This is a genomic window from Paenibacillus sp. JT22N12, from assembly GCF_056269365.1.
Genome location: NZ_JBWDNU010000008.1, coordinates 1 through 57,671, shown reverse-complemented (window position 1 = coordinate 57,671; position 57,671 = coordinate 1). Strand labels below are relative to the sequence as shown.

General features: G+C 52.3%; 49 protein-coding genes and 1 other annotated feature (1 of these 50 running past the window's edge). Of the genes, 39 read left to right on the top strand and 10 right to left on the bottom strand.

The window, feature by feature from the left end; translation table 11 throughout:
* The 8 genes from AC0YOA_RS25470 to gndA all read left to right on the top strand — a co-directional run.
* On the top strand, positions 1-1,906 hold the 3' portion of the coding sequence (locus tag AC0YOA_RS25470; RefSeq protein ID WP_475789017.1) for a bifunctional aldolase/short-chain dehydrogenase. Its footprint begins 164 nt before the window's first position; the window shows 1,906 of its 2,070 coding nt (coding positions 165-2,070); its start codon lies off the left edge, out of view; its stop codon occupies positions 1,904-1,906.
* A 37-nt stretch (positions 1,907-1,943) separates the two neighbouring features.
* Positions 1,944-2,324, top strand: coding sequence for a sensory rhodopsin transducer (locus AC0YOA_RS25465; protein ID WP_475771458.1), 381 nt, complete (start codon positions 1,944-1,946; stop codon positions 2,322-2,324).
* 27 nt (positions 2,325-2,351) lie between these two features.
* Entirely contained in the window at positions 2,352-3,572 is a 1,221-nt protein-coding gene (gene rhaI / locus AC0YOA_RS25460) for an L-rhamnose isomerase (protein WP_475789016.1), read from the top strand.
* Complete coding sequence (locus tag AC0YOA_RS25455) at positions 3,569-5,044, top strand: rhamnulokinase (protein WP_475789015.1); 1,476 nt, start codon at positions 3,569-3,571, stop codon at positions 5,042-5,044. The genes rhaI and AC0YOA_RS25455 overlap by 4 nt, the downstream gene beginning before the upstream one ends.
* 47 nt (positions 5,045-5,091) lie before the next feature.
* Entirely contained in the window at positions 5,092-5,853 is a 762-nt protein-coding gene (locus AC0YOA_RS25450; protein ID WP_210040020.1) for a DeoR/GlpR family DNA-binding transcription regulator, read from the top strand.
* A gap of 237 nt (positions 5,854-6,090) precedes the next feature.
* Positions 6,091-6,687: a hypothetical protein gene (locus AC0YOA_RS25445; protein ID WP_210039954.1), complete on the top strand. Its 597-nt coding sequence runs from the start codon at positions 6,091-6,093 to the stop codon at positions 6,685-6,687.
* Positions 6,688-6,853: 166 nt separating this feature from the next.
* Complete coding sequence (locus tag AC0YOA_RS25440) at positions 6,854-8,446, top strand: gluconokinase (RefSeq protein ID WP_475789014.1); 1,593 nt, start codon at positions 6,854-6,856, stop codon at positions 8,444-8,446.
* 296 nt (positions 8,447-8,742) lie between these two features.
* Entirely contained in the window at positions 8,743-10,161 is a 1,419-nt protein-coding gene (gndA, locus tag AC0YOA_RS25435; protein WP_475789013.1) for an NADP-dependent phosphogluconate dehydrogenase, read from the top strand.
* On the opposite strand, the gene AC0YOA_RS25430 is transcribed toward gndA, so the two are convergent.
* Positions 10,158-10,460, bottom strand: coding sequence for a hypothetical protein (locus AC0YOA_RS25430; protein WP_475789012.1), 303 nt, complete (start codon positions 10,458-10,460; stop codon positions 10,158-10,160). The genes gndA and AC0YOA_RS25430 overlap by 4 nt on opposite strands.
* Before the next feature lie 152 nt (positions 10,461-10,612).
* Here AC0YOA_RS25430 and AC0YOA_RS25425 point away from each other — a divergent pair, with 152 nt between their 5' ends.
* The 6 genes from AC0YOA_RS25425 to ptsP all read left to right on the top strand — a co-directional run bounded on the left by AC0YOA_RS25425 (position 10,613) and on the right by ptsP (position 17,691).
* Positions 10,613-11,131 carry a shikimate kinase gene (locus AC0YOA_RS25425; protein WP_475789011.1) on the top strand — a complete coding sequence of 173 codons (519 nt, stop codon included), beginning with the start codon at positions 10,613-10,615 and terminating at the stop codon, positions 11,129-11,131.
* 42 nt (positions 11,132-11,173) lie between these two features.
* Positions 11,174-12,466, top strand: coding sequence for a 3-phosphoshikimate 1-carboxyvinyltransferase (aroA, locus tag AC0YOA_RS25420; RefSeq protein WP_475789010.1), 1,293 nt, complete (start codon positions 11,174-11,176; stop codon positions 12,464-12,466).
* 50 nt (positions 12,467-12,516) lie between these two features.
* Positions 12,517-12,951, top strand: a complete 435-nt coding sequence (locus tag AC0YOA_RS25415; RefSeq protein ID WP_475789009.1) for a CoA-binding protein — start codon at positions 12,517-12,519, stop codon at positions 12,949-12,951.
* A gap of 163 nt (positions 12,952-13,114) precedes the next feature.
* Complete coding sequence (locus AC0YOA_RS25410) at positions 13,115-13,918, top strand: hypothetical protein (RefSeq protein WP_475789008.1); 804 nt, start codon at positions 13,115-13,117, stop codon at positions 13,916-13,918.
* Between the two features lie 135 nt (positions 13,919-14,053).
* On the top strand, positions 14,054-15,937 hold the full coding sequence (locus AC0YOA_RS25405; protein WP_210039962.1) for a glucose PTS transporter subunit IIA: 1,884 nt from the start codon (positions 14,054-14,056) through the stop codon (positions 15,935-15,937).
* The gene (gene ptsP / locus AC0YOA_RS25400) at positions 15,934-17,691 is read left to right on the top strand and encodes a phosphoenolpyruvate--protein phosphotransferase (RefSeq protein ID WP_210039963.1); all 1,758 of its coding nucleotides are present in this window, start codon (positions 15,934-15,936) and stop codon (positions 17,689-17,691) included. Before AC0YOA_RS25405 ends, ptsP begins: the two co-directional genes overlap by 4 nt.
* Positions 17,692-17,729: 38 nt before the next feature.
* Here ptsP and AC0YOA_RS25395 read toward each other — a convergent pair whose 3' ends face one another.
* Positions 17,730-18,251, bottom strand: coding sequence for a type 1 glutamine amidotransferase domain-containing protein (locus tag AC0YOA_RS25395; RefSeq protein WP_475789007.1), 522 nt, complete (start codon positions 18,249-18,251; stop codon positions 17,730-17,732).
* Between the two features lie 85 nt (positions 18,252-18,336).
* On the opposite strand from AC0YOA_RS25395, the gene AC0YOA_RS25390 reads away from it, so the two are divergent.
* From AC0YOA_RS25390 to AC0YOA_RS25370, 5 genes are all read left to right on the top strand, one after another.
* On the top strand, positions 18,337-18,765 hold the full coding sequence (locus AC0YOA_RS25390) for a VanZ family protein (RefSeq protein WP_475789006.1): 429 nt from the start codon (positions 18,337-18,339) through the stop codon (positions 18,763-18,765).
* A 208-nt stretch (positions 18,766-18,973) separates the two neighbouring features.
* Positions 18,974-19,387: a hypothetical protein gene (locus AC0YOA_RS25385; RefSeq protein WP_210039966.1), complete on the top strand. Its 414-nt coding sequence runs from the start codon at positions 18,974-18,976 to the stop codon at positions 19,385-19,387.
* Positions 19,388-19,411: 24 nt separating this feature from the next.
* Positions 19,412-19,804: a bacillithiol system redox-active protein YtxJ gene (ytxJ, locus tag AC0YOA_RS25380; RefSeq protein ID WP_475789005.1), complete on the top strand. Its 393-nt coding sequence runs from the start codon at positions 19,412-19,414 to the stop codon at positions 19,802-19,804.
* 209 nt (positions 19,805-20,013) lie between these two features.
* Entirely contained in the window at positions 20,014-21,021 is a 1,008-nt protein-coding gene (ccpA, locus tag AC0YOA_RS25375) for a catabolite control protein A (RefSeq protein WP_210039967.1), read from the top strand.
* Positions 21,018-21,722, top strand: coding sequence for a 5'-methylthioadenosine/adenosylhomocysteine nucleosidase (locus AC0YOA_RS25370; RefSeq protein WP_475789004.1), 705 nt, complete (start codon positions 21,018-21,020; stop codon positions 21,720-21,722). The genes ccpA and AC0YOA_RS25370 overlap by 4 nt, the downstream gene beginning before the upstream one ends.
* Positions 21,723-21,903: 181 nt before the next feature.
* Here the strand turns inward: AC0YOA_RS25370 and AC0YOA_RS25365 are convergent, their stop codons facing one another.
* Together AC0YOA_RS25365 and AC0YOA_RS25360 are read right to left on the bottom strand one after the other, a co-directional pair.
* A complete protein-coding gene (locus tag AC0YOA_RS25365; protein WP_475789003.1) occupies positions 21,904-23,082 on the bottom strand; it encodes an acetoin utilization protein AcuC in 1,179 nt (392 codons plus the stop codon).
* Positions 23,083-23,107: 25 nt separating this feature from the next.
* Positions 23,108-23,740, bottom strand: coding sequence for a GNAT family N-acetyltransferase (locus tag AC0YOA_RS25360; RefSeq protein ID WP_475789002.1), 633 nt, complete (start codon positions 23,738-23,740; stop codon positions 23,108-23,110).
* Positions 23,741-23,957: 217 nt separating this feature from the next.
* On the opposite strand from AC0YOA_RS25360, the gene acsA reads away from it, so the two are divergent.
* Complete coding sequence (gene acsA / locus AC0YOA_RS25355; RefSeq protein WP_475789001.1) at positions 23,958-25,682, top strand: acetate--CoA ligase; 1,725 nt, start codon at positions 23,958-23,960, stop codon at positions 25,680-25,682.
* A gap of 176 nt (positions 25,683-25,858) precedes the next feature.
* Here the strand turns inward: acsA and AC0YOA_RS25350 are convergent, their stop codons facing one another.
* Entirely contained in the window at positions 25,859-29,002 is a 3,144-nt protein-coding gene (locus AC0YOA_RS25350) for a transglycosylase domain-containing protein (RefSeq protein WP_475789000.1), read from the bottom strand.
* Positions 29,003-29,259: 257 nt separating this feature from the next.
* Positions 29,260-29,538: a binding site (T-box leader), on the top strand.
* Between the two features lie 52 nt (positions 29,539-29,590).
* Between AC0YOA_RS25350 and tyrS the strand changes: the two genes are divergently transcribed.
* Positions 29,591-30,844 (top strand): tyrosine--tRNA ligase, encoded by a 1,254-nt coding sequence (tyrS, locus tag AC0YOA_RS25345; protein ID WP_475789182.1) that lies wholly within the window; start codon positions 29,591-29,593, stop codon positions 30,842-30,844.
* 143 nt (positions 30,845-30,987) lie between these two features.
* Here the strand turns inward: tyrS and rpsD are convergent, their stop codons facing one another.
* Positions 30,988-31,587, bottom strand: a complete 600-nt coding sequence (rpsD, locus tag AC0YOA_RS25340; RefSeq protein ID WP_210039972.1) for a 30S ribosomal protein S4 — start codon at positions 31,585-31,587, stop codon at positions 30,988-30,990.
* A 369-nt stretch (positions 31,588-31,956) separates the two neighbouring features.
* Between rpsD and AC0YOA_RS25335 the strand changes: the two genes are divergently transcribed.
* The 5 genes from AC0YOA_RS25335 (at position 31,957) to AC0YOA_RS25315 (ending at position 36,702) form a co-directional block, all read left to right on the top strand.
* Positions 31,957-33,879: a sensor domain-containing diguanylate cyclase gene (locus tag AC0YOA_RS25335; RefSeq protein ID WP_475788999.1), complete on the top strand. Its 1,923-nt coding sequence runs from the start codon at positions 31,957-31,959 to the stop codon at positions 33,877-33,879.
* Between the two features lie 149 nt (positions 33,880-34,028).
* Entirely contained in the window at positions 34,029-34,763 is a 735-nt protein-coding gene (locus AC0YOA_RS25330) for a hypothetical protein (RefSeq protein WP_475788998.1), read from the top strand.
* 68 nt (positions 34,764-34,831) lie between these two features.
* A complete protein-coding gene (locus AC0YOA_RS25325; protein WP_475788997.1) occupies positions 34,832-35,947 on the top strand; it encodes an aminopeptidase in 1,116 nt (371 codons plus the stop codon).
* A gap of 34 nt (positions 35,948-35,981) precedes the next feature.
* On the top strand, positions 35,982-36,278 hold the full coding sequence (locus tag AC0YOA_RS25320) for an HPr family phosphocarrier protein (protein ID WP_210040025.1): 297 nt from the start codon (positions 35,982-35,984) through the stop codon (positions 36,276-36,278).
* A gap of 136 nt (positions 36,279-36,414) precedes the next feature.
* Positions 36,415-36,702, top strand: coding sequence for an Fpa/YlaN family protein (locus AC0YOA_RS25315; RefSeq protein WP_188992183.1), 288 nt, complete (start codon positions 36,415-36,417; stop codon positions 36,700-36,702).
* 146 nt (positions 36,703-36,848) lie between these two features.
* Here the strand turns inward: AC0YOA_RS25315 and cax are convergent, their stop codons facing one another.
* The gene (cax, locus tag AC0YOA_RS25310) at positions 36,849-37,910 is read right to left on the bottom strand and encodes a calcium/proton exchanger (protein WP_379113349.1); all 1,062 of its coding nucleotides are present in this window, start codon (positions 37,908-37,910) and stop codon (positions 36,849-36,851) included.
* 176 nt (positions 37,911-38,086) lie between these two features.
* Between cax and AC0YOA_RS25305 the strand changes: the two genes are divergently transcribed.
* Positions 38,087-38,470: an Asp23/Gls24 family envelope stress response protein gene (locus tag AC0YOA_RS25305; protein WP_475771440.1), complete on the top strand. Its 384-nt coding sequence runs from the start codon at positions 38,087-38,089 to the stop codon at positions 38,468-38,470.
* Between the two features lie 154 nt (positions 38,471-38,624).
* Here AC0YOA_RS25305 and ftsW read toward each other — a convergent pair whose 3' ends face one another.
* Both ftsW and AC0YOA_RS25295 read right to left on the bottom strand, forming a co-directional pair.
* Positions 38,625-39,794: a putative lipid II flippase FtsW gene (gene ftsW / locus AC0YOA_RS25300; RefSeq protein WP_475788996.1), complete on the bottom strand. Its 1,170-nt coding sequence runs from the start codon at positions 39,792-39,794 to the stop codon at positions 38,625-38,627.
* A gap of 16 nt (positions 39,795-39,810) precedes the next feature.
* The gene (locus AC0YOA_RS25295) at positions 39,811-40,155 is read right to left on the bottom strand and encodes a YugN family protein (protein ID WP_475771438.1); all 345 of its coding nucleotides are present in this window, start codon (positions 40,153-40,155) and stop codon (positions 39,811-39,813) included.
* 232 nt (positions 40,156-40,387) lie between these two features.
* Between AC0YOA_RS25295 and AC0YOA_RS25290 the strand changes: the two genes are divergently transcribed.
* From AC0YOA_RS25290 to AC0YOA_RS25245, 10 genes are all read left to right on the top strand, one after another.
* The gene (locus AC0YOA_RS25290) at positions 40,388-41,587 is read left to right on the top strand and encodes a M20 metallopeptidase family protein (protein ID WP_475788995.1); all 1,200 of its coding nucleotides are present in this window, start codon (positions 40,388-40,390) and stop codon (positions 41,585-41,587) included.
* A 162-nt stretch (positions 41,588-41,749) separates the two neighbouring features.
* A complete protein-coding gene (locus tag AC0YOA_RS25285) occupies positions 41,750-42,514 on the top strand; it encodes an ABC transporter ATP-binding protein (protein ID WP_210040026.1) in 765 nt (254 codons plus the stop codon).
* 15 nt (positions 42,515-42,529) lie between these two features.
* Positions 42,530-44,350: an FtsX-like permease family protein gene (locus tag AC0YOA_RS25280; RefSeq protein ID WP_475788994.1), complete on the top strand. Its 1,821-nt coding sequence runs from the start codon at positions 42,530-42,532 to the stop codon at positions 44,348-44,350.
* Positions 44,351-44,455: 105 nt separating this feature from the next.
* Positions 44,456-46,186 (top strand): DNA repair helicase XPB, encoded by a 1,731-nt coding sequence (locus AC0YOA_RS25275; RefSeq protein ID WP_475789181.1) that lies wholly within the window; start codon positions 44,456-44,458, stop codon positions 46,184-46,186.
* Complete coding sequence (locus AC0YOA_RS25270; RefSeq protein WP_475788993.1) at positions 46,179-47,939, top strand: hypothetical protein; 1,761 nt, start codon at positions 46,179-46,181, stop codon at positions 47,937-47,939. Before AC0YOA_RS25275 ends, AC0YOA_RS25270 begins: the two co-directional genes overlap by 8 nt.
* 200 nt (positions 47,940-48,139) lie before the next feature.
* The gene (locus AC0YOA_RS25265; protein WP_475789180.1) at positions 48,140-48,562 is read left to right on the top strand and encodes a YlbF/YmcA family competence regulator; all 423 of its coding nucleotides are present in this window, start codon (positions 48,140-48,142) and stop codon (positions 48,560-48,562) included.
* Positions 48,563-48,586: 24 nt separating this feature from the next.
* On the top strand, positions 48,587-48,850 hold the full coding sequence (locus tag AC0YOA_RS25260) for a YlbG family protein (RefSeq protein ID WP_210039983.1): 264 nt from the start codon (positions 48,587-48,589) through the stop codon (positions 48,848-48,850).
* A 184-nt stretch (positions 48,851-49,034) separates the two neighbouring features.
* The gene (locus tag AC0YOA_RS25255) at positions 49,035-49,472 is read left to right on the top strand and encodes a hypothetical protein (protein WP_188992175.1); all 438 of its coding nucleotides are present in this window, start codon (positions 49,035-49,037) and stop codon (positions 49,470-49,472) included.
* A 151-nt stretch (positions 49,473-49,623) separates the two neighbouring features.
* Positions 49,624-50,535 carry a selenium metabolism-associated LysR family transcriptional regulator gene (locus AC0YOA_RS25250; protein ID WP_475788992.1) on the top strand — a complete coding sequence of 304 codons (912 nt, stop codon included), beginning with the start codon at positions 49,624-49,626 and terminating at the stop codon, positions 50,533-50,535.
* Positions 50,526-51,380: a PHP domain-containing protein gene (locus tag AC0YOA_RS25245; RefSeq protein WP_475788991.1), complete on the top strand. Its 855-nt coding sequence runs from the start codon at positions 50,526-50,528 to the stop codon at positions 51,378-51,380. Before AC0YOA_RS25250 ends, AC0YOA_RS25245 begins: the two co-directional genes overlap by 10 nt.
* A gap of 64 nt (positions 51,381-51,444) precedes the next feature.
* Here the strand turns inward: AC0YOA_RS25245 and AC0YOA_RS25240 are convergent, their stop codons facing one another.
* The gene (locus AC0YOA_RS25240) at positions 51,445-53,253 is read right to left on the bottom strand and encodes an Rqc2 family fibronectin-binding protein (RefSeq protein WP_475788990.1); all 1,809 of its coding nucleotides are present in this window, start codon (positions 53,251-53,253) and stop codon (positions 51,445-51,447) included.
* Positions 53,254-53,410: 157 nt separating this feature from the next.
* Between AC0YOA_RS25240 and AC0YOA_RS25235 the strand changes: the two genes are divergently transcribed.
* Entirely contained in the window at positions 53,411-56,203 is a 2,793-nt protein-coding gene (locus AC0YOA_RS25235; RefSeq protein ID WP_475788989.1) for a calcium-translocating P-type ATPase, SERCA-type, read from the top strand.
* A 185-nt stretch (positions 56,204-56,388) separates the two neighbouring features.
* Positions 56,389-57,528, top strand: coding sequence for a serine hydrolase domain-containing protein (locus AC0YOA_RS25230; protein ID WP_475788988.1), 1,140 nt, complete (start codon positions 56,389-56,391; stop codon positions 57,526-57,528).
* The last annotated feature ends 143 nt before the right edge of the window (positions 57,529-57,671 follow it).

Below are 57,671 nucleotides of genomic sequence, written 5' to 3'. Positions count from 1 at the left end.
TGTCGAAGTCATGTATGTCAAAGGAAGCGGCTCCGATCTGGCCTCTATGAAAGCGAAAAATTTCACGGCTCTGCGCATGGAGGATATCCGTCCATTATTCGAGCTTGAGAGCATGTCCGATGAAGACATGGTCGCTTATCTGGCGAATTGCATGATCGACAGCAAGCACCCGCGCGCATCCATAGAGACTCTGCTGCACGCCTTCCTTCCTTTCAAGCATGTGGATCATACTCATCCGGACTCTATCATCAGCCTGTGCTGTACCGACAATGGCCGCGAGCTGGCAGTAGAAATCTTCGGCGACCGTTTCGTCTGGGTCCCCTATGTCCGTCCCGGCTTTACCCTGTCGAAAATGATCGCGGAAGGGGTGCTTGCCAACCCCAAAGCCGAGCTTGTGCTGATGGAGAAGCATGGTCTGGTAACATGGGGGGAAACCTCTGAGGAAGCCTACAACAAAACGCTGCAAATCATTACCGAGGCGGAGGAATATATCGCAGGCCGCATCGATGAGAACGCCGTATTCGGAGGCGCGCGCTACAGCTCTCTGGAAGCTGGCAAAAGACGCGAGCTTGCTGCTGCCGTCATGCCGACGATCCGCGGCGCAGTCAGCGCGGAGAAGCCTATGCTGGCCGTCTTCGATGATGAGGCTGATGTGCTGGAGTTCGTCAATGGCCGCGATTCGGCAAAGCTCTCCCAGGTTGGCGCAGCCTGCCCCGATCATCTGGTTCATACCAAAATGACGCCGCTGTACATTGAATGGGATCCGGCATCAGGAACCCGGGAAACACTGATTCAAAGCGTAAAAGAAGGTATTGCCGCATTCAAAGCAGAATATACAGCTTACTTTGAACGCAACAAGAACGAAGGCGACGTCATGTTCGAAGCGGCTCCACGCGTGATTCTGATCCCGGGCATCGGCATGTTCAACACTGGCAAATCCCGCGCCAATGCTCAGGTCAGCGGTGCGCTTTATCACCGTGCCATTGCGGTTATGCGCGGCGCGACAGCACTTGGCTCCTTTGTTTCGCTCAGCGAAAATGAGTCGTATAATGTAGAGTACTGGCCCCTTGAGCTGTACAAGCTGACGCTTGCGCCTGCCGAAACCGAATTCTCCCGCAAAATCGCCTTCATTACCGGCGGAGCGGGCGGAATTGGCAGCGAAACGGCCCGCCGTCTGGTATCGGAAGGCGCGCATGTCGTGCTTGCCGACCTCAATCTTGAAGGCGCGCAGAAGGTTGCGGACGATATTAACGCCAAGCATGGCGAAGGCCGCGCTCTCGCCGTGAAGATGGATGTGACGAGCGAAGAGCAGGTAATAGCCGCTTTCGCTGAATCCGCCTTGTATTACGGCGGGGTGGACATTCTGGTGAACAACGCAGGGCTTGCCACCTCCAGCCCGTTCGAGGAAACATCGCTGAAAGAATGGAATCTGAACATGAACGTGCTGGGAACCGGCTATTTCCTTGTTGCGCGCGAAGCTTTCAAAACCATGAAAACTCAAAGCATTGGCGGCAGCATGGTATTTATCGGCTCCAAGAACTCGATCTTTGCAGGCAAAAGCGTTACGGCGTACAGCTCGGCCAAAGCGCTTGAAGCGCATCTTGCACGCTGCATCGCAGCGGAAGGCGGAGCGGACGGCATCCGAGTGAACACTATTCTTCCAGACGCCATTCTTCAGGGATCTGCAATCTGGAATTCCAACTGGCGCAATGAGCGCGCTGCGGCATACGGCATCGAGCCGGATCAGCTGGAAGCCCACTACCGCAACCGGACAACACTGCTTGTGAACATCTATCCTTCCGACATCGCCGAGGGCGTAGCTTTCTTCGCCTCATCGAAATCAGCCAAAACAACGGGCTGCATGCTGACGATCGATGGCGGAGTGCCGGCGGCATTCACACGCTAATTCAACTATCCGCTTTTCTTACAAGGAGGAAATCGCATTGGCTGCAAAAAAAGGCGAAACATTATGGGTGATCCCGGACGGTTACATTCCACCGCATAGCAGCGGGGAGCTTGAGAGCCACGAATCCATCTGTGTTCTGAATACCAATCATATGGACGCGCAATTGATCGTCAACGTTTATTTTGAAGACCGTGAACCGCTGGAAGGCATTACGGTGCTGGTTCCGGCCAAGCGGACGCTTCATCAGCGCACTGCGCTGCTCAGAAGCGGCTCTGAGAGCATCCCCAAGGGTGTTCCCTATGCAATGGAAGTCATGAGCGATATTCCCGTTTATGTCCAATACAGCAGACTTGATGCGACACAGCCGGCCAACGCCTTAATGTCGGTGATGGCTTATCCGGTAAGAGATAACCAATAGTCCGGGAATGAGAGGATGATACTTACCATGAATGATCGCGCCTATGCTTTATTCGAAGAGCAGCAGAAGAGTCGCGGCATCGACATAAACAAGGCCAAGGAAAAACTGAAATCCCTTCGTATTGAAACACCTTCTTGGGGCTACGGCGATTCAGGAACCCGCTTCAAAGTGTTCCAGAAGGTCGGCGTTCCCCGCAATCCGTTCGAGAAATTCGATGATGCTGCCGTAGTGCAGAAGCTGACAGGCCTTTGCCCGTCGGTAGCTATCCATATTCCTTGGGATAAAGTGGACGATTACGACAAGCTCCGCAGCCATGCGGAGGGTCTCGGTCTTCAAATCGGAGCCGTTAATCCCAATTTGTTTCAGGATGAGGATTATATGCTGGGCAGCGTAACCAACTCGGATGCCGCTATCCGCCGCAAAGCGACCGATCATCTTCTGGAGTGTGTAGAAATCGCCAAAGCCACAGGCTCCAGCGATCTCAGCCTCTGGTTTGCGGACGGCACGAACTATCCGGGTCAGGCCGATATTCGCAGGCGCAAAGCGTGGATGCATGAAGCGTTGGCCGAGATGTACAAGGCGTTGACGCCGGATATGCGGATGCTGATCGAATATAAATTTTTTGAACCGTCTTTCTATCATACGGATCTTGCCGATTGGGGCATGGCGTACAATCTGGCGGGCAAGCTCGGCGCACAGGCTTCTGTTCTCGTCGATACCGGCCACCATGCGCCTGGTACCAATGTGGAGCATATTGTCGCTTACCTGCTGGATGAGCAAAGACTGGGCGGCTTCCACTTCAACAGCCGCAAATATGCGGACGATGATCTGATTGTCGGTGCGATTAATCCTTATGAATTATTTCTTATTTTCTATCAGATTCTTGAAGCGGCGAATGACGCGAACAGCGGCATTCGCGGCTGTGCCGACGATATTGCCTATATGATCGATCAATGTCACAACATCGAACCGAAAATCCAGGCGATGATCCGTTCCGTATTAAATGTCCAGACCCAGTATGCCAAAGCTCTGCTGATCAATCTGGATGAGGTGCATGCGGCTCAGGAAGCGCAGGATGTCATGGCTGCCGAGGATGCAGTGCGCAGTGCGTTCGAGTTCGATGTAACGCCGCTCCTGCATGCGGTGCGCGAGGAGCAGAATCTGCCCCTTGATCCGATGAAGGCTTTTCGGGAAAGCGGTTATTATGAGTCCGTTGCCCATCGCGGCAAAGGCGGAGCGAGCTGGTGAAGGCGCTCGCGTTCGATCTTGGCGCAGGCAGCGGACGCGCAGTGCTGGGATGGATCGAGGAGGGCAGGATCGTCATCCGGGAAGTGCACCGGTTCACGAATGAGCCGGTACAGGTTGGCGGGCGTCTCTATTGGGACATCTTAAGGCTGTATCACGAAATCAAACAGGGTATCCGCAGTGCATGGCGTGCTGCGGACGGGCAAATCGGCAGCATAGGCATTGATTCCTGGGCCGTCGATTTTGGCTTGATCGGCAGCAATGGCGAGCTGCTGGCCAATCCCTATCATTACCGGGACGGCCATACTTCGACAGCCATCGAAGAGGTGCTGAAAATCGTGCCGGAAGCGGAGATATTCGCGCGCAGCGGGATTCAATTTCTCCCTTTTAATACGCTGTACCAGCTCCATGCCATGAAGCGGGACGGGAATCTGTCGCTTGCGCAGGCAAAGCATCTGCTTATGATCCCTGATCTGCTGCGCTACTTCCTATCCGGTGAAATGCACAGCGAATTCACGAATGCCTCGACTACGCAGGCGCTCAATCCCGCAACAGGGCTTTGGGATGAACGGCTGTTGACGGCGATCGGCATCGATCCGGCGATTATGCTGCCTCCGGTTCAGCCGGGCACGGCTGTCGGAGCTTTAAGCGAATCCGTTGCGCAGGAGCTTGGCACCGTCGCAATCCCTTTGATTGCGGTTGGCGAGCACGACACAGCATCAGCTGTCGCAGCGGTACCGGCACTCGAGCCGTCCTTTGCTTATCTGAGCTGTGGAACCTGGTCGCTGATGGGTACCGAAGTTCTTGAGCCGGTGCTGAGCGAGCATGCGCGTGCGCTGAATTTCACCAATGAAGGCGGTGTTTACGGGACGTACCGGCTGCTTAAGAACATCATGGGTCTATGGCTGCTGGAAGAGAGCAAGCGGGCATGGGAAAGAGAAGGCGGCAGCAAGCTGGCATACTCTGACCTGCTTGGACGCGCAGCTGCATCCGAGCCTTTCCGCTCTCTGATTGATCCGGATGACATGCGGTTTCTGAATCCGGCGCATATGCCTTCGGAAATTGCCGCGTATTGCCGGGGGACCGGTCAACCGGTTCCGGCATCGGATGGAGAGATTGTCCGCTGCGTATTGGAGAGCCTTGCCTTGAAATACCGTTATGTGCTGGAGAAAACGCAAGAACTGAGCGGGACGGTCTATGAAGGACTGCATATGGTTGGCGGCGGCATTCAGAATGAAATGCTCTGCCGCTTTACGGCGGGAGCGCTGGGTAAGCCCGTATGGGCAGGACCTGCGGAAGGCAGCGCGCTGGGCAATCTTGCCGTCCAGTTTATCGCTTCCGGTGAAGCTGCTGATATTGCCGAAGCGCGCAAGCTGATCGGAGAATCCTTTGCTGTCAACGTGTATGAACCGGATGACTCCGGTATCTGGGAAGAACAATACGGAACTTGGCGGGAGCTCACAGGTCTGCAATAATGGAAATAAAGCCCGTGGCTTTTACTATTCGGATTGGACTGAAGCTTATGTTGGTAGCCGAAAGATATGCAAAAATCATCCGCCTCGTCAATGAGCGGGGCAGTATCCGGGTGAGCGAGCTCAGCGAGCTGTGCGGCGTTACCGAAGAGACGATCCGGCGCGATCTGGACCGGCTCGAGCAAACCGGCAAGCTTGAGCGCAGTCACGGCGGCGCCATGAGCGTGAAGGATGCGCAGGCCGAGATTCCTTACTTTGAACGTGAGGTTATGAACGCAGCGGAGAAGAAACGGATTGCTGCCGAAGCGGTCGGTCAAATCGAGCCCTACAGCAAAATTGCGCTTGATGCAAGCACCACGGCATACTATATGGCGGCTGAGCTTCCGAATATCCCGTTGACTGTTCTGACCAATTCGATCAAGGTAGCGCTGGAGCTCGCCGGGAAGGAGAAGATTCAGGTCTTCTCCACCGGGGGAATCCTTTCACCCCGCTCCTTGTCCTATCAAGGGCCTCTCGCAGAGAGCAACCTGGAGCAGTACCACGTGAACAAGGCTTTTATTTCCGGCAAGGGCATTCATCCCGAGCGGGGAATAAGCGAATCCAGCGAGCTGCAAGCGGCGGTGAAACGGAAGATGATCGGTTTGGCTGATGAAGTATACCTGCTAGTCGATTACAGCAAATTTGGCGTTCGGGCGTTCTCCCACATCGCTGACTGTGAACAAATCGATCATCTGATTACAGATGACCGGGCCGACCCGGAGGTACTGCGTATTTTAACCGGGCAGGGCATTAAAGTGACGATCAGCCATTAGCAAGACGCAAGTTTGAACAGGCGGCCGCAACCTCATGCGAATGGGGCCGGGCGCCTGTCTTTAAAATTGGGGAAATCATGCAGGGTATCGAAATTTATTATTCAAATTTGCGGTACAAGTTTAAAAATAGTCAATAAACCAAGTTGCCATAACATAAGATGGAGTATAAGATAGTTATTAAGAAAGAATATTCAGAACATTTCGTCAACGGATCAACACTGGGGGGAGGAGTTGCCGATGAACAAGAGTCATGAAGTGGAGTACTGCAACCTGGAGCTGCGTTTTGACCGGCGGCAAATCCAGAATTTGATTCGGGATTTGATACAGGAGGGTTATTCGCTGTATTGGAGCGAGTCGGACGTTTACTTTCTCATATCGGTACGCAGCGGGCGCAAGCTTGTGAAGCTCCGGTTTCAGAGAGTGCGCAACCGTTACAAAATCATCGGCGATTATATCATTAAGGATGAGAAACTGTCGGAGCTGCTTGAGAAGCTGATTAACGATTCCCGTGGTCATGCGGTTGTTAAGCGCTTTAAGGACCGCCAAATCGTGATTGAAAGCATCATGTTCGGCGAAATCATTCGACTTGTGGAGGTGTCCGGGATGGAGCATCGGATTATTTACCAGAAGAAACCATTGGTCACTGTAGAAGAAATGATTCAGGCTTTTCAGTCTAAACGTGCGGAAGAACGGGCGGTTGTGCTGAGGTATGAGCTGGATTATGAGCTTTCGGTCCTGCATGAGGCGATCAAAGAGGAACGCGATGAAGATGCGGCGCTTTCCAAAGAGCGGCTGCAGTCGCTGAGGATTGAGATGATACAGCTTGAATTATAGAAAGAGGATTGGAGCTTTCCCATTCAAATAAGCCTTTTGGAGCTTACGCGCCAAAAGGCTTATTTTTGCATGCCGCCCGTTCCATTGTTTACACGGCTTGCCCGCATGTTTTACAATGTAACGATAGCAAAAAGTGCTTTTTGGCTTGCTGCGGGAGGAGAGACGGATGGTGAGGAATGCAACCGGTAAGATTATTATAGCCGTCGATATCGGGACGACGAGCACCAAGGTACTGGCGTTGAACGCGGACCGCTATAAAGGCGCGCAGGCATCGAAGGAAGGCGTCTCGATCCGCGCCAGGGCGGAAGAAGGATACCCTCTGCTCGAGCCCCATCCGGGACATTTCGAACAGGACCCCGGCCTGATCGCCGAGGCGGTGGAACGGTCAATCCGGGAGGTTATGCGCAAGGGCGGTATTCAGGCAGACGAGGTGGCTTGCCTTACATTCAGCTCGGCCATGCATGGATTAATCGCAGTTGATGGGGCTGGAGAGGCTTTGACGCCCTGTGTGACATGGGCTGACTTAAGAGCGGCCGGTTATGCGAAGAAGCTCAGAGACAGCGGGGAAGCCGGAAAACTGACGATGCGGACGGGCGTCCCCGTTCATGCGATGACCCCGCTTTGCAAGCTGCTGTGGCTCCGCGACAACGAACCGGAAATATTCGCTTCCGCCCGCTGCTTCATCGGAATCAAGGAATTTGTGCTGCACCGCTGGTTCGAAGGTCCTTATCTGATGGACGAGTCCGTAGCCGGGGGAACGGGCTTTTATCACCTGGAGGACCGCAAATGGGATGAGCAGGCTCTGCAGCTTGCCGGCGTAGGGCTCGACAGGCTGCCGCAGCTTGTTCCGTCGGAGCATGTGCTGCAGGGACTGCGTCAGACCGCCGCGGATGCCATGCTGCTGCCGGCAGACGTGCCGGTCATCGTGGGCGCCGCGGATGGCGTGCTCGCGAATCTGGGCGCGGGAGCGGTCGAGAGCGGGATTGCCGCTGTCACAATCGGCACGAGCGGCGCCGTGCGCATCGCGCTGGATACGCCGGCTGCAGATCGCGAAGGACGGCTGTTTTGCTATCCGCTGGCGGATTCCCTGTGGATCGCCGGCGGGCCTGTAAACAGCGGCGGCGTGGTGCTGCGCTGGCTGCGCGACAAGCTGTTCCCGGCCGAAAGGGCTGCGGCGGCCGGGCAGGGAATTGATCCATACGAGCAGCTGATTGCGCTCGCGATGGAAACGCCGCCAGGAGCGGAAGGGCTGCTCAGCCTTCCGCATCTGGCGGGAGAACGGGCGCCGCATTGGGACGAGAATGCGCGCGGGGTCTACATCGGCCTGTCGCTTCACCATGACAGGCGGCATATGATCCGCGCCACGCTGGAGGGTATCCTCTTCGGCCTGCGCGCCGTGGCCGAGCTGGTCGCCGCAAGCTCCGGCGGCGGACCGCTCCGGGAAATCCGCGCCTCGGGCGGCTTCGCCCGCTCGGGCGCGCTGCGGCAGATGATGGCCGATATATTCGGCTGTCCGGTTACCCTCACGGACACCGAGGACGCTTCGGCCATCGGCGCCGCAATGCTGGCGCAGTTCGCGCTCGGGCAGGCTCCGCACGGCCTGCGCGGGCTTGCAGCGGCGGTCGAGGTCGTTGACCGCCGCGATCCGGACCCTCAGGCGGCGGCCGTCTATGACCGCCTGTTCCCGGTCTATCGCTCGCTGTACAACGCACTCGCTCCCGCTTTTGCGGAAATCGCCGCCTACCAGCGCGGCGAATAATCCGGCGCGGGGCGGACCGGCGTTCTCTTGACGTATGCCGCTTCCGGCGTGCGTCTTCGTGCGGCCATGCCGGCTATCGGACCATATCACGCAGCGAAGCCAGTAAAGTCGGGCCCTGATAGAGCCCGTCTGGTCCATAAATCCGATTTTTTTTGGCGCCGGTTTTCATTCCCTTGCAAAAAGAGTAAAATAAAAGTACTGTGTGCGTAAGCGTTACAATCCAACCCTTTCGGGGACAGGCTGTAGCAGACGCATAGAAGCTCAACTATAAATGAGATAAGGGATGGGAAACCACAATGTCTAAACAACAAATTGGTGTAGTTGGTTTGGCCGTAATGGGCAAAAACCTTGCGCTCAACATTGAAAGCAAAGGATTTACTGTCTCGGTCTTCAACCGCTCACGCGAAAAAACGGACGATCTTCTCAAGGAAGCTGCCGGAAAAAATCTTGTGGGTACATTTACAATCGAGGAGTTTGTCGAATCACTGCAAAGCCCCCGCAAAATTCTGATCATGGTTCAAGCCGGCAAAGGTACGGACGCTACCATTGACGCGCTTGTCCCTCATCTGGACGAAGGCGATATTATCATCGACGGAGGCAATGCCTTTTTCCCTGATACCCAGCGCCGCAGCAAGGATCTGGAAGGACAAGGCATTCGGTTTATCGGCACAGGCGTTTCCGGCGGCGAAGAAGGCGCGCTGAAAGGACCGTCCATCATGCCGGGCGGCCAGGAATCTGCCTATAAACTGGTTGAACCCATCCTTACAGCAATTTCCGCGCATGTCAATGGCGACCCTTGCTGTACATACATCGGACCTGATGGCGCAGGACACTATGTCAAAATGGTTCACAACGGAATTGAATATGGCGATATGCAGCTGATTTGCGAAGCCTATGATCTGCTCAAAAATGTTTTGGGCGTTTCGACGGAGGAGCTGCAAAGCATCTTTACCGAATGGAATAAAGGCGAGCTTGACAGCTACCTGATTGAAATCACAGCTGATATTTTCTCCAAATACGATCCGGAAACGAAGCAGCCGATGGTGGATGTCATTCTGGATGAAGCCGGCCAGAAGGGTACTGGCAAATGGACTAGCCAAAGCTCGCTTGATCTTGGCGTCCCGCTGTCGATCATCACCCAATCCGTATTCTCGCGTTTCCTGTCTGCCCTCAAGGAAGAGCGCGTGGCTGCCAGCAAACGGCTGAAGGGCCCGCAAAGCGCTCCGTTCCAAGGCGACAAAACCGCGTTCATCGAAGCAATCCGCAAGGCGCTGTTTGCCAGCAAAATCTGCTCCTACGCACAAGGCTTCGCTCAAATGCGCGCCGCCTCCGAAGAGTTCGGCTGGGATCTGCGCTACGGCGACATCGCCATGATTTTCCGTGGCGGCTGCATTATCCGTGCCCGTTTCCTGCAGAACATCAAGGATGCATACGATCGTGAGCCGGGGCTCCGCAACCTGCTGCTGGATTCCTACTTTCAGGAAATTGTGGAATCGTATCAGGGCGCGTGGCGCGATGTCGTTGCCGCCGCGGTTCAGTATGGCGTTCCGGTTCCGGCGTTCTCCAGCGCGCTGGCCTATTACGACAGCTACCGTACCGCCCGTCTTCCGGCTAACCTGCTGCAGGCGCAGCGCGACTACTTTGGCGCTCACACCTTCAAGCGTGTGGACAAGGAAGGCTCCTTCCACTTTGACTGGCTTCACCTGCACGATTAATTGGTGCCTGCAGGATAGAGGCCAAGAACGCCTTCAATCAGGCAGCTCCGCAGTCTGTCCCCTTCCGGGCCGCAGCCGCTGCGCTGCTTGATCAGAATCATGGAGGCTTCGGAGAAGGATTGAAATATTTTTAATAGCTGTGGCTGGGGAAGGCTGAGTAATTCAGGCGCTTCGTCAGCCACTTTCTTTTTCATAAATTCCAAAATCCATACCACATCCTCACGGCAAAGCGGATAATCGGGATTGAACAAGTGCCCCATAGGTCCAAGCGAAAGATGCGGTTCCCGGTTGTATGCCATAGGCGTCCTCCTTTGCATAATTGGTAACAATAGCGGTATTATCATCTCTACGGCAGGATGAACTTTTTTATACCCGATCTGCGCTAATAATGATATGATAAGCAAACATGTGTAAAATCAATCTGCAGCAAATAAAGAAGGTGTGCTAACGAATGGCGGACAAGCAGCAAGGCCATATTGTACTGGTCGGATTTATGGGGACAGGCAAGTCAACGGTCAGCCAGCTGCTGGCCAGGCGTCTGGACTGTGAGACCATCGATGTGGACGCAGAGATTGAGCGCCGCGAAGGAAGAAGCATTCCGGAAATCTTCACGCATCGCGGCGAGGCGTCATTCCGGGAGGCGGAAACGGCTGCGCTGGCCGATGTGCTCAGCCATGAGGAGAGGAAGGTCATCGCAACAGGCGGAGGTGCGGTGCTGGCCCCCCGCAACTGTGACCTGATGCTTGATTCCGCTTTGGTGGTGGCGCTTACGGCGGACGCGGAACAGATCATTTCCCGTGTCAGCCAGGACGCTTCGCGTCCTCTCCTGCAGGGAGATCTGAGGCAGCGGGTCAACCAGCTTATGGAGGATCGCAAGCATGCTTACGATTTTGCCCATCTGACCATTGATACATCCAGGCTCAATGCGCATGAAGTGGTGGACAAGATCGTAGCCTTCCTGCAGCAATAGCAATAGACCACCCAACTTAAATAAAGGAGCATGATTTCAAAGATGGACGTTCTCGTAACCCCAACCCCTAAACTGCATGGAGAAATCCAGGCGCTCTCATCCAAAAACTACACCACCCGCTACCTGCTCGTTGCGGCGCTGGCGGAAGGAACGAGCACGGTTTACTATCCGGCCCACAGCGAGGACAGCGATGCCATGCGCCGCTGCATCCGGGATCTGGGCGCGGTCATCGAAGAAGACGACGAGAAGATGATTATTACGGGCTTCGGCCGCAGTCCGAAGGATGTCAAAGAGCTGGATGTGGGAAATGCGGGCGCTGTTCTACGCTTCCTGATGGCGGTTGCCGCCCTGTGCCCGGATGTTACCTTCATTAACCGTTATCCGGATTCGCTCGGCAAGCGTCCGCATGACGATCTGATTGATGCTCTGGGGCAGTTGGGCGTAGAGGTCCGGCATGATCAGGGACGTCTTCCCATCACAATTCGCGGAGGAGCGGCCAAGGGCGGGAAAATCCGTGTTTCCGGCAGTGTAAGCTCGCAATATTTAAGCGCGCTGCTGTTTCTGACGCCGCTGCTTGCGGAAGACAGCGAAATCGAGGTGCTGCATGATCTGAAATCCAAGGTCGTCGTGGGACAGACGCTGGAAGTGCTTGAGCAGGCGGGCATCGTCATTGAAGCGAGCGATGATCTGATGTATTACCGCATTCCCGGAGGACAAAGCTATGAAGCCAAGAAGTACGTCGTCCAGGGTGATTACCCCGGCTCTGCGGCTATTCTTGCAGCGGCTGCTGTAACCCAGTCCGATGTTACGCTGCACCGGCTGGAGGAGCACAGCAAGCAGGGAGAACGCGCCATCGTCGATGTGCTCCGCGCTATGGAGGTTCCTTTGACCCATGAGGGCGGGGTTGTCCGCGTTCAGGGCAACGGCAAGCTCAAGGCAGTTGAGTTTGACGGGGATAAAGCCACCGACGCGGTGCTCGCCATGGTGGCGGCCGCTGTGTTCGCGGAAGGAACCTCGCGTTTCTACGATGTGGAGAATCTGCGCTATAAGGAATGCGACAGAATTACGGATTATTTGAACGAGCTGCGCAAGGCCGGGGCGAATGTCGAGGAGCGTCAAAGCGAAATTATCGTGCATGGCCGTCCCGAGGGTGTCGAGGGCGGAGTTGAAATCAACGCTCATTATGACCATCGGGTTATTATGGCGCTCACTGTTGTCGGACTCCGCGCCAAGCAGCCCTTGCGCATCCGCGATGCTCATCATGTGGCCAAATCGTATCCGCAATATTTTGACCATTTGAAGATTCTGGGAGCCAATGTCGAATGGATCGAATAGACCATACGAAAAATTTATAAACCAATATAACCAAAGGATGTGTATCTCTTATGGCATTTGAAAACCCTTCACGCGAGGAAATCAAGGAAATTCTGGAACAAACGAATACAATCGCAGTGGTTGGCTTATCCGATAATCCCGAGCGCACATCCTATTTGGTGTCGCAGGCGATGCAGGCCAAAGGCTACCGGATCATTCCGGTCAACCCCAATGCCGATACCATTCTGGGCGAGAAATCCTATTCTTCCTTGCGGGATATCCCGGAGAAAGTGGATCTGGTCAATGTATTCCGGCGCAGCGAGCATACTCCGCCCATTGCGGCTGAGGCTGCAGCAATCGGGGCAGCAGTCATCTGGCTCCAGCTGGGCGTTTACCATGACGAGACAGCCGAAATCGCGGAACGCGCTGGACTGAAGGTCATTATGGACCGCTGTATCAAAGTGGAGGATTCCTTACTGTTGCCGCATGGAAAAACAAAGGCATAAGCAGATTTTGCTTCTGGTAATTTCCTGAAACCCGCCCATTATTTATACGGGCTGCATATTCATAATTCACGCCAGTCTCTCCCACAATAAGAAAGGCTTTTGGAAGGTGCAGCCTATAAGGCATCCGGAGGTCGACATTTTTTTATTCCAAGGAGGACAACACGTGAACTCGATGTCGCAGCAAGGCGGGTTTCAAAACAGTCAGTTCAGACAGCAGTTTAGCAACCAAGGCAGCCGGAACAGCTTCCAGCCACTTGGGTATGTTCAATCCCAATATCAAGGACAGCCAAAGCAGCAAAACCAAGGGATGTCTTCAGGCGCAGGCTTTTCCAAAATCAACAGCTTTGGAATGAATCAAAGCCGTAACCAAAATCAAAACCAGCCTGTGATCTCTCATGTAGGCTACACGGCTAACCAAGATTACCAACCGCAAAACCAATTTAGCACTGAGTTTTCCTCAATGGGATCTTCACACCAAGCCAACCAATCCCAACCGGTGATTTCCCATACTGGGGGCTACAGTGCCAATCAAAATTTCCGCTCCAATTCAAGCAACCAGTTCAATCAATCGAACCAAATGCAGCAGCAACCGGTGATCTCGCATGCCGGTTACACGGCAGGATCGAATCAATCGAACCAAAACCAGTTCAATCAATCGAACCAAATGCAGCAGCAACCAGTGATCTCGCATGTAGGCTACACGGCCGCAACGAATCAAATGAACCAAAACCAATTCAACCAGAATCAATTCAATCAACCGCAAAACCAATTTGGTTTCCGCTCCAACCTGCAAAGCCAAAACAACTTCTCGCAGGCGAATGCGCACACTTCTCAAAACCCAGTATACCAAGCCACCAACGCGGTCTCGAATTCGGGTCCGGTTCTCTCCAGGCTTGGTTATTCGTCTGGCTCGCAAGCAAGCTCCTTCCAGGGCGCACAAAATACCTTTGGCGGCTTTCAGCGTTAAACGGCAGGCCAATACCAAAGAAGCGGCGGACCAGCGGGTCCGCCGTTTTTTTTTGACAAAGCAGAGCCAAACGCTTACGATCAATAGAGAAAAATTCTATACGGCATAGGCGACAAAAAGGGGAGGGTTTCACGGATGAACATAATGGGGCACCTGCAGCAGCTTGGACGATCTTTAATGCTGCCGACCATCGTGCTCCCGGGAGCGGCTGTATTCCTCAGCCTCAGTGCATTGCCTTGGGACGCGTTGGGACTTCCAGGCATGCAGTCCCATTTACATATGGCGGGTGAAGCGTTATTCACTTTTCTGCCCTATTTATTTGCGTTCGGTGTGGCGATGGGCATGACCAGCAATGCAGGTGCTGCAGGCCTTGCAGCATTGGCAGGCATGTTTATTTATACGGGCATCATAAATGCCAGTCATTACGAGCTGGAGCCGACTGTATTTACCGGAGTCATTATTGGCGTGGTTACGAGCATCTTCAACGAACGGTTCAAATCGATCAAATTTCCGGAATACATCCAGTTTTTTGGCGGACCTCGATTTGTGCCGCTGGCTGTAAGCTTCTTCTCAGCGATACTGGCCATCGTCATGGTGCGTCTTGCGCCAAGTGTGCACGAAGGGTTAATGGTACTCGGTGATATCGTATCTTCTGGCGGGGGATTCGGCGTTTTTCTTTTCGGTTTTGTACTGCGGATTACGGTTGTTTTTGGCCTCCATCACCTGGTCAGTCATGTATTCTGGTTCCAAGTAGGGGGCTACCAGCAGAGCGACGGCTCCGTCCTGTTCGGCGATCTGCCGCGCTTTTTTGCCGGTGACCCGACCGCAGGAGCCTTTATGGCGGGGCTGTATCCCACGATGATGTTTGCGCTGCCTGCCATTGCCTTCGCGATCATTCACGAGGCGCGGGAGGATTTAAAGCCGAAGATCCGCAAAACCTTTATGATCGCGGCGCTTTCGTCTTTTCTGACCGGGGTAACCGAGCCGATCGAGTTTGCCTTTCTGTTCGTCGCGCCGTATTTATTTGTGGTGCATGCGCTGCTTTCCGGCCTGATGATGTGGTTCACCTACGAGCTGGGCATTTTACATGGATTCTCCTTCTCGGCAGGGGCCATTGATTTTCTGATTAATGAGCATCTTGCGACGAGAGGCTGGCTGCTTATCCCAATCGGCATCGTCTTTGGACTTCTATATTATTTTCTGTTCCGGTGGGCGATACGGCGCTTCCGTATTCCGACTCCCGGCCGCGAGGAAGGCTCCCAGCTCGATGAGTGGGCAGGCGATATCCCTTACCGGGCGCCGCTTATTCTGCAAGCGATCGGGGGCAAAGAAAATATACTGCAAATGGAAGCCTGCATTACCCGTCTTCGACTAAAGGTCGCCAGCGACCGGCTGGTGGACAATAACGCGCTGAAGCATTTAGGCGCTGCCGGCGTGATCCGGCTGGGCGGAGGCAATGTGCAAATCGTCTTCGGCACCTATTCCGAGCTTATCCGGGAAGAGATGGACAAGGTAATCCGCCGGGACATTACACGAGTGCTGTTCAGCTCGCCTCTGCAGGGGAGGATGATTCCCCTGACCGAGGTGCCCGATCCGATATTTGCGGGCAAGCTTGTCGGTGACGGGGTGGCTTTTATACCGGACAAAGGCGAGCTTGTTTCTCCGGTGAAGGGCAAGGTCATCCATGTTTACCCATCCATGCACGCAATCGGTATTCGAACGCCAGAGGGGCTGGATGTGCTGCTGCATATCGGCATTGACACCTCACAGCTCAAAGGCAAAGGATTCCATGCGATCGTCAAGGAAGGCGACCAGGTGAAGCCGGGCCAGCTGCTTATCACGTTTGATCTGCAGCAAATCCGCAAGGAAGGCAAATCCCTGGCGACACCGATGGTGATCACGAATTCCGATCGTGTTCGTTCATGGAGTTTTGCTCCGTTCAAGAGCGTTAAACGGGGGCAAGCATCTGTAATGTCAGTCGTTCTGAAAGAGAGAAGCAGTGGGGGGGATACGACATGATTCAAGGAATTGGCGCATCATCAGGCATTGCAATCGGCAAATCATTTGTTCTGCCGAACTGGGAGTGGGATTTGCCGGAGCAAAAAATCGACGTGGCGGATCTGGCTCGTGAGTTCGAGCGGCTATACGAGGGCATCCGTACCTCGAAAGTGGAAATCGAGCAAATGAAGGATGAGCTTCGCGAAGTTGTGGGTACGGAGGAAAGCTATATTTTCGACGCCCATCTGGCCATTCTGGAGGATCCCGTTTTTATGAACGAGATTCAGGGCATCATCCAGCGGCAGTACAAGGCGGCCGAAGTTGCGGTAAAAGAGGCGATTGACCACTTTGTCACAATGTTCGATCTGCTTGATGATGAATATATGAAGGAGCGGGCTTTGGATATCAAGGATGTCGGCAACCGGCTGCTCAAGCATCTGCTTGGCGCTCCGGAGATTACACTGCCGTCCGATACGCAACCCTTCATACTCGTGGCCAAAGAACTTTCGCCTTCACAGCTGGCTCATTTGAATCCCAACCATGTGCTCGGTATCGCTACGCTTGTTGGCAGCACGACCTCCCATTCCTCCATTATGGCCAGAGCGCTTGGCATCCCGCTGGTTGTCGGACTGGATACGAAGATTGAAGATGCCATTCAAACCGGAGATATGCTTATCATTGATGGAGACACCGGAGTTGTTCATCTGGACCCCGAGGCTCATCTGATCGACCGTTACGCCCAGCAGCAGAAGCAGCAGCAGGAAGCCAGCCAGCGGCTTAAAGGCATCGTCAGCTTTCAGCCGGTTACCCAGGATGGCAAGGAGATAGAGCTTGGTGCCAACATCAGCTCGCTCAAGGAGCTGGATATTGCGCTTGCCAGCGGTACGAGCGGCGTTGGGCTGTTCCGAACGGAATTTCTCTACATGGACAGGAGCCGGCTGCCTATGGAGGAAGAACAGTTTGAAGTTTACCGGAGCGTCGCGGAAAAGCTGGCCGGGCGGCCTTTGATTATTCGCACATTGGATATCGGCGGGGATAAGCAGCTTGATTATTTTGAGCTTCCGGAGGAGGAGAATCCGTTTCTGGGTTATCGGGCGATCCGGATATGCCTGGACAAACCGGAGCTATTCAAAACTCAGCTGAGGGCCATTTTGCGCGCAAGCGCCTTTGGTAAAGTGAAAATCATGTATCCGCTGATTTCATCGGTCGAAGAGGTTCAGACGGCGAATTCGCTGCTCTCGGATGCGAAGCGCGAGCTTGTGGAAGAAGGACATGCTTATGACGGGGATATTGAAGTGGGGATCATGATTGAGCTTCCGGCTGCCGTGATGATAGCCGATTTGCTTGCGAAAGAGGTGGATTTCTTCAGTATAGGAACCAACGATCTTGTTCAGTTTACGCTGGCCGTCGACCGGATGAACGATCAAATCTCGCATCTGTATGAGCCGTATCATCCAGCTGTGCTGAGGATGTTGAAATTCACTGTGGAGGCAGCCAAGCAAGCCGGTATTCATATCGGTGTGTGCGGAGAAATGGCGGGGGATTTGAAGGCACTTCCGATTTGGCTCGCCCTGGATGTGGATGAGCTCAGCATGTCGCCGCATGCCATACTGCCCATTAAAGAACGGCTGCTTTCCCTGACGCAGCAGGACAGCCGTTCATTGTTCAGTGAAATATTAACCTGCCGGACGAGTCGGAGCATCCATGAAATGCTGGCATCTTTCCAGAGCATGCAGCAAAGCGGCGGGAATCAGGGTTCGATGACCACCCGGTAGCAGTTATCACGGCTGCTGTTTAGCTGGAGGGGATGACCTTATCCCTTGAATGCATCCACGAAAGCCTTGGCATACGGAGGCAAATCTGGCGGTCTCCGCGAGGAAATCAGATTGCCGTCGACGACCACTGGCTCATCAATCCAGACAGCGCCGGCATTTTCCATATCATCGCGTATTCCAGGCGTAGATGTGACCTTGCGCCCGCTGAGTATCTTTGCGGAAATAAGCACCCAGCCGGCATGGCAGATCTGACCGATCGGTTTGGCCGCGGCATCCATATCCTTGACCAGCTGAAGCACCTGCGGATAGCGTCTCAGCTTGTCCGGCGCCCATCCGCCGGGAACGAGCAGGCCATCAATCTGCGAGCTGTCTACTTCGTCAAATGACAGATCGGCTTTAGCCGGCACGCCGTATTTGCCAATATGAGTGCGGTTCTTCTCCGGCCCGGCGAACAGAACGGCTGCCCCTTCTTCGCGTACGCGATAAACGGGATACCAGAGCTCCAAATCTTCGAATTCATCGTCCAATAAACAAATAATGGTTTTACCTTGCAGCGTCATTGTAATCCTCCTTAACGTCAACATTATGAAACTGTCAGGCTTGCTTCTTGCAGTCTATCAGCAATATTGTATCGAAGGTGATCCCATGAAGCAAACTCTTCATGCCAAAAAGCGGCGCAGTCTCCTGTATGCGATTCCGGCGCTTGCGGTCATGGCGGCTATATTTCTTCTTTCCTCCCGGACCGGTGACGAGATCAATCGTTTTCTGCCGTGGTTTCAAAAGCTGTTTCCGGCGATGTCCAGCTTTGATTGGGGGCATTTCATGGCATATTTCGTACTCGCGCTTGCATTTGATTACGGATTCGGAGCACGTGCGGACAGCTGGGGCATGAAGATCCTGATCGTGGCTCTTTGCGGCTTGTATGGATTGACCGATGAATATCATCAGTCTTTTGTCGGCGGACGCACACCCGATCTGCAGGACATCCGCAATGATTGTATCGGCGGCGCCCTTGCAATGGCGGTTACTGCCATACCCGCTGTTCGCAGGAGATGGCGGAAGATCACATCCTGAAGCAGGGCGGTTATGCAAAAATTACATCTGCCGTTTAAGCAGGACTTTCAGCAAAAGTAGTCGAATACTCTTATCGAAATGGCGGAAAATCATATGCCTGCTGTTTTGGCATATTCCGGTACTTTCGACGGGAAGAAATGTGCGCCGCCCAAAGGCAGGCTGTTTCTTCTTAAACGACGGCAAATGCCGTGAGAAGGAGTGGACGATTTTGCAGAAACGGTGTCCTTGCGGCGACGTCATGCTTATCAAGCTGCGCACTGTTATTTACTCTGGTAAAGTGGAAATTGACAATGTACCGATATACTCATGCCCTGCATGCAGCCGCAGCGAAGTATTTCCAGAGGTCAAACCGGACCTGACCGGGCTGATCGGGAAATTGGGAACTGAACCGGATAAACAAACCTACTTGTTTAACGAGTGGAATGAATGGGCAGATTTATTAGTAGAAGCCTATCATGACCGCAAGCTGTCCGATTCCGAGGCGATCAGGCAGCGTACGGAGAACCGGATCAATACGCTTCTTGATTTGTATGCCGTCGCCAAAGCGGCTGAAGATGAAGTCTGGATCGCGGATATACATAAACGGCTCACCCAGTTAAGCCGGAAAACCCCCACATTCTAAACATAGGTATTATTTATATTCATAATGATCTTAAGGTCAGATATAAGGGGGGGCTGCCTGCTGGAGCGAATCACATCTCTCAAAACCGTTCAGCAATGGAATGAAGTGCTGTCTGCCTCCAGGGTTAAGCCGCTGCTTGTTTTCAAGCACAGCAGCCGCTGCTCCGTAAGTACGGGTGCCTATGACGAATTAACCGCATGGCTGGAGGATGCAGGAGAGTTTTCTCCGCCCTGTTTTCTGGTTGAGGTTGTGGATCATCAGGAGCTTTCCGGGGCGATTGCCGAGCAGGCAGGGATCAAGCATGAATCCCCCCAAGCGCTTCTTATTGAGAACGGAATGGTTTCCTGGCATGCTTCCCATTGGGGCATAACCTATTCGACATTAGATGATCATCTTGGGAATCATTGCGAAAAGTAATATTTTGTCGTATCATTACGATAAAGTAAGACGGCGCGATATTTGAAGAAGAAACCGCATTTGCCAAGCTCAAGAACCTTGAGCCGGATAAGGGTTCAGTTGCGGCAGACGCCTCTTTGCGGGCAAAAGCAGGTTTCTTCCCTAGAACGATAGAGAAGATGTAAGGAAAACTATCGTTACAAAAATTTGAACTAATGGAGAGAAGGACCTTGACGGTAACCATTTATGATGTAGCACGAGAAGCAGGCGTATCCATGGCCACGGTTTCACGGGTCGTGAACAACAATCCCAATGTGAAGCCTCAAACACGCAAAAAGGTATTCGAAGCGATCGAGCGTCTGGGCTATCGTCCAAACGCAGTAGCCCGTGGTTTGGCCAGCAAAAAAACGACGACAGTCGGCGTTGTCATTCCTGACATTTCCAACGCAATTTTTGCAGAGGTCGCACGGGGTATAGAGGATATTGCGAATATGTACCACTATAATATTATTTTGTGCAACGCCGATAAGAAGAAGGACAAGGAGATCCGCGTTATCAACACGCTGCTGGAGAAGCAGGTTGACGGTCTTCTGTTTATGGGCGGCGCTGTGACGGACGAGCATCTGCAGGCTTTCAAAACCTCCAATGTGCCTGTCGTGCTCTGCGCCACAACGGATGAGAATGGCTCCATTCCTTCTGTTGATATCGATCATGAGTCTGCGGCTTATGACGCCGTGGATACTTTAATCAAACAGGGGCACACACGAATCGCGATGATCAGCGGGACTTTGCAGGATCCATCCAATGGCTATGCAAGGTTTCAAGGATACAAGCGTGCGCTGGAAGCGGCGGGAATTTCCTATGACGAGAATCTGGTGCGTACCGGAAATTACCGTTACGAATCCGGCGTTGAAGCAATGAAATATTTCCTGGAGCTCTCCGAGCTGCCAACAGCCGTATTCTCTGCAACTGACGAGATGGCTATCGGCGCTATCCACTGCATCCAGGATTCAGGGCTTAAAGTTCCGGATGATATATCCGTCATCAGTGTGGACAACAGCCGCATGGCTTCCATGGTTCGTCCGCAGCTGACGGCTGTCGCACAGCCTATGTATGATATCGGCGCTGTGTCGATGCGTCTGTTGACCAAGCTGATGAAGAAGGAATCGGTGGAGCAAGCCCGCGTCGTTCTTCCGCATGAAGTGATTACGCGTCAATCGGTGGGTAGCCGGAAATGACCAAGAAGGTTTTGAAGATCGGTATTATCGGGGCTATGGTGGAGGAAATCGAACTGCTGCACAAGCATGTCGAGAGAACCGGCTCCTTCGACAAAGCGGGCATCACCTATGTTGAAGGGAAGCTGCACGGACATGATGTTGTTTTTTGCAAATCGGGAGTCGGCAAGGTAAACGCCGCTGTTTGTACCCAGCTGCTCATTGACGCAGGTGTGGATTGTGTTTTATTTACCGGCGTAGCCGGCGCACTGGATCCCGGTCTGAATATCGGGGATATCGTCGTCTCGACCTCTTGCGTCCAGCATGATATGGACTGCAGACCACTTGGCTTCGCCCGCGGACAAATCCCGTTTCAGGAAACTTCGGAGTGGGTGGCGGATGCTTCACTTATCGAGCTGGCTGCCAGCGCCTGTGAAAGTCTCTTTCCGGGACGCAGCATGAAAGGCAAAGTGCTTTCAGGCGACCAGTTTATTGCATCCCGTGAAGCGGTTCGCGAGCTGCATGAGGAGCTTGGCGGTGCATGCACGGAGATGGAAGGGGCATCGCTTGCGCAGGTCTGCGGGATGAATGGCGTGCCATTCGTTGTGATTCGTTCCATGTCGGACAAGGCTGACGGATCGGCCCATGTTAATTTTGCGGACTTCACTGTGGAAGCTTCTGTTAACTCCCACCGGATCATAGATGAGATGCTCCGGAATATGTAAGAAGCAGTTCCGCTGTCCTGTGGGGGCTGAAGCATGGTTTCTCCACAGAACAAATTATAATTTTCAGGTATGAACAGATATACTCAATAAGTTTCAAAAAGGCAATTCGGCAGCCCGCCGCAGAAGCGGAGCTTGCCGGATTGCCTTTTATTGGTTTATGGTGGTGGATTGTTTTACGCAGCTATAAGTCCTGCACGACAATTTCACTGGTCCGGCGGTTGGAGGATTCGATTTCGGAACGGCGCGGCATCGGCGGCCAGCTCCTTGTATCATCCATCCAATGCGTCGGCAGCGGCTCCGGACTCTCCTTGGAATAACGGTTCAGCCAAGAGGCCGGGAGAGGTACGTCGCTGTGCTTCTCAGCGAGAGCAGCAGAGATGGGGTGATTAATCATCTCCAGCCATACAAGCGCCCAGGCACGCGGTACAACGCGCCAAATATCATATCCGCCCCCTCCGACAGCTACCCAGCGTCCTTCCGCATATTGATGGGCAAGCGCATGAATAATGGCAGGCATCTCCTGATAAATGCGCATGCTGCAGTGGGTATGCGACAGCGGATCAAAGGCATGTGCGTCGCAGCCGTGCTGGCTGACAATAATATCAGGCTTGAAGGCGGCCGCCACCTTGCGGATCGAGGCCGTGAAGCTCTCCAGCCAGGAATCGTCTTCCGTATACGGATCTACCGGGACATTGAAGTTGGCGCCATAGCCATGCTCCGCACCCCGTTCATGGACAAAACCCGTTCCGGGAAAAAGAAATTTGCCGGTCTCGTGAATAGAATACGTGCACACTTCGGATTCATTATAAAAGGTCCACTGAACACCGTCGCCATGATGGACATCAGTATCAATGTAGAGCACCCGTACGCCATAATGCTTTCTGATATGGGCTATCGCGATAGAAGCATCATTATAAACACAAAATCCGGACCCATGGTCGGGAAACGCATGATGCAGTCCGCCGGCCATGTGATACGCATGTAACGTTTGCCCGGACATCACGAGGTCGGCTGCGAGTACGGATCCGCCGACAATGGCCGAGGCTGCTTCATGCATGCCGGGGAAAAAAGGGGTGTCCTCGGTCTGCAGACCGTAAAGCTTTGCTTGCCGCACCCACTGCTCCGGCGGCGGATCAAGGCTGAGCTGCTTCACAGCTTCAATATAGTCGCTGCGGTGAACGAGCGCGAGAATATCTTCCGATGCCGGCGAGGCGGCGACGATATCCTGTGCCTGCAGCGCATTCACTTCCTGCAGCAGATCGATAGCCAGAGCAAGCCGCTGAGGATTAAAGGGATGCTGTTCATTGAACTTATACCGGGACGCGCCCGGATGATGGATAAATACGGCGTTGGCCGTCATCGGACTTCATCTCCTTTCTGTCTGACTAGTACATGAATCTCTGGCGAAAACGGACACGGTCGAATTGCTCGACCGAGGAGAGGGGAACTTCCCTGCCGATGCGAACCATCAGGCAATTGGCGGGGTGCGAGCAAATTTCCGGATCATCTGTCGCAAACCAGATCATCCCTACGGACTTCATCAGCCTTTCCATCATCGCACGATAATCCCATACGTTCAGACCCGTGTTTTCAAGATCCCAATGCCAATAATATTCGGTTGTATAGACTATAGCGTTCTCCAGCTGCTCTTCTGCAAAAGCTGTCTCGATCAATCGTTTCCCGAGGCCCAAGCCCCGATAACTGTTTGCCACTTCAATCGCTCCGAGCTCGATCAGATCGTCCATTCCGCCTTCCGACCAGCGCTCCAGCTCGTCCGGGAAATGAAAGGTGACATAGCCAACGATCGTTTCCGCGTCTCTGACGGCGATAATCCGCCCTTCCGTAAGTTCAGCAATTTCGACCAATGCCTTATGCTGCTCGATCGGCCTGCGAAAAGCATCCAAGTCGGGGTGGAGGACATATCCTGACAGAATATCTGCAGGGATCGGCCCTTCAATCACAAGCTCCCGGTCCTGGCAGGCCAGGCGCCGAACCTGCATTATTTTGCGATGTTCCAACAGTCATGCTCCTTTCGGGATCACCTTTACTTATAACAAATAATCAGTGTGATGAAAAGGATGGTTGAACCATTGGAGCCTATGTTATAATATGAAAGCGTATTCTGCTTCCGAGGCGGTTTTTGTATGTTTTTCACCCTAACTCAGCCGCAACAGGATGGCGTCAGCCGCTTCTTTTTGGCAGAATAGTTTTACAATGGGCAGGAGGATGATAATTATGTTAGATATGCATCAAGAACGGATACCCGCAACGGCTTCCGGCTCCAACATGACAAATTATGACGAAATGGCAAAGCAGTTCAGCTTCGATCAGATTGAAAAGCAATTTTCCTGGAATGAAACCGGCAAAGTGAACATGGCATTTGAAGCGATTGACCGTCATCTTGAACAAGGTCTCGGCGGGAAAACCGCCCTCTATTATAGCGATAACGCTCGGGACGAATCCTACACCTTTGAACAAATGTCCAAACAGTCGAACCGCTTTGCGAATGTGCTTCGCAGATTGGGCATCCAGAAGGGTGAGCGGGTATTTATTTTCATGCCGCGCACACCTGAGCTGTACTTCAGCCTGCTCGGCTCGCTTAAGGTAGGAGCTGTTGTTGGGCCGCTGTTTGAAGCCTTCATGGAGACCGCTGTCAAGGACCGGCTGCAGGACAGCAGCGCGACAGCTATCGTCACCACACCAGCGCTGCTCTCACGGATTCCTCGTGCAGAATTGCCGGATTTGAAGCATATTATCGTGTATGGCGAAGACGTGGAAGCAAGCGGGATCGTTGTTGATTACAAGAAAGAAATGGCTAAGGCATCCGACACAGTGGAGATTGAATGGCTCGATCGGGAAGACGGGCTTCTGATTCATTATACGTCAGGCTCCACAGGCAAGCCGAAGGGCGTATTTCATGCCCAAAACGCAATGATACAGCATTATTTCACCGGACGCGTGGTTCTGGATCTGCAGCCGGATGACATTTACTGGTGTACTGCCGATCCGGGATGGGTCACCGGAACCTCATACGGGATATTCGCGCCATGGCTGAACGGGGCAACCAATGTTATCCGCGGCGGACGGTTCAGCCCGCAGGACTGGTATAAAACAATCGAGAAATATAAAGTAACGGTATGGTACAGTGCGCCAACGGCTTTCCGTATGCTCATGGGCGCAGGCGACGATGTCGTGAAGGAATTCGATCTGTCGAGCCTCAGACATGTACTCAGCGTGGGCGAGCCCTTGAACCCTGAGGTGGTCCGATGGGGAGTGAAGGTCTATAATCAACGTATTCATGATACGTGGTGGATGACGGAGACAGGCGCGCAGCTGATTTGCAATTATCCAAGCATGGACATCAAGCCAGGCTCAATGGGGCGCCCGCTGCCAGGCGTACAGGCATCCATCATTGACGACAGCGGCAATGAGCTGCCGCCGTACCGGATGGGCAATCTTGCGATACGCACGCCTTGGCCATCCATGATGCGCAAGGTCTGGAATAATCCGGCCAAGTACGAAGAATACTTCCGAATTCCCGGCTGGTATATTTCCGGTGATTCCGCTTATAAAGACGAGGACGGGTACTTCTGGTTTCAGGGCCGAATCGATGATGTCATCAATACGGCGGGAGAGCGTGTTGGTCCCTTCGAGGTGGAGAGCAAGCTGGTTGAGCATCCGGCAGTTGCCGAAGCCGGCGTAATCGGCAAGCCTGATCCCATGCGCGGCGAAATAATCAAGGCGTTTGTGGCGCTCCGTGAGGGCTATGAGCCTTCGGAAGAGCTGAAGGCGGATATCTCCCGCTTCGTCAAGGAAGGACTCTCTGCGCATGCTGCACCGCGCGAAATCGAATTCAAAGACAAGCTGCCCAAGACCCGCAGCGGTAAAATCATGCGGCGTGTACTGAAGGCCTGGGAATTAAATCTGCCGACAGGCGATTTGTCGACCATCGAGGATTAACCGACATTTAGTAAGCAGCAAGCCATTATCCTTATAGTATTCATTGCTTCTACACAAAAAGCCCGCCCCTCTGCCGTTATGCAGAGGGGCGGGCTTTTTGCTGAGCGTTCACCAGGGCAACGTTGTGAAGCAACCAGGCTTCAACGCCAGAGGACGGCAAAGCCTGGTTTCCATTGTTATTTCAGCTGAACGGTGTACGAAGATGCGGATTCGCCTGATTCATTGACCGCAGTAACCCGGAAATAACCACTTGTGATTGTGGACAGATATTCGAACCTGGCTTCAGCGGTTGAACCGAGTCTGGTGAACTTTCCGCTCTGGTCGGTGCTGTAATAGACATTGTACGAAGTTACGTTCTCGGCAGCCGTATTCGTTTCCCATGTCAGCTTGATGCCGATATCGGTAACTTCCCCTTTAATGCCGGCAGGTGCGGATGGAGGCGTCACTAGATTTTGGCCCGTGTTCCCTTGGTCGATCGTGACGGCATCGCCCTGTGATGTTCCTTCAGATTGATTGACAGGCGTGCCTGCACCCTCATCCCCAGTGCCTGGTATTGACGGTGGTTGAATCGGCGGAACCATCGAATTATTGGAGCCCACAATTGCACTTGGTGCCGATTCATGTCCTCCTACGTCAACAGCAGTAATGTAATAACGGTAAGACAGACTTGGCGTAATCGAATTGGTAAATTCGGTGTCTGCGCCGGCCAACACAGGTGCTCCTGCAATTTTATAAGGCTCTTCATTGAGAGACCGGTACAGACGATAGCCGACGACGTCTGCTTCCGGCGATTTGCTGAACGATATTTGATTGGAGCTTTTCCCCGGAATAGGCTGCAGCCGGACATTAGCAGGCGGAGTTGGCGCGCGGCCGTCCTCAACCCGTGGATCCACCTTGGATGGGGCATCTTTACCCGCATCCGCCGGTAGATAAGAACTCATGGAACGTCTGCTGCTTGCCGGCAGCTTCGCCTGCGCCGCTGAAATCTCAGACATGAGCTCATCAAGCGGCTTCTGGCGTTTGATGACAAGCTGTTCGCTGACCATGTCCGAAGGCGTCGATGGCTGCGGTACATAGTTAACGCCATTGAATGTGATATAGGCCATATTAACCAGGGCATCATCCGATTCTTTTGGCAAATATTTTTGGTTGAAATAGTCGGTGACCAATTTTCCTGCCTGTCTGGTCAGATCGGTAGGCAGCTTTCCGCTTACGCTGGATACGGTCGCTTTAACAATGCCGGATGGCTTCTTGAATGCCTCCGTGGGGAACAGGTCAGGCCTGTCCTTGGTGACCGAATTCATGATCAGGGTCCAGATGGATCTGGCCCGTGCCCGCCCATCCTTGGACAGGGTATGGACCTGCTCCTCATATCCCGCCCAGACGCCAAGCGTGACATCAGGCGTGAAGCCCATAAACCAGACATCTCCGTAATCCTGGGTCGAGCCCGTTTTGCCGGCAACTGGAATTTTGCCATAGCCGGTAAAGTTGGAAGCAACGGAATGTCCCGTACCGCTGGGATCAGAGATAACAGTCCGCAGCATATCGGTCATCAGAAATGCAGTTTGCTCCGAGAACACGCGAGTGGGCTGATTCTTGTGCTCATAAATAATATTGCCCTTGTCATCGGTAATTTTACTGATCATGTATGCGTCATTGAACACCCCGTTATTCGGAATGCTGCCGTAAGCATTCGTCAATTCCTCTACGGATACGCCGACGCTTAGTCCGCCGATTACTCCTGTCTGCGCATAATCATCTTCAGGCTTAATGGAGGTTATGCCCAGCTTGCGCGTGAATTTCCACGCCTCCGGAATCGTCACCATCTCATTGAAAACTTTGAGCGCCGGCAGATTCATGGAGCGGTTCAGGGCTTCCCTGGCTGTAACCAGACCGGCAAACCGCTTGTTGGAGTCCATCGGGATATGAAAGCCTTTCTGCCCATCCTTCAGCACCATAGGAGCATCATCAATAATGCTGCCGGGCTGGACCAGCCCTTTTTCAATAGCTGGCAAGTAGGCAGAGATCGGTTTCATGGTGGAACCGGGCTGGCGGGTCATCTGTGTGGCATGATTCATCTGCTCCGTATAGAAATCGCGGCCCTCGATCATGCTCGTGATTGCCCCTGTTTTGTGATTGATCATGACGGCGGCGATTTGCTCCATGCCTTTTTCTTTGCTGTCCGGCGTGAAATTATCGGGATCATTGCTGATTTGGTGCATCAAATTGTATACTCGCTTGTCAATCGTCGTATAAATGCGGTAACCTCCGCGGAGCAGCTGGCTTCGAGACTCTTCCAGCGCCGGGGCATTTTCCTTCTTGCGGACATCGGTCTGTGTCAGGCTCGGGTCCTTCTGCATCAGCAGAACCTCTGCAGCCTGGCGTTCCGCTTCGAGCATCAAATAAGGGAACGTGGAGTAAGCCTTTTCTGTTGGCTTGGCAAGCGATGAACGCAAGTCGAAAGCCAATGCTTCATTATATTCATCCGAGGTGATGCGTCCGGTTTCCAGCATATATTTGAGCACATTATGCTGCCGCTCCACGGCAAGCTTGAAGCCGCCTTCGTCGAATTTTCCTTTGCTTGTGAAAGCCGCATATGCGGAGGGGCGCTGCGGCAATCCAGCCAGGTAGGCCGACTGTGCGATATTCAGCTGTTTCAAATCGACAATATTAAAAATACCTTTGGCCGCAGCCTGGATTCCATAAAGATTATAGCCGCTGTTGCCTGTGCCGAATTGAACCTTGTTCAAATAGGCGGTTAAAATTTCGTCCTTGGTCAGAAAGCGCTCGAGCCGCAGGGAGAGAAAGATTTCCTTCGCTTTTCGGCTATCCGTCTTATCCAGTGTAAGAAAGACTTGACGGGCCAGCTGCTGTGTCAATGTACTGCCGCCTGTTTGTGTGTCTTCATTTAGCAGCTTCTGCTTGACGGCGCGTCCCAGGCCGTTGACGTCGATACCGATATGATTGTAAAAATTATTATCCTCTGTTGCCAATACGGCATTAACCACCTGATCGGGTATTTCCGCCCGGGTTACAATTCGACGGTCTTCTTCGGTACGAAGCTGACCGACAGGTGTGCCGTCATTGAAGTATACGAAGCCTGTAGTAGCATTCTCGTCGATTTTCTCTTCTATTTCGGCGCGTGAACGGATCGGTTCGTCCTTGACGAACGATGCGACATAGCCGGAGGCGATGCCTCCTGCGAACAAGCCGATCAACAAGCCGAATATGAACAACCATTTGACGGTAATGAGGGTCACAATTCCGAATGTCCGCCATTTGCTGTGTCCATTCTTGTTCTGCCCTTGGTCTTGATTCATATGTACATAACTCCTCCTCCGATTAACAGAAATATTATAGCATAAATCCCCAGCAGCGTGCAGTTACAATGCTGTATTTTGTCAGCTCCCAGGCAAGTTTAGGATGAAAGCCCCCTTGAATACAGGAGTATGGTTACAAGCCGTCCGTTGACTATAGTCAATGTGTATGATATAACGGGAATCAAGAAGAAACGGCTTTCGCCATTCTTGGCGGCAAGGCTGGTTTCATTCCCTGGTTTTAAAAAAAAGATCATATCAGAACAGCATTGACAGGTTGCAGTAGGGCTGCGAATTGACGATAACCAGAGAGCCGGTGGCAGGTGTGAACCGGTACGCGCCGCAGCGTGAATTACCACCTCGAGCTGATCGGACGAACTTTCGTTCCTTTATGAAGGGGACATTCAGTAGTCTGCTTCCGGATGATATCCGTTATGAAATGAAGTGAGAGCTGTTTGAGCATGCATCCTGATTAAATACTTCGGATCATGCAGCTCTAATGAGGGTGGTACCGCGAGCAAATCCTTCTCGTCCCTTGCGACGAAAGGGTTTTTTTGTGTTCAAAATTTTTTGTAGGAGTGAATCGGCATGGTGAAATGGGATGAATTGACAGACGGGCAGAAGCAGGAAGTGGAGCGTCAAATGGACGTGATCCGGCGGGGAGTAGTTGAAATTGTACCCGAGGATGAATTAAAAGCAAAAGTGATTCATGCGGTAGCAACGGGAAAATCGCTGAAGGTGAAGCTCGGCCTTGATCCTTCCGCGCCTGATATTCATATCGGACACACCGTCGTGCTTCACAAGCTGCGTCAATTCCAGCAGCTGGGGCATGAGGTGCAGCTGATTATCGGCGATTTTACGGGGCGGATCGGAGATCCTACAGGCAAGTCGGAGACGCGCAAGCAGCTCAGCGAGGATGATGTCAAGCGAAACGCGGAAACCTACAAGAAGCAGATTTTCAAGCTTCTGGATCCTGAGCGCACCACGGTCTATTATAATTCGGAATGGCTGGGTCCCATGAATTTTGCAGAGGTGGTCTCACTCTCGGCGAAATTAACGGTAGCCCGCATGCTGGAACGCGACGACTTTACCAAGCGCTACCAGTCAGGCCAGCCGATCAGCATTCATGAATTTTTCTATCCTTTGATGCAGGGCTATGATTCCGTTGCCCTTGAGAGTGATGTCGAGCTAGGCGGAACCGATCAGAAATTCAATGTTCTGATGGGTCGCACACTGCAGAAGGAGTATGGCAAAGCGACACAAGCTACTATTATGATGCCGCTTCTGGAAGGTCTGGACGGCGTACAAAAAATGAGCAAGAGCCTCGGGAATTATATTGGAATCGATGAGGAGCCCAATGAAATTTACGGCAAATCGATGTCCATACCGGATGAGCGGATGGTAAAGTTCTATGAGCTTGCTACAGATATGAGCAATGAGGAGCTTGCAGAGCTGCGCATTGGCCTGGAGAACGGGTCCAGGCATCCGCGGGATGTGAAGATGCAGCTAGCCCGCACATTCGTGCGTATGTATCACGGTGAAGAAGCCGCAGAGGCAGCTCAGCAGCATTTTGTTACGGTATTCCAGCAGCGGGCTCTTCCGGAGGATATCGAAACGGCCGTTCTGCCGGCAGCTGAGCTCGAGGAAGGGCGCATCCGAATTGTAAAGCTGCTGACGACGCTCGGCCTTCAGCCATCGGGCAGTGAAGCCAAGCGCAGCGTTCAGCAGGGGGCAGTCCGGATAAACGAGCTGAAGATCGATGATCCGGGCGCAGAGGTGTTGGTATCCGAAGGTGATGTTATTCAAGTGGGCAAACGCAGATTCGCCAGAATTACGATCCAATAGCAGAGGCCTGACCTGGTGTAAACGCCGGGCAGGCTTTTTTTCAAAGTCATAAGCAAGTATAAATTTCCGAAGGGGAAGAAAACATGCTTATAAACATAAAGAAAAGAACGGCCCGGGAAGGACCGTTCTCATGTTGATTGGGATTAACGGCTGTAGAACTCGACGATTTGTTTCTCATCGATTTCTTGTGGAAGCTCAGCGCGTTCTGGAAGGCGAAGGTACTTGCCTTCTACAGCAGTATCATTGAACTCCAGGTAGTTAGGAAGGAAATTGCGTCCTTCCAAAGCTTCTTTAACGGATTTGATACCGCGGCTGCGTTCACGAAGTCCGATTACATCTCCGATGGAAACAGTGAAAGAAGCGATATCCACTTTCTTGCCGTTTACCGTGATGTGGCCATGTGATACCAGCTGGCGGGAACCGGAACGGGAATTAGCAAATCCAAGACGGTAAACGAGGTTGTCCAGACGGCTCTCAAGAAGGGCCATAAAGTTTTCCCCGGAAATACCTTTCATTTTGGAGGCTTTATCAAACAGGTTGCGGAACTGCTTTTCATTCATGCCATACATATGGCGCAGTTTTTGTTTTTCTTGCAATTGAATGCCATAACCGCTCATTTTTTTGCGTTGACCTGGACCGTGTTGTCCCGGTGGAAATGCGCGTTTCAATTCTTTACCAGTACCGCTTAAGGAAATGCCGAGGCGGCGGCTTAATTTAAACTTAGGGCCCGTATATCTTGACATGTGTCGTAAAACTCCTTCTTCAAATGGGATGTTTGAAAATGGGTGTTTCGCCGAGTACTGTCTGCGCTTAAACGACAATCGATCAAGTCCTGACAGGCATGTTCAGCCGCAGTCCTGCCAGAGACAGCCTCAATGAGGGTGACACAAAACCGTTCCCATATATTCAACTATAAATATTATATAAATGTAGGGGCTAAAGTCAAGTAAAATCAAGGAAATAATCAAATCTTACATACCATGGCAGAATATGAACCTAAAGTCCTATATCCTTATGACTAAAGTAGTGCATATTTTCAGAGATTGAAGTATGATAGATCATATCCATCCTGTTGTGATCCTTGCTACATAGAGAAGAGGCGATGCTGTTTGATGAAGAACTTTGTTCGTGCAGACAACCCGATTCTAAATGAACGCTTGTCCGGGAATGAACAAGCATTGCCGCTGCCGTCCCTCTGGTTTGCGAACGAGGATATTTATGAAGAGGACCAAACGCTTCTGACGGGCCTGCTTCGGAACAGCTTTCAGGACTGGTTAAACGAATCTGCGGGTTCTCCGCTTCTGGACGGTTTCCTTTTACTGACTGATCCACATGGACAAATAATCGCAGCATCGGATCAAGCGAATCCAGATCAATCCATCTCTCATGATCTTCGGCAATTGGCCGAAGAGGCTTCTATAAAAAGAAAGAATCTGATTAGAGGCGGAATTCTGGTTGTGCCGCTTTTGAAAAAAAAGAACGAGGACTGCCTTGCTGTTTTGCTCGCAAGCAATCTTTCCCCCGCCCAAAATTTTGCTGCGCTGCTCGAAACGGCGGCACTTCATTTTCGCGTGCTTTTCTACTCTCATCTCGAGAAGGTGTTTGTGCAGAATTTATTGATCCGGCAGCAATCAAGCGAGAAGGAAGCTTTTCGAAGGGATACGCTGTTTCAGACGGCCAAGCGGCTGCATGACCAGAATGAAGTCACCTCGGTGCTGAATGTCCTTCTTGTGGATGTGGAGAACCTGTACCCGCATGCCGAGGTCGATCTGTACTTATCGCAGGATCATGTTAATGGCGACCCTCGCGTAAAGCCGCTCATGCTAAGGCATTCCGCAGCCGATCTCTATGCACAGGCTTTTCTGGAGGGCAAGCCTGTCATGGAATATGAGGATGATGCTCTATTCAAGCTGGCGATACCGATGAGCGGCAAGCAGGCTGTCTACGGTGTTTTAAGTGTGACGATGAAGAAAAAATATTTGGAAGATTCTGATCTTGGGGCGCTTGTCATGCTTTGCGATACGGCTGGCTCGGCTTTTGAGAATGCCAAGCTGTTCGAGCAATCCAATCTGCTGATCGGGGAGCTTCAGCTTATCAACGAGCTGACGAAGCGGCTCAATCAGTCCCTGCATCTGAAAGAAATCTTTCAGTTTGCAATGAGCGAGCTTCTGCATATATTCAAAGCGGACTACTGCAATGTGCTGCAGTTGAATAACGAAACCAACGTCTTCAAAATGATGGCGAGCAATTTGCCTTCGGCTGTAAACGAAATATACTCCACATCACATGGTTTTTGCGGTATCGTATACGAGACCAAGGAGCCGCTTATTATTTCCGACTACCAAAGTACGCCGGTCGTGTCGTCCAAGCTGATGGACGGGACGGGGTCGCGCTCGCTGATTGCAGCTCCAATCATGGCCAATACGGAAGTGGTCGGGGTCATCATGGTCACTCACAAAAGTCCGAATTACTTTTCATATGATAACTATAAACTGCTGCAGGTGCTGTCCATCCATATCGGCCTGGCTGTTACCAACGCTTCGCTGCATGCGGAGGTGCGGCGGATGGTCATTACCGATAATTTGACAGGCTTGCGGGCAAGGCATTATTTGAACGAACAGATCCAGGCCAGGCAGCGCAAAGACAAGTGCGGTTCCCTTGTTCTGGTCGATATCGATTATTTCAAAAAAGTGAATGACACTTATGGACATCAGATCGGTGACCGGATTCTGATCAGTGTCAGCGAAGTGATCCGATCCTGCATCAGGGAAAGCGATATCGCAGCGAGATGGGGCGGCGAAGAACTGGCGGTCTACCTGCCTCAAATCCGTTCCGAGCAGGCTTACCGGATCGCCGAGAGAATCCGCAGCCGGGTGGAGATGCTCACGGACCCCTCCGTAACCGTGTCATGCGGGCTTTCGGAATGGGTCTTTGAGGATGATCTGGTCAGTGTGGAATCTCTTTTTTACCGGGCGGATATGGCGCTTTATGAAGCCAAAAACAATGGGCGCAACCGGGTGTTTGTCGGAGCTTGAACAAAGGATGAAACGTAGGGGTGAGCAAAGGGCTGCAAGAGCCCGAAGCTGACCCTTTTTTGCGTTATTCGCCGGCAGGCCGCATAAAGTGGGCGTTATCAACAGAGGATATTCTTGAAGAAGAATTTGTTGCATGAGGAGAGAAAAGGATGAAACAATCTTTTGCCATAATGGTTCTCTGCTTGACAGTGACAGCAGGCTGCGCTTCATCTGTAGAGGACAGATCGCCCAAGGAGCTGCTTGCTCTGACGGTATCGGGTTTGTCCGGCGTCGATCACTATACGTTCAAGGGCACCACGAATATTGCAACAGGGGACGGGATGGTCATAAAACCGTTGTCGTTTCAAGGCACAGTGAAGGATCATGAACGGCTGGAAGTCAAATCAAGCGATATCGGCGCATCGGAGGACGTCATCCATCCCCTGGAGCTGCTGAAACAGATTGAGGACACTGCAAGCGCTGCAGAACTCGTGCCGGCAGAATCGGGAAACACGACTGCTGTGCTGCTGGTGAAGACGGAGGAGAAGGCGGCTGCGGAGAAGTGGACTGCCAAGCTGCGCGGCGAATTCAAGGATCTGCAGAACAGTATGCCGCTTGCGGCGGGAAGCGGGATCCGGCAGCAAAGCACGAAGGAGGAGGCCCAAGCCAGTTTCCAAAAGGAATGGCAGGCCGAAATAACCCGATCGGGCCGGCTGCTCGAAGACATGCTGTCTACGCTGCAGGTCAGTTCCACCTATAAACTGATTGTGGATAAGAAACGCTTGCTGCCTTTGCGGCTTCAGGAACATACGATATTACGCTATAAGACGCAGGGCGAGCAGCGGCAGGAATCTAGAATTTCCGATATTACCTTTCAGGTATTGTCCGATGCCAAACAGAAATGAACCACTGCTCGTGCAGAGTCACTAAAAAAGTGGTAGGATTATAGAAAAAGAAACAGGAGGTAACTTACATGCGTGATCCGCGTCTGCAAGCGCTGGCTGCCAATCTGGCCGGCTATTCCGTCGATGTTCAGCCAGGAGAGAACATTCTGATCGACATGATAGGTTCGGAGCGCGAGCTCGCGATATGTTTAATTGAAGAGGTAGCCAAACGGGGCGGACGTCCTTTTGTCGAAACAAGCGACCGTTCTGTTCTGCGTGCGCTGCTCAAAAATGCGACCAAAGAGCAGATGGAGCTGTGGGCTTCATTCGATCTGAAGCGCATGGAAGCGATGGATGGTTATATCGCGGTTCGTGCCGGAGAAAATGTAAATGAACTAGCGGATGTTCCAAGCGCCAATATGCTCCTGTACGATCAATTGTACCGCCATCCGATACATCTTGAACGGCGTGTAAAACATACCAAATGGGTAGTATTGCGTTATCCGAACGCTTCGATGGCACAGCTTGCCAATATGCCCACGGAAGCGTTTGAGAATTTTTATTTTGACGTATGCAATCTGGATTATGCCAAAATGGACAGGGCGATGAATCCGCTGGAGAAGCTGATGACAGAGACGAGCCATGTCCGACTGGTGGCGCCTGGAACGGATTTATCGTTCTCCATTCAGGGAATCGGAGCGGTAAAATGCGCAGGTCTGCGCAATATTCCGGATGGTGAAGTCTACTCGGCACCCGTGCGCGATTCGGTGCAAGGAACGATTACATATAACACGCCATCCGTTTATTCCGGAGTGACTTTCGAGAACATTTCCTTCACTTTTGATAAGGGAAAGATTGTGAAAGCAACGAGCAGCGACACGGTGAAGCTGAATGAAATTCTGGATACCGACGAGGGAGCAAGATATATCGGGGAGTTTAGTCTGGGCTTTAATCCCTACATTTTACATCCGATGAAAGATACGTTGTTTGATGAGAAAATTGCCGGAAGCCTTCATTTCACACCCGGCCAGGCTTACGAGGAGACCGACAATGGCAACCGTTCTGCGGTTCATTGGGACCTGGTGCTCATTCAACGTCCCGAGTACGGTGGGGGAGAAGTATACTTCGATGACCGCCTTATTCGCAAGGATGGAAGGTTTGTCGTGCCTGAATTGGAACCGCTGAATCCCGAAAATTTGAAATAAAAGCCCCTTGTCTGTGATACGAAATCGGGTTATGATGAATGCAGCTACAGCAATTATAGCAAATGTAACTAAAAATGGAGGGATTCACATGTCCAACAATGCAGCAATCGTTGACATCTCACAGACGGCGAATAAATTCCGTTCGTCCATCGTACTACAAGCCGAAAATAAATATATTGACGTTAAAAGCATTCTCGGTCTATTCACTACGTTGGTTGGCGGACATTCCTATGAACTTCATGTTCACGGTCCGGATGCGGACGATGCCAAAGCAGCCATGGCAGAAGTGTTTGCAAAACACAGCCTGGACATCAAGATTCTATCCGAATAGCCAACCAAATCAAAAGAAAGCGCTTCGCCGAATAATTGGCGGAGCGCTTTTGTCGTTTTGACCTTGTACATTGTCCCGTTTTCGTCTAATATAAAGATAAACAAGGGCGATAGCTAGACGCACAAGGGGGAGTACGATGTCTTCATCCGATGTTCTCATTCATCTACATCAAAAAGCGATCAATCTCCTTCAGGAAGATGCTTATAAAATTGAGAAGCTGATCGAAGTGCAAATGGAAAACTTGGCCACGAGAAAATGTCCCCTCTACGAAGAGGTATTGGACACGCAAATATATGGCTTTTCCAGGGAAATCGATTTTGCTATTCGGGCAGGGCTTGTTGCCGAAGTGATTGGCAAAGAGATTATCAGCAAGCTTGAGCGCAATTTGGCACAGCTGTATGAAGCTATGAATAACAAGGTTTAGCCGCGGGCAACGCGGTTTTTTTTTGTTTTCAATCCAGCTGCCGGCGGTTTTCCGCTTATCAAGGCCATTTGTTTAAACGGATCACGAAGAAGACGCTCCGCAACATTGCGGAGCGTCTTCTTCGTGTGCGGCAAAGGGATTTGGCGCTAAACAAGATAAAAGGCAAACCCGAGTATGACATATACGATGATCAACAGAGATCCTTCATACCAGTTCGTCCGCCCGTCCTGGGCTATTGATTTGGCAATAAAGACGGCTACGGCAATAGCAGCCAATTCAATGGGGGTAAATACGATATCCATCGTATTGCCGAATAACAGGCTGATGAAAATAAGCACGGGAGCAACGAACAAGGCAATCTGCAGGCTGCTGCCCACGGCAATTTCCACTGCAGCGCCGATTTTGTTCTTCATCGCCAGCATGACGGCTGCGCTGTGTTCCGCGGCATTGCCGACAATGGCGATGACGAAGGCGCCGACAAACAGCTCCGACAAGCCGAATTTATGAGTAAGGCTGTCCAGCGTGTGGACCAGCCACTCGCTGACGAATGCGGTCATAACCGTAGCGATCACGAGGAAGAGAATAGAGGTCCGCTTGGACCAGGCGGGTTGTTCCCCATGGTCCGGCGTTGCTTCCTCCACGTCGGCCAGTACGTCCTTATGAGTGATCATTGAGAACACCAGCCACAGGATATAGGCCACAATCAGAAGTCCGGCGATGGAAAGACTGAGCGTCCGGCTATGCTCGATGGAGAAATGCTCGCTTGAAATAAAGATAGCCGGGATGGCAAGAGCGATAACAGCCAGTATCATCAACGATGAATTGTGGCTGGCCAATTGTACATTGAATCGCTGTTCCTTGAATTTCAATCCTCCGAGAAAGACGCTTGCACCCAGCACAAGCAGCAAATTGCCGATGATGGAGCCGGTGATGCTGGCTTTCACCATATCGAATAATCCTTCCTTGACCAGGAAGATCGCGATAATAAGTTCTGCCGCGTTTCCGAAGGTAGCGTTCAGAAATCCGCCTAATCGCTGGCCGGCGTAGTGGGCCACGCTTTCGGTCGCTTTTCCGAGAAATCCAGCCACGAACAAGATGGCAATCGCGGAAATGATAAATTCGGCAATTGTTCCGAAATGGGCGTAATGAGCGACGCCGCTAAGTACAAACAAACCAATCAATGCTGTGAAAAACAATTTCTGATTCAACGTTCCTGAACACCTCGTCTTTGGATGGGGTAAGTGGAAATCTGATAACACTATAGCGGAAAATACTGGACATGTAAACTGACATCTAAACTTAATCAACATGACGCATTATGATCTTGCTTCGCCAGTTCGCTTCATTTACAATGGAAGCATATTGGAAAAGAGGAGTGTGTGGCATGTCCGATGAAGTTCTTACCGGCATTATTCGAATTGCAGATGATGTAGTCGCCACCATCGCGGGGCTGGCTGCGCTTGAAACTCCAGGGATTGCCGCTATGTCGGGCGGAATATCAGAGGGTCTTGCCAAACGGCTGAGCGGTAAAAATGTTCAAAAGGGTGTAACCGTCGAAGTTGGACAGCTCGAAGCAGCTATCGATTTGCGTGTTATAGTGCAGTATGGCATTCCGATTCAAGAAGTATGCCGCAGGCTGCAGGATAATGTTCGCGAGGCTGTAGAGAACATGACCGGCCTGAATGTCGTGGAGGTTAACTTAAAGGTTGAGGGCGTTGCCTTCAAGGAAGACAACGAAGCGGAAGAAACTATGACCCGAATCAAATAATTCATGAGAAACCGTCCCATGTCCGGGCGGTTTTTTTTGTGCTGGCGGGAGGAAGGATCGGAGCTTTCCTGGCTGCACAAAAAAAGCCGACAAGGCTCATCGCTTGTCGGCTTTTGAGGATCCTAACCAATCCGGTGCAGAATGGTTCACCAGGTTAGCTGGCGAACCGGTTGCTGCTCTTCTCCGGCTTGTCATGCTCGCGGGATATGCTGAGCAGCACACCGATGCAGGCCAGAGAAACAAGCAGGGAGGAGCCGCCATGACTGATGAACGGCAGAGTAACGCCGGTAAGCGGCATGGCACCGGTGACACCGCCGATATTAATGATAGTCTGTACGGCGAGCAGGCCCACTATGCCTACACCTACAACGGTTCCATAGCTGTCAGGACACCGCAGGGCAATGATGAGCCCGCGCCAGAGGAAGACCAGATAAAACAGGAGAAACAGCACACTTCCGATAAAGCCGAATTCCTCAGCTATGACCGAGAAGATAAAATCGCTGTAAGCATAGGGCAGATACTTCAGCTTCTGCACGCTGTGGCCAAAGCCGGCGCCTGAGAAACCGCCGTGGCCCAAGGCTTGGAGAGATCGCGATAATTGATAGGTACTGCCAAGCTCATCGGCCTCAGGATTTGTAAAAGCCGTAAAGCGGTCGATCCGGTAGTTCCAGCCTGCAGGATCCTTCATCATGGAGATGCTTGCCCCTGCAACGACAATCAGCGAAATGACCACGCCGGCAAGGAAGAGCTGCTTCAGGTTGGCGCCGCCCGCTACAATGATGATAATCGAGCATGCCGCTATAACAATACAAGAGCCCAAATCCGGCTGAAGCATAATCAATCCGCAAATAAAGCCGATGACAATAAACACAGGGACAAGTCCTTTTTTGAAATCCCGGAACTTCTCGCCTTTCTTGGTGATCAGCGAGCCCAGGTAAAGAATGAGTCCGAGCTTGGCAAACTCCGTCGGCTGTATGCCGAGCGGTCCGATATTGAACCAGCTGCGCGCCCCGTTGATTTCTTCACTGACGAATGGAACAATCATAAGCATTATGATAACGGGTACAAAATAAAGAATGTAGGCCTTCTTGAAAACGGTGTAGGGAATGTTCATGATGATAAACATGATCCCGGTCCCGAGCACCGCCCAGATCAGCTGCCGTTTGGTGAAATAGAGCGCGTCATAGTGGTAGTTCTCGGATATGACAGCGGTGTTGGAGCTGGCGCTAAAAACCATCACAAGACCAAAACCGACAAGCACAAGAGTCAGGACGAGAAGTAAAAAATCCGGCCTGCCGCGCAGGCCGTTCGTCTTTTGTTTCATCCGAGGAACAAGCCTGTTAGGCGAGTAGTTTCTTTAATTCTTGCAGCCGTTGTGTAGCCGCATTCAAGATCGGCTGCGGAATGGCTGATTCATAATCAAGCCCGTGCGGAAAGGTAGCCCTGCCTATGTATACGGCTTCCACTTTCAGAACGGTGTGCGGCGACTCCAGCTTGCCCTCAATTGCGCGGACATTAAAACGCAAGAAGTAGTCTTCGCGGTTGGCGCTGTCTTCCAGTTTCAAATCATAGGTTGCGCGATAATATTCCCACTGCCAACGGACGAAGCCGAGCTTGTCCGCAGATTCATCGAGATGCGCAAGATCGCTTGTCATGCCGTTTAGGCCAGTATTCTCAATAATCATGGATGGATCCTCCTTCAAACGTAAGGGACGTATCTGTACTCACTTCTTATCCATGATAGTATTTTTCACTTACTAGTGCAAGCCTGACTCTGGCGCTGTCTGCAGGCCAAAAGTGACAGCTTTACGAAAAATGATCGCCGAAAGCGGCGAAACAACTTTCAGCACCTTCCATCCTTCTGGTACAATAAGCAGTAGAGAATAAGTCTGGTGTGAGCGAGGGAGGTTTGTGCGCATGGGAACAAATGAAGAAATTGACGCAATGCTGCAAACCGGATATCCGGATATGGTACAGTGGAGGCGATATCTGCACCGGCATCCGGAGCTGTCCTTTCATGAAAAAGAAACATCGGAATGGATCGCGGGTCAGCTGGCTGCATTCGGTTGTGAAGTGGCAAGAACCGAAGGCGGTTACGGCGTGGTTGCGACGATCAAAGGAGAACAACCGGGGCCGGTCATCGCGCTGCGCGCTGACATTGATGCCCTGCCGATTCAGGATGAGAAATCATGCGAATATGCATCGACGGTTCCCGGAGTCATGCATGCATGCGGACATGATGCGCATACAGCGACGATGCTTGGAATAGCGCGGTATTACAGTGCCAATCGCGCGCAGCTGCAGGGGGAGCGGCGGCTGCTGTTCCAACCGGCCGAGGAACTGACGCCAGGAGGCGCACTCGGCATGATCCGCAGCGGAGTGCTCGCGGATGTGGATGTCATATACGGCGTGCATTTGTGGACACCGCTGCCTTATGGTGTTGTGGCGACCCGCAGCGGGCCGCTGATGGCGTCTCCCGATGAAATCTATATTGATATTACAGGCCGCGGAGGTCACGGCGGAATGCCGCATGAGACAGTGGATGCGGTGCTGGTCGGTTCGGCGATGGTGCAGGCGCTGCAGACGATAGTAAGCCGCAATATAAACCCTCTGGAGCCGGCTGTGGTCTCAATAGGCTCCTTTCATGCAGGATCAACCGGAAATGTGGTTGCCGAGCGCTGCAGGCTGACCGGGACGGTCCGCACTTTCAATGAGGAAACGAGAAGCCGGATTAAAGCGCGGCTTGAACAGATTGTCAAGCAAACGGCAGAAATGCATGGCGCAACAGCCGAGCTTGACTACCGTTTCGGATATCCGACGGTAGTAAACGATTCCGAAGAGGCTGGGCGTTTCTTCGAGGTTGCCCGCCGCCGGCTGGGCGAGGAGGCAGTAAGGGAATCAACGCTGATTATGGCAGGGGAGGATTTCTCCTATTATCTGAAGGAGATTCCCGGCTGCTTCATGTTTGTCGGGGCCGGCAATGAGGAGTGCGGCGCTGTCTACCCGCATCACCATCCCAAATTCGACCTGGACGAGCGGTCGATGCTGGTCTCGGCGAAATTGATGATCGCGATGGCCGAGGATTATGCATCAGCTAACGTTTCAAAACAAGAATAATCACTTATAGCAAGCCACGTGATCCGGCGATGTTGTGCGCCGGGTCTTTTTGCGTTTACCTCTTAATAATTCTTAATTTTTTCGTAATACCTCCTTACGGATCATTTTCTATAATAAACAGACTAGTCAAGCAATCCGCTTATAGAAAAGGAGGCGCCAATGATGGTATTGCCGGTAGTGGACGTCAGAGACGTTAAAAAGGTATATGGGAAAAAAAATGAACATCCATTTCTGGCGTTGGATAATATTTCGTTTTTGATTCAGAAGGGAGAATTTGTGGCGGTTATGGGTCCCTCCGGATCAGGGAAAACAACGCTGCTTAATGTGATTTCGACGCTGGATTCCACTTCACAGGGGAGCATCAAAATTAACGGAACAGATATTGCGGGGATGAAAGAGGATCAGCTTGCGGATTTTCGCTCCCGGGAGCTGGGTTTTATTTTTCAGGATTTTAACTTGCTGGAGAACCTGAGCGTTTATGAGAATGTGGCGCTTCCGCTCTCGCTGCAGAACATGCCTTCCAAAGAAATCGGGATCAGAGTGAATAAGGTGCTCGGCACATTAGGCATTGAAGGAATTGCCGACAAATACCCTACGGAGATTTCAGGCGGGCAGAAGCAGCGGACTGCTGCCGCAAGAGCGGTTGTGCATGAGCCGGCGCTCCTTCTTGGCGATGAGCCCACAGGATCCCTCGATTCCAAAAATGCGATGAGCCTGCTTAAAGTTATGAAGAGTCTGAACGAGAACCAGGGAATCTCCATTATGATGGTGACCCATGATGCTTTCAGCGCCAGTTATTGCAGCCGGATTCTGTTTATACAGGATGGCCGGATGTACAAGGAATTACGCCGTACAACGACTCGGGAAATCTTTTACAGACAAATTCTTGATGTTCTGGCGGAATGGGGCACGGTGCAGGATGAATAAAAAGGAGGTGCCCGGGTGTTAATCAAACTCGCTTTAACCGGCATGACAAGCAAGTTCAAGAATTATGTTGTCTTATTGGCGGGTCTAATCATGGCGATAGCCATTTTCTATATGTTCCAGACTTTGGCCTGGAATAAGGAATTTATTAAAAGCAATTCGGTAATCAATCATATAGAGCTGGTTTATTTGATGGGTTCCTTTCTGCTGTCGGTTGTGACCTTTTTTTATATTATTTATGCCAGCTCGTTTCTCTTCTCGCTGCGTCAAAGGGAATTCGGCATGTATATGACGCTCGGAGCCAGGAAGAAAAAAATCAACACACTGTTGTTTATTGAAAATATGGTCATGGGCTGTATTTCTTTATTGCTTGGCATCGCTCTTGGAATCGGCCTTGCGGCCGTGGTCGGCCAGCTGATGGCGTCGCAGCTTGATGTGGATCTCGCAGGCTATCATCCGTTATTCGGACCCTCCATCGCCATTACGATTATTTTCTTCATCGCGTTGTTTTTGCTGTCCGCCTTGTGGAATTATGCCAAGCTATCCCGCATGCGGCTTCTGCAGCTGATACATGCGGACAAGCAGCCGGAGCGTATTCCGGTCATGAGCCGGATAAAATGGTTCATAAGCGTGTTAGGTATCTTGGCGCTTGGGATCGGTTATGTATGTCTGGTGTTTATGGAGCAGCTTAGGGAAATCGGGCTGCTGGTGGCCACCGTCATGACTACTCTTGGGACGTATTTGATCTTTATCTCGCTGGTGCCGCTCCTCATAAACCGCTTGAAGTCTGATAAGAGTCAGGCGAATAAAGGAATTCATGCCTTCACGTTCGGGCAGTTAAGCTTTCGGATCAATGGATTGACCAAAATGCTGGCGACAGTTGCGATGCTCATTGCTCTCTCGGCAGGGGCGATTTCCGGCGGAATGGCATTCCAGAACAATGCCTTTATCGCTGCCGAGAGCTATAAAATCTATGATGTCACCATCCATAACCCGACAGCGGAAGAGCAAAAGCTTCTAAGCGGCACAACGTTCACCGAAGAGCATGTCTATCATTACAAGGTGCACGACCAGACGGTATATTTTCTGCTTAAAGATATGGAGAAGGGCCGTCCGCTGACACATACCGGAAACACGCAGAAGGAGTGGGACCAATATACGAGGCTGGCCGACAAGATAGCGGCTGGTTCAATGGATGACGGCTCTTTGTCCCAAGAATGGATAAATTTCTTGTATGAGCTGCAGCCTCCTGCCGTAGAAATCCAGCAGATGCAGCTGGTGGATTCCAGCGCGTTCAATAAGATTGACGCAGCCAGTCAGGTTGCCATGATCGGCAAGACAGCGGGTTTCACCGCGAATAAACAGACATGGAAGCAGCTCGACCGGATGGAAGCGAAGAAATACGAAAATGTCGGTTATTATCCGCAGAGTAAAAATGAATATTATCAAAGCAAGCTCGGCTTAGCCAGCGGGACTGTATTCATGGGCTTCTTCCTGGGAATCGCCTTCCTGGCGATGATGGCCAGTTGTCTGATGTTCAAAATTCTTAGCGGCGCGAGCCGTGATGTCAATCGATACCGGATGCTGCACAAGATCGGTGTGCGGCGGAGCAGGTTGTCCGCTTCCATATATAAAGAACTGTTTCTGGTGTTTTTGATTCCCGGGGTCGTAGGATTGTCCCATGTGCTTGTCGGCATGAACTTGTTCTCGTTCATTCTGGTGAATCCGTATTACCGGATCTGGATTCCGCTTGTAATCTTTATGGTCATTTATACGATTTATTATTTTCTCACGGCCTATTTGTACAAACGGGCAGTTCTTCCTGGAAAACAAGTATAAAAACATCAAATTATCTCAAACTATAAGAACATGATGGTTTGCGTTCTGCCGGCAGTACCCAAGCGGCCTCGCAAGCGATGTTTTTAGGAGATGATGAGCTTGTTTATGCGCAAGGACCGGCCTTTGATTGTACAGGGCGATTTCACCGTGCTCCTTCATGATCTGCATCCGGACGCGGAGGAGGCGCGTGAGCAGCTGTCCTGTTTTGCCGATTTGACCAAGCGTCCGGGAGACATTCATACCTATCGGATCACGCCGTTGTCGCTGTGGAATGCAGCAGCGTCCGGGATGGGGGCCGATCAGATTCTGGAAGCTCTCGGCGCCCACAGCCGGTACGAGCTGCCCGTTAAAGTAACGAGCGGCATCCGCATGCTGACGGAACGCTACGGCAAGCTGACCCTTGACCGGACCGAGGAAGGCGATCTCATATTGTGCGGGGACGAGACGCTGCTTGGCACCCTGACGGAGGATGCCACAATCTCTGCATTGCTGACTGCAGGGGCGGAGACGGGCCAGCGTCATGCCAGTCCGGAAAACCGCGGGAGACTGAAACAGGAGCTGGTCCGCCTGGGTTACCCGGTCATAGATCTCGCAGGCTACCGGCATGGGGAGTCCCTGCCCGTCCAGCTGCGTCAACAGACACTGGGAGGACGCGGCTTCCAGCTTCGCGACTACCAGAAGCTTGCTGTGGATCTGTTCTACCGGGAAGGAAGAGAGGATGGCGGGAGCGGGGTGCTCGTTCTGCCGTGCGGGGCGGGCAAAACAGTTATCGGCATTGCCGCATTGGCCAGCCTGGGCTGTGATACTTTAATCCTTACCTCCAATGTCACCTCTGTCAGGCAGTGGAAAACGGAGCTGCTTGATAAAACAACGCTGGATGACAGCGATATCGGAGAGTATGCAGCCTCTTCGAAGCAGGTGCGTCCGGTTACGATCGCGACGTACCAAATTCTGACCGCCCGCCGCCAGAAAGACGACGAATTTACGCATATGAAGCTTTTTCAGGAGAGGAACTGGGGACTCATCATTTATGATGAAGTCCATTTGCTGCCTGCTCCGGTATTCCGGATGACTGCCGAGCTGCAGGCCACGCGGCGTCTGGGGCTTACGGCTACGCTTGTTCGTGAGGATGGACAGGAGAAGGATGTGTTTTCTCTTATCGGTCCGAAGCGTTTCGACATGCCCTGGAAGACGCTGGAGTCCCGTCAGTGGATTGCCACGGTCCACTGCGCTGAGATCCGCATTCCGCTCTCCACGCCGGAAAAACAGGAATATGAGGCGGCAGAGGCTAAATCCAAATTTCGGATTGCCGGAGAGAATGGAAGGAAAATCGATGCGGTCCGGACCTTGCTGACGAAGCACGAAGGCAAGCCGGCGCTTGTCATAGGCCAATATTTGCAGCAGCTCCATGCCATGGGAGAGGCCCTCCAGGCGCCTGTGCTTACAGGCGAGCTCCCCCATGCCGAGCGCGAGAAGCTTTACGATTTGTTCAAGGAAGGCGCCATTCCGGTATTGGTCGTCTCCAAAGTGGCGAATTTTGCAGTCGATCTGCCGGATGCGGCGGTGGCGATTCAAGTATCCGGAAGCTACGGGTCCCGCCAGGAAGAGGCCCAGCGGATCGGCCGTATTCTCCGGCCCAAGCCCGGCGACAACAATGCCTGGTTCTACACGCTGGTTTCCCAGGATACCAAGGAAGTGGATTTCGCGCATAAGCGCCAGTTGTTTCTGCTCGAACAGGGCTATCATTATGAAGTGAGCGACTGGCGGCTGGATAAGAACAAGTGGAAGCGTGAGAGCTACGTTCAGTGGGATGAGAGGCGGAAAATCAATGAATAGCCGCCAGGTTGCCAGCCGTCTGAATGAAGCGGAGCTGCAGCGGTACGCCTCGGCTCCCTTGTGGGCCTCTCCAGGAGTTGCGCTGCCCTGGCCGGAAGCGCTGCGCGACAAGCCGAGCCTGGCTGCCGCCTGGTCGTCTATGCCCCGGCCAGCTGCAGCGGCGCTCAACATTATCCTTGGGAGGTTTGGCGCATTGCCCTTCAAGGAGGAGCAGATGCTGGGCTTCAGCGAACCGGGAATCGCAGGAGCGGATTATCGGATCGGGCTTCTTATGCTGGCCGAATCAGGCATTATTTTCGCGGTACGCAAAGGTTGGGGCGAGAAGCTGTATTTTCTGCCGCGCGATACTTTTCTGCCCTGGCACCATACGCTGTTTGGATCCTTTATTCCCCCGGCAGAAGGCGCTGTCGGGGATGCGGATATTATTTTCGAAGAGAATGATGTTTATATCCCGGAGCTGGGACTTCAGCTGCTTCATGCATTGGCTGAGCTGGTGCGGTCGGGTATGCACAAGACGGTCAAAGGAATGCTGACCAAAAGGACAATTGAAAAATGCAGCAGCCAAATGGCCGTACAACCACGCGACCTGTCCCTGATAGGTTTAAAAACAGTTCCGTTTGCCGAATACCCGCTCCCGCTGGCATTTGTTCTTGAGATTGCATCCCGTAAAGGGTGGCTAAGCGAGGATGCAGATGCGTTCAGACTGCATTCCGGCCATCTGCAGGAGTGGTTTGAGCTAACAGGAGAGCAGAGGGAATCCGGGCTGCTGCAGCTCATGATCGAACAATATGCAGTTCTTGACAGCTCCGTTGCTGGCGCTGCTGCAGTCACAGCCGCTCTGGCAAGCGGGCAATGGTATAGGATTTCCGATGTGGAGAAGCAGGTGGATCAACACGCCTTCACGGGGGACAAGGAAGGTCTGACGCCCGTGCTGCGATGGGTCGGTCTGATGAAAGCCTGCGGTTATATGGAGCTGATGACAACAGCGAGCGGCGACGGATTCTTCAGATGGCTTATTTCGCTTGATTTAGTGCCGACTCAGAGTGCCAAGGAGCTTGCAGAGCCGATTGCGGTCTCTCCTGACGGGGATATTTACGTATCCGCCTATGTGCCCGCGGCAGTCAGATGGGAACTGGAGATGGTATGGGAACGCAAAGTCGTCGATGTGATTACGATCTATCGGGTAAATGAAAAAGCAGCCGTCAAAGCGATGGAACGAAGGTTTACCTGCGGGGATGTCATTGCCATGCTGGAGCGGGCGGCGGATCAGCCGCTGCCGGAGCCTCTCCGCTTTGCCATTGAAGGGTGGATGCAGCAGGATAACGTCACGGGGAATATGGAGACTAGAGCCTGCCAGCCGCTTGATGGAGTTCATCCGCCAGAGATCAAGCTTTATTTTCAGGATCCCTGTGCGCTTCATGCCTATGAGCTGCTCACTGAAGTGCCTTCAGTCAGGTCCTTGTTTGGCGGGCTTGAGGAGGTTTCGTCCATGTGGGTGAAGCAGTTAAGATCTTATCATGTCTCAACCCGCAGGGAACTTCTGGAGAAAGCGCTCAGCTGGAGAACGGCAGTCAAGCTGCAGCGCGAGGAAGGCCTGCAGCTGTTTGTGCCCCATGAAATCCAGGATTATGGCGGGCAGTGGGCCGTTATCGGCCATATTCATGGGGATGGTGCGGATATGCGTTCTCCGCTTCGTCTGAAACCGGATATGTGGGGGGAAATGATGCTGGTCATCCCGCTGGAAAGCGATTGAGGGCCAGGGCTTGGATCAGGCGACAAAAGCCCCCGTTTCTTCTTGAAACCTATTATGGTATGATAGCAAGTAGGCGAAAGCCTAACCTTCATACCAAAGGGGTGGGTACAGTGCAAGCGATACCAATGACTGAGCCTGCCGAGTTTGCGGGAAGCGGTGCGATTCTTGATTTCGTTCCCGATTCATCGCCCTCGCTTGATATGGCAGCATTGCTCATCAACGCTTATGAAATAGGCGACATGATTAATCAATCGGCGGAAGTTGCCGAATATGCATACTGGAAAACAGCAGTCGATCAGAGCCAGGAAGTCAAGGCGCTGATCCGGAAGTTCGAGAAAGCCAAGGAGCTCTTCGATGAATGCCAGCGGTTCGGACGGTTCCATCCCAACTTTCATGAGGCTAAGGATAAAGTGAAAGCCATCGAGAAAGAGCTTGCGGCGATTGAATGCGTGACCCGCTACAAAATCGCGGAGCAGGCGGTGGATGAGCTGCTTCATGACATTGCCAAACAGATCGCCGGCTCCGTGTCCGAAACGATCAAGGTACCAGGCAACGAATCTTCCGGCGGAGGCTGCGGCGGAGGCGGCTCCTGCGGATGCAGCACTGGCGGAGGCTGCGGATAAGGAAAAGGAGGACGATCGCGAGCTATGTTTTCAGAACGTACCGGCTATATTATTTGGGTCAATGATATCAAATCGGCCCGTTCATTGGAGAAATACGGCAATATCCATTATATTTCAAGGAAAATGCATTATGTCGTGATGTACATGAACAGCGATCGGGAAGAAGAGATTATCCGCAACATTCAACGGCTGCCCTTCGTGAAGAAGACGGAACGTTCTTACCGGAACGAAATCAAGACCGAGTATGAGCGCAATGTTCCAGACAAAACACGGTTTTACAGTTTGTGATCTCACAAGCTTCCGATACCGGTCAACGGAGCGGAAGCTGTTTTTTTAAACTTCTATATCCATAATGTACCAGTATTGGTGCAGCTTTATTTTTATTTTGTATTATTGGACATGCATGCTACAATGGATATAATTATAAATATAGTTAATAAGGCCTACTTCCTGGGGAGGGGTGGATCGTGCGATGAAAGACAAGACGACGGAGAGATGGAGCACCTACGAATCATTTCATGTCGTGTTAGGGGACAAGAAAGTAGCGGATATCGTCATCACGAACCATGCCAAAATTCGCTGGGCGGATCGCGTCGAAAGTGAAAAAACCGGATTTGAGGATATCGCCGATTTCATGTGGCAGTGTCTGAAGCAGGGACGTATTGAGCCTTATTATCGCAATGAGCAGGATGTTTATTTGATCGATGACGATCTGGTATTTGTAGCTGAATTCGCCACTTTGGATAAAGAAACCGATTTGGCCGGCAATCCGCTCCACAAGATGATCGTCGTCACGTTCCTCGGGCGGATGTCCGAGACCATTGAACTACGCGATTTGAAATCGTATTATTCCTGGCTGAGACATTCCCGGCGAATGACATTAATAAAAAACAGCAGAAAACGGAAATAATCGCCGCATATTTTGTTTAAATAATAAGCATGCGCTTCCAAAGAGCGTATGCTTTTTTCTGTGGAACCGCCTTTATTGCATGATTTGGCATTGGATACTCTTTGCATGGTTTGTTGTATAATGAATTTCAATGAGAGAAAGGATGAATGGGATGGCGCTTAATTTTCACCAGCTGCATATATTTTATACCGTGGCGGAGCGGGGGAGCTTCTCGGCTGCTGCACAAGCGCTTCATATGACGCAGCCTGCTGTAACGATGCAGATCCAGTCGCTGGAAGATTATTTTGGCACCAAGCTGCTTCAGCGCTCCACCAAGAGAATCGAGTTGACGGAAGCGGGCAGAGCCTTGATGCCGTTTGCCCAGCGCAGCATCGATCTGATCCGGGATACGGATGCCTCGATGTCGAAATTTACGAAACAGCTGAAGGGCCGGTTGCAGCTCGGCGCCAGTTTGACCATCGGCGAATATATTCTGCCCCGTTTGCTCGGACCGTTCGGCCAGGAATTTCCCCATATTTCAATCAGCATGAAGGTGATGAATACCGCACAAATCATGGAGGAAATTTTGAACCATCAGCTCAATTTCGGTCTTATTGAAGCGCCTGTCAATCATCCGGACATACATATGGAGGCGGTCATGAGCGATGAACTGAGGCTTATTGTAGGCAAATCCCATCCGCTGGCCGGTGCCCGGGAGCTGGTTCTGGCCGATGTGCTGGAGTATCCATTTGTGCTCAGGGAGCAGGGCTCGGGGACAAGGCTTGTAATGGAGGAACAGCTGAGGAACAAGGGTTTCGATCCCGCTGATCTGAAGATCGTTATGGAGCTGGGAAGCACCGGCGCCGTGAAATCGGCCGTCGAAGCAGGTCTTGGCGTTTCTTTCGTATCCGGATCATCCGTCAAGCATGAGGTTGCACTGGGTCTTATTCATACGATTCCGATTACGGACGCCAGCTTCAAACGCCAATTCTATTCGATTTATCTCAAATCCGCGCTGCTGCCTATTTCCGCGGTTACTTTTCTTACTTTTCTGCGTGAAAGGGATCTTCAGCAATGGCTATAGACCGTGTTGATCTCCACAGCCATACGACCGCTTCCGACGGACTGCAGCAGCCCCGGGAGAACGTGCGCATGGCCAAGGAGGCCGGACTTGCAGCAATCGCCATAACAGATCACGATACGGTCGATGGCATCGCGGAAGCGATCGAGGCGGGTAAAGAGCTCGGTGTGATCGTCGTTCCGGGCGTAGAAATCAGCACAGCCGCAAACGGCAGCGATATTCATATTCTGGGTTATTATACGGATTGGCAGAGCGAGTCCTGGCGCCTCAAGCTCGGCAGCCTGCTTCAGACGAGGGATCGCCGGAATCTGATGATTATCGAGAAGCTCCGCAATCTTGGGATTTCCATCACCTTGGACGAAGTGGTGGAGGAAGCCCGGAAGCAGGGCAAGGAGGGCGGAACGATCGGAAGGCCCCATATGGCCTCCTTATTGGTGGCCAAAGGGATTGTCGCTTCGATCCAGGAGGCATTCGACCGTTATCTCGCCTCCGACGGAGCAGCCTTCGCGAATCCGCCGCGGCTTCATCCCTTCGAGGCCATCGATTGGATTCGGGAGGCTGGGGGCACAAGCGTTATTGCTCATCCCGGATTGTATGGCGATGATGTGCTGGTGGAAGAAATTATCCGCTATGGCGCACAGGGAATTGAAGTCTATCACTCCGATCACGGGCCCGAGGATGAAATCAGGTACATTAGATTAGCTGAGAATTACAAGCTGATCATCACAGGCGGCTCCGATTATCACGGCAAGCGTGAGGAAGAAGTCTTCCACGGGCCGATCGGGAACCGCACGGTGCATGTGGATGTGCTGAAGCAGCTTGATCCGGCCAGGAGAGGCAGCCTCTAAATTGCTGCGGAATATCAAAAGCGCCGCGACTTGTCTTTTTAGTCGTGGCGCGATTGGCGGCAATCTAAGTTTTGATCTGCGATGGCAGAGCCTTTAAGCGTTGTTCATCCGGTGTGATGAAGAGCGTCTTTTGATGATCGTAAATAACAAATCCCGGCTTTGCTCCGCTGGGCTTCTTCACATGCCGGATCAGTGTGTAATCCACCGGAATTTGGCTCGATGACCGCGCCTGGCTGTAGTGAGCCGCCAGCATGGCCGCTTCCTCCAGCGTCTGTTCGTTAAATTCGGCTGCGCGGATAACGACATGAGAGCCCGGGATATCCTTGGTATGCAGCCAGGTCTCGTTCGCAGAGGCTGTTTTATTGGTCAAAAATTCATTCTGTGTATTGTTCTTGCCTACATAAATCGGAATTCCTTCCGAGGACGTATAACACAGCAGTGCGGGCCGGGTCGGCTTGCGCTTCTTCGTCCCCCGCTTGCTGCGGTCCCTCAAATATCCCTGTTCGACCAATTCCTCGCGTATTTCATCAATATCCGACAGCGTAGCGCTCTCCAGCTGCTGCAGCAGGGAAGCGATATATCGCATTTCCTCCTGCGCCTGATCCATCTGCTCGCCTACCACCGTCAGACTGTTCTTATGCTTGGTATATCTTTTGAAATATCGCTGCGCATTTTGCGACGGGGTGAGCTGCTTATCAAGCGGGATAGTGACCGTCCGCTGCTCCTCGTCATAATAGTCAACAACGTCAACCGACTCATCGCCCCGCTGAATCTGATGCATATAGGTGGTGATAAGCTCGCCGAGAATGCGGAATTTGTCTGCGTCCTGAGCATCGTTTAGCGTCTCCTGCAGCTTCTCCAATTTCTTCACGTTCTTGTTGTACTCATTTTGCAGAAAACGAATCAGATCCGACACGCGCTGTTTCACGGTGTCCCGGGTTGCTTTATCTCCATAAAAGGCTTCCAGGCAGAAGCTGATTGTATCGTAGCTCTCAGATATGCCTGTTAAATGAGTAAGCGCAGTCACGGAGAATGCCGATTTTCCGGTAGTCTCATCTGTAATGATTTGCGGATCGTATTGTTGGTCGCGAAACGTGGTCATCATTTGGTCAAAAGCAGGCCACAGGACCATAGGATCATCGCTCAGCTTGGCCTGGATCCCGCTGCGGTGAACGATTTCTTTGGCCAGCAGCGGACTGATTCCGCTGAAGGCTGCCACCAGCCATTTGTCCGCTGCCAGAACAGCGGGGGGAGCAGGCGGCTTATCACTGAATTCAGTATCTTCCGGCCGCTGAAGCGCTTTGGCAGCCTGGGCTTCGAAGATGAAGGCATACCCGCTTTCCGTTGTAACGGTAATCGGATCACGCTTATCCTGCTCCGGGGGCGCAGCGTACACTGCACCCGGCATCACGATCCTGAAGCTGCTGATTGCCGGCGTAACATGATGAATGCCGTCATGGATGATCCGGGTAGCGGCATCGATCAGAATGATATTGCTGTGTCTGCCCATGATTTCGATGATGATGGTTTTTAAGGAAATATCGCCGAGCTCATCCCGCTGGCGTATGTCAATATGAATAATGCGCTCATTGTCGATCTGGCGGACATCCTCGATCAGACCGCTTTCGCAATGCTTGCGGAGCAGCATGCAGAACATGGGCGCCTGGGTTGGATTAAGAAAGGATTGCTCCGTCCAATGGACCCTGGGATAAGTGGGATTCGCAGAAAGCAGCAGCTTGCTGTTTGAACCCCTGCCTTTAATCTGAAAAACCAGGTCATGGTCGGTGGGCTGATGTATTTTATGAATGCGCGAACCGATGCAGGATTGCAGGTCGTTTACGATCGCGCGGGTGACAATACCGTCTAAAGCCATGCGTGTTCAAATCTCCTTTGTAATGGTTCATCTCTCTATCATGCCATAGTTGGGACAAAAACTTAAGCCCCCGTTGGGATATTTTGCAGGTTGTCCGAATACATTTAGGCAATATAGGCTGTCCGCCGGGCGGCAAGTAACGGGAGGGAGACAGGGCATGGAACAAGGAAAGTGGCACCAGATGGGGACAGATGAGCTGGCACAGTCGTTTCAAGGATCCTTGGAGACCGGTCTTACGCCGGAAGAGGCAGCAGACAGACTCAGCCGTTTTGGGCGCAATGAGCTGACGGAGGGAAAGAAAGCTTCACCCTGGAAGCTGTTTTTTGGTCAATTCAAGGATTTCATGGTGCTTGTGCTCATAGGCGCAACGCTGATCTCAGGCTTGCTTGGCGAATATTTGGATGCGATCACGATTGTAGCCATTATTGTCATAAATGCGGTTCTCGGATTTGTACAGGAATACCGGGCGGAAAAATCGCTGCGCGCCTTAAAGGCGCTGTCGGCGCCGGCTGCAAAGGTCATGCGGGGATCCACGGTTATCGTTCTGCCTGCAAGCGAGCTTGTTCCAGGCGATATTGTATTGGTGGAGAGCGGGGACCGGATTCCGGCGGATATCCGGTTCATCGAAACCAACAGCTGTTACGCGGAGGAATCCGCTCTTACCGGAGAATCGGTTCCGGTCGGGAAGCACAGCCTGCCAATCAATGAAGCGGATCTGCCGCTGGGGGATCAGCGCAATATGGGCTTCATGGGAACCATGGTCACGCGGGGTACAGCCAGAGGCTTGGTCATTCGAACCGGCATGGATACCGAGATGGGCAAGATTGCCGATTTGATCCAGCAAACGGATTCCATGGAGACGCCGCTGCAGCATAGACTGGAGCAGTTGGGCAAAATTTTGATCGTTGTCGCGCTTGGCTTGACTGTTATTGTGGTGCTTGCGGGTATCCTGCACGGGCAGCCTGCTTACGAAATGTTCCTCGCGGGAGTCAGTCTGGCTGTCGCCGCAATTCCCGAGGGGCTGCCGGCCATCGTGACCATCGCGCTTGCCCTTGGTGTGCAGCGCATGATCAAACGGAGGGCGATTGTCCGCAAGCTGCCATCCGTTGAGACCTTGGGCTGCGCATCCGTGATCTGCTCGGATAAAACCGGTACATTGACACAAAACAAAATGACGGTCACCAATTTATGGATTGGCGGACGTCAGTTGCAGGTAACCGGCGAGGGTTATGAACCGGTTGGCGCTATTATGGAATCCGGGAATGCACTCGATACGAAGCATGATCTGTCGCTGCGCCGGCTGCTGCAAATCGCCGCTCTTTGCAACAATGCTGCTTTGTCGCAGGTCGAGGTGGATTCGGATATCAAGCGCAAGAAAGGCAAAGATACGGCTGTCAATGAAGAATGGGTGCTCAAGGGTGATCCTACCGAAGGGGCATTGACCGTACTTGCCGCGAAGCTGGGCATCACGATGAAATCAATGGAAGGTCTTTATAAACGGGTTAAGGAATATCCCTTCGATTCCGAACGCAAGCGCATGTCCGTGCTCGTCACCCATCAGGGAGGACGGTTGATCTGCACGAAGGGCGCACCGGACATGCTGATGGATCGCTGCGCTTATGTGCTGTGGGACGGCAAAGTTGTTCCGTTCACCTCAACGCTGAAGCAGAAGGTAACGGACGCAGGTGAAGCGATGGCGCTGTCCGCAATGCGGGTCCTCGGGTTCGCTTACCGCGATTTGCGGCCGCAGGACGCTACGGAGGTCGAAGATGACGTTGAATGCCAGCTGATTTTTGTCGGTCTGAGCGGAATGATTGATCCCCCGCGGCGCGAGGTGCGGGAGGCGATTGCAACCTGCCGCAGAGCGGGAATCAAGACGGTGATGATTACAGGAGACCACCAGCTTACGGCAGAAGCGATTGCCGGCCAGCTCGGCATCATGCCAAGGGGCGGCTTGTCCATCAGCGGCCAGCAGCTTGCAGCCATGAGCGAAGAACAGATGGATCGTCTCGTCGATAACATCTATGTCTATGCGCGTGTATCCCCCGAGCATAAGCTGCGGATCGTCAAAGCGCTCCAGCGCAAAGGCCATGTCGTCGCGATGACCGGCGACGGCGTCAATGACGCGCCGGCAATCAAAGCGGCGGATATCGGAATTGCGATGGGCATCACGGGAACGGATGTGTCGAAGGAAGCGGCTTCCCTTGTGCTCAGTGACGACAACTTCTCCACAATCGTAGCAGCTATTGAAGAAGGCAGGGGGATCTACGAGAATATTCGTAAATTTATCCGCTATCTGCTTGCCTCGAATGTAGGCGAAATTCTCACGATGTTCCTGGCGATGATGGCCGGTCTTCCGCTGCCGCTGGTGCCCATCCAGATTCTATGGGTGAATCTGGTTACCGATGGCCTGCCGGCGATGGCTCTGGGTGTGGATCAGGCCGAGAAGGATCTGATGCAGCATAAGCCGCGCTCTGCCAAAGAGAATATATTTGCCAGAAGGATGGGCTGGAAAATCATCAGCCGCGGTATTCTGATCGGCGTATGCACCCTGGCTGCCTTCTGGATTACCTTGAACAAGGACCCAGGCAGCGCGTCCAATTTAGTGGAGGCTCAGACGGTTGCTTTTGCCACCTTGGTTATGGCTCAGCTGATACACGTATTCGACTGCCGCAGCTCGCGGTCGATCTTTCACCGCAATATTTTTCAAAACAAATATCTGCTGCTTGCCGTCCTGTCGTCCGTGCTCCTGATGCTGGGAGTACTGTATATCGAAGCGCTGCAGCCGATATTCAAAACCGTTCCGCTCGGCTTCCGCGACTGGTGTCTGGTGCTTGTAGCAGCCGGCATTCCGACCTTCCTCATGGGCATCGGCAGCGTGCTTGGCACCACGGAGAAGAAGAACAAAAGCAACTGGCCGCTTAAAGGCTCCCGCACACTGACGAGATGATCCCGTAATATTTTGATTAAGCCGCACCCGGCGAGGGTGCGGTTTCTTTTTGTTTGGAGAAGCGCATATTTTCGGTTTGGGCGGGAGATTTGTTTCGTTCAAATTCCGTTCATAATCGGGGTGTATGCTTCAATCTAGAAGTGGTGAGATGTTAAATAAAACCAAACTATAGAGGATGAGATGCTATGGAAGCTATTCAAAATCAAGTGCAGAGCCTGCTGGATGAATGGACTGGCAGCGGGAGGGAAGACGGTGTTCAAGTGGCCGTCTATCATCATGGTGTGCTGATCGTCAATGCCTGTTCCGGAACAGCCGACCGCAAGACGGGCCAACCGGTGGACGAAAATACGCTCTTTGTTGCTATGTCCTGCTCGAAGGGAATCACCGCAACGGTTATTCATATGCTGGCCCAGCAAGGGAAACTGGATTACGATGACCGCATTGCAGACTATTGGCCCGCATTTGCAGTGAACGGCAAGCAGGATATTACAATTCGGCATGTACTTAGACATGAAGCGGGAATTCCCCAAATGCCCGAGAACAGCACCGTGGATATGATCTGCGATTGGGATGAAATAATCGGGGAAGTGGAGCGGCTTACGCCTGTTTGGGAGCCTGGAACCAAAACGGGTTATCACGGTTTTACCTTCGGCTGGATTCTGGGCGAGATTGCGCAGCGGGCCGATGGCCGCCCGTTTGCCCAAATTGTCTGCGAGGAAATTTGCAAGCCGCTCGGCATATCGGTGGAGCTTTACTTCGGTGCACCGGAAGCGGCGGAGCCGCGGATTGCCAAGCTGAGCGGAGAGCCGCTGCCGTGGGACGATATGCCGGATGAAATGCTGCTGAAAAGAATGCTGCCGCCATCCGTCTCGCCAAACAACAATTTGTCGGCCTGGAACGGACCGCGCGTCCATCAGGCTGTCATGCCGGCATCCAACGGCATCATGACGGCAAACGCGCTCGCGAGGATATATGCCTCCTTGATCGGAGACGGCGTTGATGGTGTAAGGCTGCTGACACCTGCACAGTCTTGGGCAGCTGCCAGGCTGCAGACCGATCAGCCGGATGAAATCTTCCTGGGCCTGCCCATCCCCAAGGCGCTCGGATACTGGCTTGGGGGAATCAAAGTGGGACTGACAGCAATGGGTTCCAGACAGTCCGCATTTGGCCACACCGGCAACGGGGGCATGATTGGATTCGCCGATCCCGAGCATAATCTCACGATCGCGATCCTCAAAAACCGAATGACCTATAACCGCGGCGAGCAGGAAACAGATATATTTCTAACTAATAAAATCAGACAATTACTAAATCTCCCAATCTAACACGGCTTCTCCTCAAAACCCTGCCCGGTTCCATTGGTCAAGCCCCAAATTTGTAGACAATGAAAAAAGCCCTAGGCTATGAGCTGGCGTCGGTACTCAACCGGCGTCAGTTTGTTTAATTTTAATTGAATCCGTTCTTCGTT

Excerpts from the sequence above, each read along its gene's own strand:
- rhaI (WP_475789016.1), top strand. The coding sequence starts at position 2,352 with ATGAATGATCGCGCCTATGCTTTATTCGAAGAGCAGCAGAAGAGTCGC.
- AC0YOA_RS25450 (WP_210040020.1), top strand. The coding sequence starts at position 5,092 with ATGTTGGTAGCCGAAAGATATGCAAAAATCATCCGCCTCGTCAATGAG.
- AC0YOA_RS25445 (WP_210039954.1), top strand. The coding sequence starts at position 6,091 with ATGAACAAGAGTCATGAAGTGGAGTACTGCAACCTGGAGCTGCGTTTT.
- AC0YOA_RS25440 (WP_475789014.1), top strand. The coding sequence starts at position 6,854 with ATGGTGAGGAATGCAACCGGTAAGATTATTATAGCCGTCGATATCGGG.
- gndA (WP_475789013.1), top strand. The coding sequence starts at position 8,743 with ATGTCTAAACAACAAATTGGTGTAGTTGGTTTGGCCGTAATGGGCAAA.
- AC0YOA_RS25430 (WP_475789012.1), bottom strand. The coding sequence starts at position 10,460 with ATGGCATACAACCGGGAACCGCATCTTTCGCTTGGACCTATGGGGCAC.
- AC0YOA_RS25425 (WP_475789011.1), top strand. The coding sequence starts at position 10,613 with ATGGCGGACAAGCAGCAAGGCCATATTGTACTGGTCGGATTTATGGGG.
- aroA (WP_475789010.1), top strand. The coding sequence starts at position 11,174 with ATGGACGTTCTCGTAACCCCAACCCCTAAACTGCATGGAGAAATCCAG.
- AC0YOA_RS25415 (WP_475789009.1), top strand. The coding sequence starts at position 12,517 with ATGGCATTTGAAAACCCTTCACGCGAGGAAATCAAGGAAATTCTGGAA.
- AC0YOA_RS25405 (WP_210039962.1), top strand. The coding sequence starts at position 14,054 with ATGAACATAATGGGGCACCTGCAGCAGCTTGGACGATCTTTAATGCTG.
- ptsP (WP_210039963.1), top strand. The coding sequence starts at position 15,934 with ATGATTCAAGGAATTGGCGCATCATCAGGCATTGCAATCGGCAAATCA.
- AC0YOA_RS25395 (WP_475789007.1), bottom strand. The coding sequence starts at position 18,251 with ATGACGCTGCAAGGTAAAACCATTATTTGTTTATTGGACGATGAATTC.
- AC0YOA_RS25390 (WP_475789006.1), top strand. The coding sequence starts at position 18,337 with ATGAAGCAAACTCTTCATGCCAAAAAGCGGCGCAGTCTCCTGTATGCG.
- ytxJ (WP_475789005.1), top strand. The coding sequence starts at position 19,412 with ATGATCTTAAGGTCAGATATAAGGGGGGGCTGCCTGCTGGAGCGAATC.
- AC0YOA_RS25370 (WP_475789004.1), top strand. The coding sequence starts at position 21,018 with ATGACCAAGAAGGTTTTGAAGATCGGTATTATCGGGGCTATGGTGGAG.
- AC0YOA_RS25365 (WP_475789003.1), bottom strand. The coding sequence starts at position 23,082 with ATGACGGCCAACGCCGTATTTATCCATCATCCGGGCGCGTCCCGGTAT.
- acsA (WP_475789001.1), top strand. The coding sequence starts at position 23,958 with ATGTTAGATATGCATCAAGAACGGATACCCGCAACGGCTTCCGGCTCC.
- AC0YOA_RS25350 (WP_475789000.1), bottom strand. The coding sequence starts at position 29,002 with ATGAATCAAGACCAAGGGCAGAACAAGAATGGACACAGCAAATGGCGG.
- rpsD (WP_210039972.1), bottom strand. The coding sequence starts at position 31,587 with ATGTCAAGATATACGGGCCCTAAGTTTAAATTAAGCCGCCGCCTCGGC.
- AC0YOA_RS25335 (WP_475788999.1), top strand. The coding sequence starts at position 31,957 with ATGAAGAACTTTGTTCGTGCAGACAACCCGATTCTAAATGAACGCTTG.
- AC0YOA_RS25330 (WP_475788998.1), top strand. The coding sequence starts at position 34,029 with ATGAAACAATCTTTTGCCATAATGGTTCTCTGCTTGACAGTGACAGCA.
- AC0YOA_RS25325 (WP_475788997.1), top strand. The coding sequence starts at position 34,832 with ATGCGTGATCCGCGTCTGCAAGCGCTGGCTGCCAATCTGGCCGGCTAT.
- AC0YOA_RS25320 (WP_210040025.1), top strand. The coding sequence starts at position 35,982 with ATGAATGCAGCTACAGCAATTATAGCAAATGTAACTAAAAATGGAGGG.
- AC0YOA_RS25315 (WP_188992183.1), top strand. The coding sequence starts at position 36,415 with ATGTCTTCATCCGATGTTCTCATTCATCTACATCAAAAAGCGATCAAT.
- AC0YOA_RS25305 (WP_475771440.1), top strand. The coding sequence starts at position 38,087 with ATGTCCGATGAAGTTCTTACCGGCATTATTCGAATTGCAGATGATGTA.
- ftsW (WP_475788996.1), bottom strand. The coding sequence starts at position 39,794 with ATGAAACAAAAGACGAACGGCCTGCGCGGCAGGCCGGATTTTTTACTT.
- AC0YOA_RS25295 (WP_475771438.1), bottom strand. The coding sequence starts at position 40,155 with ATGATTATTGAGAATACTGGCCTAAACGGCATGACAAGCGATCTTGCG.
- AC0YOA_RS25290 (WP_475788995.1), top strand. The coding sequence starts at position 40,388 with ATGGGAACAAATGAAGAAATTGACGCAATGCTGCAAACCGGATATCCG.
- AC0YOA_RS25285 (WP_210040026.1), top strand. The coding sequence starts at position 41,750 with ATGGTATTGCCGGTAGTGGACGTCAGAGACGTTAAAAAGGTATATGGG.
- AC0YOA_RS25275 (WP_475789181.1), top strand. The coding sequence starts at position 44,456 with ATGCGCAAGGACCGGCCTTTGATTGTACAGGGCGATTTCACCGTGCTC.
- AC0YOA_RS25270 (WP_475788993.1), top strand. The coding sequence starts at position 46,179 with ATGAATAGCCGCCAGGTTGCCAGCCGTCTGAATGAAGCGGAGCTGCAG.
- AC0YOA_RS25265 (WP_475789180.1), top strand. The coding sequence starts at position 48,140 with ATGGCAGCATTGCTCATCAACGCTTATGAAATAGGCGACATGATTAAT.
- AC0YOA_RS25260 (WP_210039983.1), top strand. The coding sequence starts at position 48,587 with ATGTTTTCAGAACGTACCGGCTATATTATTTGGGTCAATGATATCAAA.
- AC0YOA_RS25255 (WP_188992175.1), top strand. The coding sequence starts at position 49,035 with ATGAAAGACAAGACGACGGAGAGATGGAGCACCTACGAATCATTTCAT.
- AC0YOA_RS25250 (WP_475788992.1), top strand. The coding sequence starts at position 49,624 with ATGGCGCTTAATTTTCACCAGCTGCATATATTTTATACCGTGGCGGAG.
- AC0YOA_RS25245 (WP_475788991.1), top strand. The coding sequence starts at position 50,526 with ATGGCTATAGACCGTGTTGATCTCCACAGCCATACGACCGCTTCCGAC.
- AC0YOA_RS25240 (WP_475788990.1), bottom strand. The coding sequence starts at position 53,253 with ATGGCTTTAGACGGTATTGTCACCCGCGCGATCGTAAACGACCTGCAA.
- AC0YOA_RS25235 (WP_475788989.1), top strand. The coding sequence starts at position 53,411 with ATGGAACAAGGAAAGTGGCACCAGATGGGGACAGATGAGCTGGCACAG.
- AC0YOA_RS25230 (WP_475788988.1), top strand. The coding sequence starts at position 56,389 with ATGGAAGCTATTCAAAATCAAGTGCAGAGCCTGCTGGATGAATGGACT.